The following is a 57671-nucleotide window of genomic DNA, read 5'->3' on the forward strand; positions in this document are numbered from 1 at the left end:
CTTTGAACCGCACCGCATCAATATTATCGACACCCCCGGGCACGTGGATTTCACCATTGAGGTGGAACGTTCCATGCGTGTGCTCGACGGCGCGGTAATGGTCTATGACTCCGTCGGTGGCGTGCAGCCGCAGTCGGAAACCGTCTGGCGTCAGGCGAATAAATATCATGTTCCGCGTCTGGCATTCGTCAACAAAATGGACCGCCCGGGCGCAGATTTCTTCCGCGTGGTGCGGATGATGCAGGAGCGGCTGAAAGCCAATCCTGTCCCGATTGTGATCCCCGTGGGGGCAGAAGAACACTTCACCGGCGTGGTGGATCTCATCAAGATGCGCACCATTCTGTGGGACGATGCGACGCAGGGCATGGCATTTAGCTACGCGCCGGTGCCTGACGATCTGCTGAGTACCGCCCAGACGTGGCGAGAAAAAATGGTCTCGTCTGCGGCAGAAGCCAGCGATGAGCTTATGGATAAGTATCTTGAGACGGGCGAACTGGATGAAGCGGAAATCATCAAAGGACTGCGGATCCGGACTATCTCCGGTGAAATACAGCCCATGCTGTGCGGCAGCGCTTTCAAGAACAAGGGCGTGCAGCGCATGCTCGACGCGGTGATTGAATTGATGCCGTCTCCACTGGACGTGCCCGCTATTGATGGGGTAGACGAAGACGGACAGCACGCCGAGCGCCACCCAAGCGATGATGAACCGTTCTCGGCGCTGGCCTTCAAGCTGATGAGCGATCCGTACGTCGGCCAGTTGACCTTCATCCGCGTCTATTCCGGCATACTGCGTAAAGGCGACGCGGTGTACAACCCGGTGAAGGGCAAGAAAGAGCGTATCGGGCGCATCGTGCTGATGCATGCCAACGATCGCCATGAGGTGGACGAGCTGCGCGCAGGGGATATCGCAGCCTGTGTCGGGCTGAAAGACGTCACCACCGGTGACACGCTGACCGACCCGAATGCGGTGATCACCCTTGAACGGATGGAGTTCCCGGATCCGGTTATTTCGTTGGCGATTGAGCCGAAAACCAAGGCCGATCAGGAGAAAATGGGGATCGCCCTACAGCGCCTGGCGGCGGAAGATCCGTCGTTCCGCCTGCACACGGACGAAGAGTCCGGTCAGACGATTATCTCCGGGATGGGCGAGCTGCATCTGGAGATCATCGTCGACCGCATGAAGCGCGAGTTTGGCGTTGAGGCGAACATTGGTCGTCCGCAGGTCACCTACCGTGAAACCCTGCGTAAAGCGGTGAAGGATATTGAAGGTAAATTTGTCCGACAGTCCGGCGGGAAAGGGCAGTACGGTCATGTGGTCCTGAGCCTTGAGCCGTTAGCAGCCGGGAGTGGTTTTGTGTTTGAAGATGCCACCAAAGGCGGGGTGGTGCCGCGGGAGTACATCCCGTCGGTGGAAAAAGGGTTGCGAGAAGCCATGAATACGGGTGTGCTGGCGGGCTATCCGGTGGTGGATGTGAAAGCGACCCTGACGTTTGGTTCTTACCATGACGTTGACTCCTCGGAGATGGCCTTCCGCATGGCGGCGATCCTCGGCTTCAAAGAGGGCGCACGGCGGGCGGACCCGGTTATTCTTGAGCCGGTCATGCACGTTGAGGTGGAAACGCCGGAAGAGTATGCCGGGAACATTATGGGCGATCTCTCCTCCCGTCGCGGCCTGGTGCAGGGGATGGCAGAGCAGTACGGCAGCCAGATTATTCGCGCTGACGTCCCGCTGGCTGAGATGTTTGGTTATGCCACCACGCTGCGCTCGATGTCCCAGGGGCGCGCGACGTATACGATGGAATTCCATCATTTTGCGGAAGCTCCGCGGAATGTGGCGGATGAGATTATTGCGAAGCGTGTGAAGAGTTAATTAATTGCACATGGTAGTCATTTGGCTACCATGTGTCTTTATTATCGCGACAGGGAGTTTATGCCTGTTACTTAATTAGCGTCGCCGATCGCACTTTCCATTTTCCTTGCTCTTCAACGAGACAATCTGCAATAACATGATCTTGCTTCTTACCAAATGCGACATAGACGTTTGTGCATACGGCGTCAAAATCAGAATGTAAGACGGTTATCTGATTCCAGTCATCATCCCAGTCCTGCGCTTTGATAAACATATCCGCATCGGGCATATCTTTATCGTTACTGTCGCCAGAGTACATTTCTTTAATTGCTGCAATGGTCCCTGAGGCTACGTACTCGTTCATAATGTCTGGATTGAGTACGGGTGGTTTGTTCTGATCTAACTGCGCTATATACCATTGATTGAATTTAAGTGCCGCCTGACCCGGTGCATAAATATTTTCTGCGGCCGCGAGCGGAGACAGGGCGAAAAGTAAAAAGTAGAGTGGTTTCATTAATCATGCCTGAACAGTTCGTAATGAGGTTGTATGTTGCGGTAAGCCTGCCCAGGATACATGGTGCGTTGCACAAAATCGCTGATCCACTGTTGACCATCGTATATACAAACGTGACCGCTATCATGACCAACTATATTTTGGATAACTGCGACGTCACCAGCATGGGGTTGATCATATACCAGGTGAAAGCCTGCATTGACTAATGTGCGCCCCATATCTTTTGCCAGACGCGTGTTGGGGAGTTTTAATCGACCACCCGCTCTGATCGCTTCTGTTACGTAACGAGCACAATTACCCGTGCTGCTGGGCTGCGCGTGTGATTTCGCATATGATATTGCGCCATCTTTGTTCCATGACATGGATATTTCCTTTACGAAAGATTGTTTATACAACAGCTTCTGAAATATCCTCCGTTTAACATCGTCATGATAAACATAAAATGCCATAGAAATTTTATATAATTCATATGGGTATAATTAAAAAATCATTCCAGCGCCTTCACCATTTTCCCGCTCGCGACAAACGTACCCGCTCCCAGATGATGCAGCGTATTCAGCTTATCCCCGTCAAACTGCCAGCGTCCGGCGACAAATGCGCGTTCATCCGCCGCGGCGGAAACCACTTCGCCAAACAGAGTGTCATATTTCTCTGCCGCAGAGGTGACAGGTAATAACCGGCACTCCATCCAAGCCAGACATTTCTCTTCTATAACCGGCAGGTCAAGCTCAGGGCCATAAATAACCGGGATCCCGTAGCAGTTAAATTTATCCTCGTCGCGCCCGCTGACGCTGCCGACCGCCCAGGTCCAGTTGGCTGCCGCCACGCCGGGGATCACAATGCCGAATTTCCCGCTGCGTTCGATCAACTCCCGTGACCACGCGCTTTTGTCTACCACAATCGCGATACGCGGGGGTTCAAATTCCACCGGCATAGACCATGCGGCGGCCATGACATTGCGACGATCGATGGTCTCATCCCGGCTGGTGATGAGCACGGTTGGACCGTGATTCAGAAGGCGGCTGGCGTGACGTAATTCAACAGGGCGAAAGTGGCTCATAGGATCTCCTCGTGTACACGATGAGTATGACGAAAAAGCACTTTTACGCATATGCAAAAGGGAAAATAGTTTATAAACAGGGGATATCACCTCCTGGAGCAAATCATGTCCCCATTTCTGAGTGCTTATTTTGCCCGCACGGGCTGGCAGCAGCCCGTACAGGTTAATATCGATACCCTGCGGGGGCTGCATTTACACCATAACTGCGCGATCCCCTTCGAAAATATCGACGTCGTTTTGCCGCGGGAAATCCATCTGGACGACGGGTGTCTGGTGGATAAACTGGTCACCGCACGTCGAGGGGGGTATTGCTTCGAGCAAAACGGCTTGTTTGAGCGGGTATTGCGCGAAGTCGGGTTTACGGTGCGCAGCGTGCTGGGGCGGGTTGTGCTGGCCAATCCGTCGCAGATGCCGCCGCGTACGCACCGGTTGCTGCTGGTTGAGCTGAACGGCGAGCGCTGGATCGCCGATGTGGGATTTGGCGGACAAACGCTGACGGCGCCGATTCGTTTGATCGCCAACGAGGAACAGGAAACCCCGCACGGGCGTTATCGTTTGCTGAGCGAGGGTAACGACTGGATACTGCAATTCCGCCATCACGACCACTGGCAGTCGATGTACCATTTTGACCTGGCGACCCAGTACTTCAACGATTACGTGATGGGAAACTTCTGGTCGGCGCACTGGCCGCAGTCCCATTTCCGTCATCACCTGCTGATGTGTCGCCACCTGCCGGACGGGGGCAAGCTAACGCTGACCAACTTTAATTTTACCCACTGGCAGAACGGTCATGTGGAAGAGCAGATCCATTTGCCGGATGCGGAGGCGCTGTATCAGCTGATGCAGGCGCGGTTTGGCCTGGGCGTTGATGACCCGAAGCACGGCTTTACCCTGGCAGAGCTGACGGCCGTGATGGCGGGGTTTGATACGCATCCGCAGGCGGGGAAATAGCCCGGTGGCGGCTACGCCTTACCGGGCCTACGGGAGTGTGAACGTAGGTGGAATAAGGCGTAGCCGCCACCCGACAAAATCAACGGCGCGATCTCACAACCTGATAGCGACGGGTAAAATACTCAAACGGCGCGCTCCACACGTGCACCAGGCGGGTGAACGGGAAGATAAGGAAGATCGTCATCCCCAGCACCAGATGCACGCGGAAGATCGGCGCGACGCCGCTCAGCATTTCCGACGAGCCTCCCTTAAACGTCACGATCCCCTGCGCCCAGCCGACCAGCTTCATCATCTCGCTTCCGTCAGGATACTGGGCGGAGAAAGGAATGGTCGACAGCCCAAGGATGCACTGAAGCAGCAGGATACTCATGATGATAATATCCGGCGTGGTGGACGTGGCGCGCACCCGCTGGTTGAACAGGCGGCGGATCAGCAGCATAGAGCCGCCAATCAGCGTTAGCACCCCGCAAATACCCCCCGCAATCATGGCTAACTGCTGTTTAACCGCGATGGGTAAAAACCAGGCGTACATCCAGTGCGGGGTTAACATGCCGAACAGGTGCCCGAAGAAGATCCCCAGAATGCCGATATGAAACAGGTTCGAAGCCCAGTTCATCCCGCGCTTGCTGAGCATCTGGCTCGACGAGGCGCGCCAGGTGTACTGCCCGTAGTCGTAGCGCAGCCAGCTGCCAAGGAAAAAGACGGTGGCGCAGATGTACGGATAAATGTCATAGAAAAACACGTTCAGGTAATGAGTCATTTTGGGCCTCCGGCGCTGACGTCCACGTACTGCGGCGCGACGTCCTGGCTAAAGCGTCGTTGATATTGCTGCATCGGCGAACTGTCGCACGATGTGGCGTTGTCTTCGATAAACTTGACCTGTTCCTCTTCCCACACGGCGTCCAGCGCCTGACGGGTATCATCCCGTATTTCACCGGACACCTGTTTCGCCACGCTGTCGCTGGAAAGCCGTGTTTCCGCCAGCGACAGCAGGGCGTCAAACAGCTGGTAATGCGCGACCTCGCGCTGTTTCAGGCGGCCTCCAATCAGCGCCAGTATAGGCGCGACGTTTTGCAGCCCTTCACGTGCCTCGTCGTCGCTGACGATACTGAGATATTCCAGATAGAGCGGCAGATAGTCCGGCAGCTCGCGGCAATCCAGCTCCAGCCCGGCTTTCTCATACTGGCTCATCAGGTCGACCATCGCCTGACCGCGATCGCGTGACTCGGCGTGAACGTGCTCGAACAGCAGCAGCGACGTTGCGCGTCCCCGCTCGAAGACTTCACACCATTCGGCCTGCTTATCCAGCAGCGGGGCGCTCAGGTGCTGCTGCGCAAACGGCAGCAGCATGGGCGCATCCTGTTCCACCAGGGAAAGCGCTTCGTCACGGTTTTCCCACAGCAGCTCATCGGGATACTCAATGAGCAGCGCGATGATTTTGAGGATTTGCATTACTCTCCCTCCCCGTGATCGCGCACTTCGGTGATGTTGATCGCGTCGATGCGGCTGCTGTTGAAGAGGTTGAATTTTGTGTCGGAGCCGTGACAGCCGTCGCCGAAGGTGAAGCCGCAGCCGTTTTTCTCCGGGAAAGCGTCGCGTGCCATTTCGCGGTGGCTGGTGGGGATCACGAAGCGGTCTTCGTAGTTGGCAATCGCCAGATAGCGGTACATCTCCTCAACCTGCGCTTCGGTCAGGCCCACTTCCTCAATGGCGCGGGTATCGGTCACGCCTTCCACGGTCTGGGAGCGTTTGTAGTGGCGCATCGCCATCATGCGCTTCAGGGCGCGCAGCACCGGGCCGGTATCGCCCGCGCTGAGCATGTTTGCCAGGTATTGCACCGGGATGCGCAGGCTTTCTACCGCAGGCAGTACGCCGTCGCTCTGCGGCAGACCACCCGCGTCCGCGTAGGACTGAATCGGTGACAGCGGCGGCACATACCAGACCATCGGCAGGGTGCGGTATTCCGGGTGTAGCGGCAGGGCGAGCTTCCAGTCCATCGCCATTTTGTAAACCGGGGAACGCTGCGCTGCGTCGATGACGTTCTGCGGAATACCCTGTTTCAGCGCTTCTTCTATCACCGCCGGATCGTTCGGGTTAAGGAACACGTCGCACTGGCGCTCATACAGATCGGTTTCATGCTCGGTGCTGGCCGCCTCTTCAATGCGGTCTGCGTCATACAGCAGCACCCCGAGATAGCGGATGCGTCCGACGCAGGTTTCCGAGCAGACAGTCGGCTGGCCGGACTCGATGCGCGGATAGCAGAAGATGCACTTCTCTGACTTGCCGCTTTTCCAGTTGAAGTAGATTTTTTTGTACGGACAGCCGCTAATGCACAGACGCCAGCCGCGGCATTTGTCCTGGTCGATCAGCACAATGCCGTCCTCTTCGCGTTTGTAAATCGCACCGCTCGGGCAGGTGGCGACGCAGCTCGGGTTCAGGCAGTGCTCGCACAGGCGCGGCAGGTACATCATGAAGGTGTTTTCGAACTGGCCGTACATCTCTTTCTGGATCTTCTGAAAGTTTCGATCGCGGGCGCGTTTTTCGAACTCGCCGCCCAGCAGCTCCTCCCAGTTGGGCCCCCATTTGATTTTATCCATTCGCTTGCCGTCGATCAGCGAACGTGGGCGGGCGGTGGGGAGGTGGTCTCCCTCCGGGGCGCGGTGCAGATCCTGGTAATCGAAGGTGAAAGGTTCATAGTAATCGTCAATCTGCGGCAGGGCGGGGTTAGCGAAAATCTTCGACAGGACGCCCATTTTTCCGCCGAGGCGTGGGGTCAGCTTGCCGTGAATTCCGCGGATCCAGCCGCCTTGCCACTCATCCTGATCTTCCCAGTTTTTCGGATAGCCGATGCCGGGTTTGGTTTCGACGTTATTAAACCACGCGTACTCCATCCCTTCGCGCCCGGTCCAGACGTTCTTACAGGTGACCGAGCAGGTGTGGCAGCCAATGCATTTATCGAGATTCAGTACCATGCCAACCTGTGAGCGTATTTTCATTTTTTCGCCTCCTGTACCTGATCCCGACCTTCGCCGTCCAGCCAGTTAATGTTTTTCATTTTGCGGATCATGATGAACTCGTCGCGGTTCGAGCCGACGGTGCCGTAATAGTTGAAGCTGTACGCCAGCTGCGCGTAGCCGCCGATCATGTGGGTCGGTTTCGGGCAGACGCGGGTAACCGAGTTGTGGATCCCGCCGCGCCGTCCGGTTACTTCTGAACCCGGAATGTTCAGGATTCGCTCCTGAGCGTGGTACATCATGGTCATGCCCGGTGGCACGCGCTGGCTGACCACCGCGCGGGCGGTGAGGGCGCCGTTGGCGTTGAAGGCTTCAATCCAGTCATTGTCCTCAATGCCCAGCTCGCGCGCGTCGGTTTCGCTGATCCAGACGATGGGCCCGCCGCGCGACAGGGTCTGCATCAGCAGGTTTTCGCTGTAGGTGGAGTGAATGCCCCATTTCTGGTGCGGCGTCAGAAAGTTAAGCGCTTTTTCAGGGTAGCCGTTCGGCGGGATCTCGCGCATATGGGTGACGCTGCGTGTATCAATCGGTGGACGATAGGCCACCAGACTTTCACCGAAGGCGCGCATCCAGGCATGATCCTGATACAGCTGCTGGCGGCCGGAAATCGTGCGCCACGGGATCAGCTCGTGAACGTTGGTATAGCCTGCGTTATACGACACGTGCTCGCTCTCAAGGCCGGACCACGTTGGGCTGGAGATAATTTTGCGCGGCTGCGCCTGAATATCGCGGAAGCGGATTTTCTCGTCTTCTTTGTTCAGCGCCAGATGGGTGTGATCGCGCCCGGTCAGTTCGCCGAGGGCTTCCCAGGCTTTGACCGCGACCTGACCGTTAGTTTCCGGGGCAAGGGCGAGGATCACCTCTGAAGCATCAATGGCGGTCTCGATGCGCGGACGGCCTTTCGCCGGGCCGTCGGGCTTGACGTAGTTGAGCTTGCCGAGGAAATCGACCTCATTCTGGGTGTTCCACGATATGCCTTTTCCGCCGTTGCCGAGCGTGTCCAGCAGCGGGCCAAGCGCCGTAAAGCGCTCGTAGGTTTCCGGATAGTTGCGCTCGACGACTGCAATGTTTGGCGCGGTTTTGCCGGGGATCAGATCGCACTCGCCTTTGCGCCAGTCCAGAATATCAAAAGGCTGCGACAGCTCCCCCGGGGAGTCATGCTGTAGCGGCTGTAGCACCACGTCAGTTTCGGTGCCGAGATGTCCGACGCACACTTCAGAGAAGACTTTGGCGATGCCCTTGTAAATCTCCCAGTCGCTGCGGGACTCCCACGCCGGGTCAACGGCGGCGGAGAGCGGGTGAATAAACGGATGCATGTCCGAGGTATTCATATCGTCTTTTTCATACCAGGTGGCGGTGGGCAGGACGATATCCGAGAACAGGCAGGTGCTGGACATACGGAAATCAAGCGTCACCAGCAGATCCAGCTTGCCCTCAATGGCGGCGGTTTGCCATTCCACTTCCTCAGGCTTCACATCGTCCGTTGAGCCTAAATCCTCACCCTGAATACCGCTCTCGGTGCCAAGCAGGTATTTCAGCATGTATTCATGGCCTTTCCCGGACGAACCGAGCAGGTTAGAACGCCAGACGAACAGGTTGCGCGGGTGGTTCTTGCCGTTGTCCGGCTGTTCGCAGGCGAAGCGAATATCACCCGATTTTAACGCCTGTACTGTGTAATCCTGCGGCGACATCCCGGCGGCGTCGGCGCGAGCTTTCACGTGCAGCGGGTTGAGGTTGAGCTGCGGCGCGGAAGGGAGCCAGCCCATACGCTCGGCGCGGACGTTGAAATCAATCAGATGACCGGTAAACTTCGATGCGTCTGCAAGGGGAGAAAGCAATTCCCTTGCGGTGAGCTTCTCATAGCGCCACTGGCTGGCGTGGTTGTAAAAGTACGATGTGCTGTTCATCTGGCGCGGCGGACGGTTCCAGTCCAGCGCGAAGGCCAGCGGCAGCCAGCCGGTTTGCGGGCGCAGCTTTTCCTGGCCGACATAGTGCGACCAGCCGCCGCCGCTCTGCCCGACGCAGCCGCAGAAGACCAGCATGTTGATCATCCCGCGGTAGTTCATGTCCATGTGGTACCAGTGGTTCACACCGGCCCCGAGAATGATCATCGACCGTCCGTGGGTCTTATGCGCCGTGTCGGCAAATTCACGGGCGATTTTTTCTATCAGATAAGCGGGGACGCCGGTAATTTGTTCGCCCCAGGCCGGGGTGTAGGCTTTTATCTCGGCGTAGTTTGTCGCCGCGTTACTGTCTTCCAGACCGCGATCGAGGCCGTAGTTTGCGAGCACCAGATCGTACACGCTAACCACGCGTCTCTGGCTGCCGTCGGCCAGCGTCAGGGTTTTACTCGGTACTCGGCGCGTCAGCACCGGCTCCTGCTTCACGCTGCGGAAATGCGGGTTCTCGTTGCCCCCGAAGTAAGGGAAGGCCACGTCTGCCACGCTGTCGTGGGTGATGAGCAGGGAAAGCGTCAGCTCGGTTTCCTGTCCCGCGGCCAGCGACTCCAGGTTCCATTTGCCTTTTTCACCCCAGCGGAAGCCGATGGAACCATTCGGCGCCACCAGATTTCCGGCCACGTCAAAGGCGATGGTTTTCCACTCCGGATTATTGGTTTCACCCAGCCCGTCGGCCAGATCCGATGCACGCAGCATGCGGCCCGGCACCACGCGACCGTCAGCCTGTTCATCCAGCAGAACCAGCATCGGCATGTCGGTGTAGCGGCGGCAATAGTTGAGGAAGTAATCGCTCGGGTTATCAAGATGGAACTCTTTGAGGATCACATGCCCCATCGCCATGGCAAGGGCGCTGTCGGTACCCTGTTTGGGGGCCAGCCATTGGTCGCTGAGCTTTGCCACCTCCGAGAAGTCCGGCGTAATGGCGACGGTCTTGGTGCCTTTGTAACGCACTTCGGTAAAGAAGTGGGCGTCGGGGGTACGCGTCTGCGGCACGTTCGAGCCCCAGGCAATGATATAGCTGGAGTTGTACCAGTCCGCCGATTCCGGCACGTCGGTCTGTTCGCCCCAGGTCATCGGCGACGCCGGAGGCAGATCGCAATACCAGTCATAGAAGCTCAGGCAGGTGCCGCCGAGCAGGGAGAGATAGCGCGTACCGGCGGCATAAGAGACCATCGACATGGCCGGGATGGGGGAAAAACCGGCTACCCGATCCGGGCCGTAGTTTTTGATGGTCCAGACGTTGGCGGCAGCAATCAGCTGGTTAAGCTCTTTCCAGTTTGAGCGGATAAAACCGCCTTTACCGCGCGCCTTCCTGTAGCTCTGCGCTTTCTGCGGATCGTTCTGAATGGCGTCCCAGGCCAGCACCGGATCGGTATGCTGCGCCAGCGCCTCGCGCCAGAGTTCGATCAGCCGACGGCGCACCAGCGGGTATTTCAGGCGGTTGGCGCTGTAGAGATACCAGGAGTAGCTTGCGCCGCGCGGGCAGCCGCGTGGTTCGTGGTTAGGCAGGTCAGGGCGGGTACGCGGGTAGTCGGTCTGCTGGGTTTCCCAGGTCACCAGGCCATTTTTGACATAAATCTTCCAGCTACAGGAGCCGGTGCAGTTAACGCCGTGGGTGGATCGCACAATTTTATCGAACTGCCAGCGTTGACGGTAGCTGTCCTCCCAGTCGCGGTTGGTGTGGTACACCTGCCCGTGCCCATCGGCGAAACTGTCGCCTTTTGTTTTGAAGTAACGGAAGCGGTCCAACAGTTTGCTCATGACATTTCTCCTGCTTCGATAGCATGGCCGGAGGGTGAGGCATCACGCTCCGGCGAAGATGTAGTTATTATTTTTGTGAGGATTTGCGGCCGTACACCAGCCAGGTGACGAGTACGCAGACGATGTAAAACACGAGGAAGACTTTCATGGCGCCCACCGGGGATCCGGTCATCGCCAGGGATGTGCCAAAGGCTTTGGGAATAAAGAACCCGCCTACCGCACCGATGGCAGAGATAAAGCCCAGCGCGGCAGCCGTTTCGGTCACCGCTTCATGCTGTGCCTGTTCGTCGCTCCCGCCCTGTTTTTTTACGCGGTCGAGGGTGATTTGGCGAAAGATAATCGCGATCATCTGGAAGGTCGAGCCGCTGCCCAGGCCTGCGGTCAGAAACAGGCCCATAAAGACCAGATAGAAGGCGATAAAACTGCCTGAACCAGACCCGGGGAGTGTCAGGAAAATCAGGGCGCTAAAGATGGCCATAAAGACGAAGTTGATCAGCGTCACCCGTACGCCGCCCAGCCTGTCTGAAATCATCCCGCCAGCCGAACGCGCCAGGGCGCCAATCAGCGGACCAAAGAAGGCGAGGTGGAGGATATTTACGTCCGGAAACTGGGTTTTCGACAGCATGGCAAAGCCTGCCGAGAAACCGATAAACGAGCCGAAGGTTGCCAGATAAAGCAGGCTCAGCAGCCAGAGGTGAAAGCGCTTAAGTACCGGAAGCTGGCTGGCAATGGATGCTTTCGAGCTGGCGATGTCGTTCATGCCAAAAAACGCCGCAAGGGTGGCCAGAATCAGCAGCGGCGCCCAGATCCACGCCGCGTTCGCCAGCCACATCGTCGAGCCATCCTCCTGGGGGACGCCGTGAACGCCGAGAAAGGTAAACATCGGCAGGAAAATCACCAGCGGCGCAACCAGCTGCATCACGCTCACACCCAGGTTACCCAGCCCGCCGTTAATGCCCAGCGCGCTGCCCTGTCTGGCTTTCGGGAAGAAGAAACTGATGTTTCCCATGCTGGAAGCGAAGTTGGCGCCGGCAAAACCGCACAGCAGTGCAATGATGATAAAGACCCAGTAAGGCGTGGCGGTATTCTGGATGGCGATCCCAAGCCAGACACAGGGTACGACCAGGATAACGGTGCTTAACACGGTCCAGTAACGCCCGCCAAATATCGGCACCATAAAAGAGTAGGGGACACGCAATATCGCGCCGGAGAGAGAAGGTAATGCCGTTAGCATAAAAAGCTGATCGGTGCTGAAATTAAATCCGACCTTATTAAGGTTTACCGCAATAGCGCTAAACAACATCCAGACACAAAACGCGAGAAGCAAACACGCCACGGAAATCCATAGGTTTCTTCGTGCGATATGTTTCCCTTTATTCTCCCAAAATTGCGCATTTTCCGGTTTCCAGTTACTCAACAGATGCTGGTTACTCTTCTCGCTTTGATGTGACATATCACCCTCTTGCTTACCCAAGTGGAGAGAAAAAATTAAATAAAAACAGAAAGATACCTGTCGGTAGCTTGTAGGAATTATTGGATGTTATGGGATACATCTGAAAGGATAGATAAAAAAGCGAATCCCTGAGTTTGGAATGGGAATCTGGGTTCGCTTTATGTGTTACTAATTGTAACTTTTTGCGGAAATTAATACCCCGATGGGAGTATTAAAACAATTCGAGGGAGATAAGTTTATCCAGATGCTTATTAAAGGCCGCGTCGTCCATTTCAGGCATATTTAATACGTATATGCCATCCAGGCCACATACCAGACCAATTAAACGCCAGGCGATATTTTCCGGCTGGTCAGCAAGCGTAAAGGCGTTGGCCTCCGCCCCGGCCCTGATAATCGCAACCGTTTCCTGGTGCCACATCTCCATAGTCAAAACGTAGGCGCCTGTAATATCGCTATCCCGGCTGGCGAGAATTTGCGCCTCTCGCCACAGCCGAATGTAGGGCTCAAACCCGCCGTCATCGCTGCCGAGCATGGCATGCAGGCGCTCGCGCCAGCCAGCGTTTTCGCCAACGATTTCAGCATCCAGCAAATCGCGGATTAGCCGGACAAACGCCAGCGACTTAAGCTCGCCCGCCGACGCAAAGTGGTGATGCAACTGCCCGGTGGCGACGCCCGCTTCGGTGGCGATGCGGCGCACGGTCATTGCAGCGAATCCTTCGGTCAGCGCCACGCGCATCGCGGCCTGGAGGATCTCTTCCCGCCGCTCGTCCTTGCTCAGATAACGCATAATTTCTCACTCTCAATGGCAACGAAACGAGTGTAACAAAGAGCTGGACAAGTGTTCAACTTTACGTAGGATCGCAATCTGGACATGTGTCCAATTTTTAACTGAAAAGGAAATTTATGTTTCGTCAGTGGTTAGCGTTAGTGATTATCGTGCTGGTATATATCCCGGTGGCGATTGACGCGACGGTGCTGCACGTGGCGGCGCCAACATTGAGCATGACGCTGGGTGCCAGCGGCAACGAATTGTTGTGGATTATTGATATTTACTCGCTGGTGATGGCGGGGATGGTGCTGCCGATGGGCGCGCTGGGCGATCGCATAGGTTTTAAGCGCCTGCTGATGATCGGCAGCGTGCTGTTTGGCCTGTCATCGTTAGCGGCGGCTTTTGCGCCGTCCGCGGGCTGGCTGATTGCCGCCCGCGCGTCGCTGGCGATTGGCGCGGCGATGATTATTCCGGCTACGCTTGCAGGGATCCGCACGCTGTTTATTGATGCGCGGCACCGTAATATCGCCCTCGGCGTCTGGGCTGCCGTTGGGTCGGGCGGCGCGGCGTTTGGCCCGCTGATTGGCGGCATGCTGCTGGAGCACTTTTACTGGGGGTCGGTGTTCCTGATTAACGTGCCGATCGTGCTGATGGTGGTTTCGCTTGCTGCGCGCTTTGTGCCTGCTCAGCAGGGCCGGCCCGAGCAGCCGCTCAATATCAGCCATGCCATTATGCTAATTGTGGCGATTTTACTGCTGGTCTATAGCGCCAAAACCGCCCTGAAAGGGGTGCTGTCGCCGTGGATGGTGACCATTACGCTGCTTACCGGGGCGGTGATGCTGTTTATCTTCGTCCGTATCCAGCTGCGCGCGCGCGTACCGATGATCGACATGCGTCTGTTTTGCCATCGCATTATTTTAAGCGGCGTGGTCATGGCGATGACCGCCATGATTGCGCTGGTGGGCTTTGAACTGCTGATGGCGCAGGAGTTGCAGTTTGTGCATGGTTTTACGCCGTTTGAAGCAGGGATATTTATGCTGCCGGTGATGGTGGCGAGCGGATTTAGCGGGCCGATCGCGGGTGTGCTGGTCGGGCGTCTGGGGCTGCGCATTGTCGCGGCCGGAGGCATGGGGCTAAGCGCAGTCAGTTTTATCGGCCTGTCGATGCTTGATTTCAGCACCCAACAGTGGCAGGCGTGGAGCCTAATGGTGCTGTTGGGCTTCAGTGCCGCCAGCGCACTGCTGGCATCGACGTCAGCGATCATGGCTGCCGCGCCGAAAGAGAAAGCGGCCGCCGCAGGCGCGATCGAAACCATGTCCTACGAGCTGGGCGCTGGTCTGGGGATCGCCATTTTCGGTTTGCTGTTAACCCGCAGCTTTTCGGCGTCTATTGTACTGCCGCAGGGGCTGAGCGCGTCGCTGACCGATAAAGCCTCGTCGTCCATCGGTGAAGCGATGAAGGTGGCGCAGGAGCTGACGCCGTCACTGGCCGAGCCGGTGATGACGGCGGCGAAAACTGCGTTCATCACCTCGCACAGCGTGGCCCTGGGCAGTGCGGGAGGTATGCTGCTGATTCTGGCGGTCGGGATCTGGTTTAGTCTGGCGAAGGTCGGAGGGCAGCAGTAATAAAAAAGGCCAGCCGCGAGGGCTGGCCTTTTGAACTAACAGATCTTAGAACTGGTAGGTCAGACCTACAGCCACGATGTTGTCGGTAGCCACTTTGGCATCTTTGGTGAACTGGCTGTCATCCACGAGGTTGATTTTGTAATCAACGTAGGTGGACATGTTTTTGTTGAAGTAGTAGCTCGCGCCAACGTCAACGTATTCAACCAGATCCTGGTCGCCATAAGAACCGATGTCTTTACCTTTGGATTTCAGGTAAGCGATGGATGGACGCAGACCGAAGTCGAACTGGTACTGCGCCACAACTTCGAAGTTCTGCGCTTTGTTGGCAACGTGACCGTTACCGAACGCCGTCATGTTGCGGGTTTCAGAGTAGGTGGTTGCCAGGTAGATGTTGTTCGCATCGTACTTCAGGCCAGCAGCCCAGACTTCTGCGTTTTCGCCACCGGCGTTCAGGTTGCTTGCAGCACGAACCTGACGGTCAGTACGGTCAGATTTCGCGTAGGTCGCACCCACACCGAAGCCGTCGAATTCATAGGTAGAAGACAGACCCCAGCCGTCACCGTTGGATTCGGTGATCTCTGAACGGTCGTTTTTACCCTGGTACTGAGCAGCCACGTTCAGGCCGTCAACCAGACCAAAGAAGTCGGTGTTACGGTAGGTTGCAACGCCAGTGGTACGGCCGGTCATGAAGCCATCAGTCTGCGTCCAGGTATCGCCACCGAACTCTGGCAGAACGTCAGTCCACGCGCCGATGTCATAAGCCACACCGTAGTTACGACCGTAGTCGAAGGAACCGAATTCATCGAATTTCAGACCAGCGTAGGCCAGACGGGTTTTGTTGCCGTCGGAACCCTGAGCTTCGGAGCGATTGCCCTTGAACTCATATTCCCACTGGCCGTATCCGGTCAGCTGATCGTTGATCTGAGTTTCACCTTTGAAGCCCAGACGAACATACGTTTTGTCGCCGTCGCTACCAGCATCATCAGAAAAATAGTGCAGACCAGTAACTTTGCCGTACAGATCCAGTTTGTTACCGTCTTTGTTAAAAACTTCAGCCGCGTTAACAACGCCAGCTGCCAACATGGAAGTCACTGCCACTGCAACTAATTTAAGTTTCATCTTAAATAATCCTTATAATTTTATTTAGGTATTTCCTAAGCCATCTGAGCGATTTTTAAACGAGGCTTATCGTCAATGGCAGACTATTTTTAAAATTCCGTAGACTGCTTTCAATAATAAGTTTCAAAATATTAAAGATAATTTCAATTAGTGTGATCCTGATCGGGTAAATTACCCTTAAATCGCTCAATCAGGTTAATATATAGACATAAATTGATTATTAACAAAGCACGATAATATGGCTGTAAATAATTGTCGGACGTTTTAGTTTTTCGGGGGAATTAAAGGAATTTGACAGAGAGTATCAACGTGTGGGGCGCGATAACATCTTGTAAAACAGCGGATTATGAATTTTTTCGGTGAGCCAATGTCTGTTTTCTGAGTGAAATGTTCAGAAATAAACTATTGCACTTTGTGCTATATAGCGGGGTAATATTGGCGCTGAACTAATTACCTGCGTTGTCAGTTTATGTCAACTTCCACAACGGCTCTGGCTATCTGTGGGCATTCTATACAGAAATTTTAGTTGTCTCGAATGTTACTAATTATATTCGAGGGTGTGATCACATATTAAAAAATTGTTAATTTTGTGCCGGGCATATTGGGTACCCGGCAAAAAATAAAAATACTATTTGCGGGTGGCATACCAGCACAGTAACGATCCGGCGCACACCATTAATGCCCCTTGCCAGAATGAGAATGAAAGTGGAGAGCTCAGCACAATAGCCGCCAGCGCGGCGGAAAGAACGGGCGTGAAATAAGAGACAGCCGCAAGCACCGTGACGTTACCGTGAAGAATACCGATATTCCAGGCGGCGTAGCCAAAGCCAAGCGCAACCCCACACATCAATAGCTTCACCACAACCGGGACGCTGAACACCATTTCGGGCTGATCGCTGACGGCATATTTGACCCACAGGCTCAGGGCGGTCAGCAGGACGAAAAGGGTAATGCCATTTTGCCCTTTGGCATACTTGCTGGTGACGGTGCAGTAGGCGGCCCAGATAAAAGCGCCAGCAAACGCCAGCCCATAACTCAGCGGACTTGAAACGACGTTCTGCATGATGTCATTCAGTTGCAGACCGTTTTCGCCACCTAAAACCCAGCACACCCCCAACAGCGAGATGAGAAGCCCAGGGATGACCCACAGGGTGGATTTTTGCCCGTTGAACAAAATCGCGAAGGCAATCGTCAGGCTTGGCCACAGATAATTGACCATACCGACTTCAATCGCCTGTGAGCGCGTCGCGGCATATCCCAGCGACAGGGCCAGGCACATCTCATAGCTGACAAACAGGATGCTGCCCGCAAGAAGATAGCGCCTGGAAAAACGCCGAAGATCGGGAAAACCCGCCGTTACCAAACACAGCAGCCCGCTGACGGTGTAAATCATCGCCGCGCCGCCCACCGGGCCCAGTCCTTCACTGACGCTGCGGATGAGACCCACCATGGTGCTCCACAGCAATATGGCCGCCAGGCCTGTCAGCGTTGCTCTTTTTCTGTCCATTACCCTGCCAGTCTTCAAAAAATCAAAGGGAAAACTTATAGCATCTATCCGCTACACCTGGCGAATTTTCTACGGGGGAGATACCCCGAAAAGAGTAGCAAATCGTACCAGCGGTGACTATTTGGGGGGCTAAGTATAGCGACCTTGATTTGACGCAATAAAAAAAGGGGCTTTGCTGTTAGTTTGCCGCGCGAAGTCTTATCAGATAACGAGGACAACAATGGACGTCAGCCGCAGACAATTTTTTAAAATCTGCGCGGGCGGTATGGCCGGAACAACAGCCGCGATGCTGGGATTCGCTCCCAAAATGGCGCTGGCTCAGGCACGCAACTATAAACTGCTGCGCGCGAAAGAGATCCGTAACACCTGCACATACTGCTCCGTGGGTTGTGGGCTATTAATGTATAGCCTGGGTGATGGCGCGAAGAACGCCAAAGAAGCGATTTATCATATTGAAGGGGACCCGGACCATCCGGTGAGCCGCGGGGCGCTTTGCCCGAAAGGGGCGGGGCTGCTGGACTACGTCCACAGTGAAAACCGTCTGCGCTACCCGGAATATCGTGCGCCGGGGTCTGACAAATGGCAGCGTATCTCCTGGGACGACGCTTTCTCCCGAATTGCAAAACTGATGAAAGCGGATCGCGACGCCAATTTTATTGAGAAGAACGAGCAGGGCATCACGGTAAACCGCTGGACCTCCACCGGGATGCTGTGTGCCTCTGCGGCAAGTAATGAGACCGGCATGCTGACGCAAAAATTTGTGCGCTCCCTCGGCATGCTGGCGGTTGATAACCAGGCGCGCGTCTGACACGGACCAACGGTAGCAAGTCTTGCTCCAACATTTGGTCGCGGTGCGATGACCAACCACTGGGTTGATATCAAAAACGCAAACGTCGTGGTGGTTATGGGCGGTAACGCCGCTGAAGCCCATCCGGTGGGGTTCCGCTGGGCGATGGAAGCGAAAAACAACAACGATGCGACGCTGATTGTCGTCGATCCACGCTTTACGCGTACGGCATCGGTGGCTGATATCTATGCGCCGATCCGCTCCGGTACGGATATTACGTTCCTTTCCGGCGTACTGTTGTACCTGATCGAAAACAATAAGATTAACGCGGAATACGTTAAGCATTACACCAATGCCAGCCTGCTGGTGCGGGAAGATTTCGCTTTCGAAGATGGTCTGTTCAGCGGCTATGACGCCGAGAAACGTCAGTACGATAAATCATCCTGGAACTATCAGTTCGACGAAAACGGCTACGCGAAACGCGATGAGACCCTGAGCGATCCGCGCTGCGTGTGGAACTTGCTGAAACAGCACGTTTCCCGCTATACGCCGGACGTGGTGGAAAACATCTGCGGTACGCCGAAAGCGGACTTCCTGAAAGTGTGTGAAGTGCTGGCCTCCACCAGTGCCGCCGACAGAACCACTACTTTCCTGTACGCGCTGGGCTGGACGCAGCATACCGTGGGCGCGCAGAACATTCGCACCATGGCGATGATCCAGCTGCTGCTCGGCAACATGGGGATGGCCGGTGGCGGCGTGAACGCCCTGCGCGGGCACTCTAACATTCAGGGCTTAACCGACCTAGGCCTGCTGTCGACCAGCCTGCCGGGTTACCTGACCCTGCCGTCCGAGAAGCAGACCGACTGGCAAAGCTGGCTTGACGCCAACACGCCAAAAGCGACGCGTCCGGACCAGGTGAACTACTGGAGTAACTATCCGAAGTTTGCCGTCAGTCTGATGAAATCGTTCTACGGCGACGCGGCGCAGAAAGAGAATGACTGGGGCTTTGAGTGGTTGCCGAAATGGGACCAGGCTTACGATGTCATCAAGTATTTCAATATGATGGATAAGGGCGACGTCACGGGGTATATCTGCCAGGGCTTTAACCCGGTGGCGTCATTCCCGGATAAAAACAAAGTCGTTCGCAGCCTGAGCAAGCTGAAGTACATGGTGGTTATCGATCCGCTGGTCACCGAAACGTCTACGTTCTGGCAGAACCACGGTGAATCAAACGATGTCGATCCGGCATCCATTCAGACCGAGGTGTTCCGCCTGCCATCGACCTGTTTTGCGGAAGAGGACGGTTCTATTGCCAACTCTGGCCGCTGGCTACAGTGGCACTGGAAAGGTCAGGATGCGCCAGGTGAAGCGCGTAATGACGGCGAAATTCTGGCCGGGATTTACCATCGTCTGCGCGAGATGTACCGCACAGAAGGCGGCAAAGGCGCTGAGCCGCTTCTGAAGATGAGCTGGAACTACAAGCAGCCGGATCATCCTGAGTCCGAAGAGGTGGCAAAAGAGAACAACGGCGTGGCGCTGGCCGACCTGTACGATGCCAACGGCAATCTGGTGGCGAAGAAAGGCCAGTTGCTCAATAGCTTCGCGCTGTTGCGTGACGACGGTACCACCGCCTCGTCCTGCTGGATCTACACCGGCAGCTGGACTGAGCAGGGTAACCAGATGGCCAACCGCGATAACGCCGATCCGTCAGGCCTGGGTAACACCCTGGGCTGGGCATGGGCGTGGCCGTTAAACCGCCGCGTACTGTACAACCGTGCCTCCGCAGACGTGAACGGTAAGCCGTGGGATCCGAAACGCATGCTGATCGAGTGGAACGGCACGAAGTGGACGGGGAACGATATCCCGGACTTCAACACCGCCGCGCCGGGTAGCAACACCGGGCCGTTTATCATGCAGCCGGAAGGGCTGGGACGTCTGTTTGCTATCGACAAACTGGCGGAAGGGCCGTTCCCTGAACACTACGAGCCGATGGAAACGCCGCTCGGCACTAACCCGCTGCACCCGAATGTGGTCTCCAGTCCGGTGGTACGCATCTATGAAGACGACGTGCTGCGTTTAGGTAAAAAGGACAAGTTCCCGTATGTCGGCACCACCTACCGCCTGACCGAGCATTTCCATACCTGGACCAAGCACGCGCGGCTTAACGCCATCGCGCAGCCGGAACAGTTTGTGGAGATAAGCGAAACCCTGGCGAAGGCGAAAGGCATTGCCAATGGCGATCGCGTGAAGGTCAGCAGCAAGCGCGGCTTTATTCGCGCGGTGGCGGTGGTCACCCGTCGTCTGCAAACGCTGAACGTGCACGGCCAGCAGGTGGAAACGGTCGGTATACCGCTGCACTGGGGCTTTGAAGGGGTAGCGCAGAAAGGCTACATCGCCAATACCCTGACGCCAAACGTCGGCGATTCCAACTCGCAAACGCCGGAGTATAAAGCGTTTCTGGTCAACATCGAGAAAGCGTAAGGAGCGATTAAATGGCGATGGAAACACAAGACATTATTAAACGCTCCGCGACCAACCCGATAACGCCCGCGCCTCGTGCGCGGGACTACAAGGCAGAAGTCGCCAAGCTGATCGATGTCTCTTCCTGCGTGGGCTGTAAGGCCTGCCAGGTGGCCTGCTCGGAGTGGAACGATATCCGCGACGAGGTGGGGCATTGCGTTGGGGTCTATGACAATCCTGCTGATCTGAGCGCCAAGTCCTGGACGGTGATGCGCTTTAGCGAAACCGACCAGAACGGCAAGCTGGAGTGGCTGATCCGTAAAGACGGCTGTATGCACTGTGAAGATCCGGGCTGCCTGAAGGCATGCCCGTCTGCCGGGGCAATCATTCAGTACGCCAACGGGATCGTCGACTTCCAGCAGGATAACTGCATCGGCTGCGGTTACTGTATTGCGGGTTGTCCGTTTAATATCCCGCGACTCAATAAAGAGGATAACCGGGTCTATAAATGCACGCTGTGCGTCGATCGCGTCAGCGTCGGCCAGGAGCCTGCCTGCGTGAAGACCTGTCCTACCGGGGCGATCCACTTCGGCACCAAAAAAGAGATGCTGGAAGTGGCGCAGCAGCGGGTGGATAAGCTCAAAGCGCGCGGCTATGACAAGGCCGGGATTTATAACCCGCAGGGCGTGGGCGGTACGCACGTCATGTATGTTCTGCACCACAATGACCTGCCGGAGCTGTATCATAATCTGCCGAAAGATCCGGCGATCGATACATCAATCAACCTGTGGAAAGGGGCGCTTAAACCGCTTTCAGCGGCGGGCTTTATCGCCACCTTTGCCGGGCTGATTTATCACTACATCGGTATCGGGCCGAATAAAGAGGTGGATGACGACGAGGAGGAGCATCATGAGTAAGTCGAAAATGATAGTGCGCACAAAATTTGTCGATCGCGCCTGTCACTGGACGGTAGTCATCTGCTTCTTCCTGGTGGCGGTATCCGGCATATCGTTCTTCTTCCCGACGCTACAGTGGCTCACGGAAACCTTCGGGACACCGCAGATGGGGCGCATTCTGCATCCGTTCTTCGGCGTGCTGATTTTCGTGGTGCTGATGTTTATGTTCGTGCGTTTTGTTCATCACAATATCCCTGACAAGCAGGATATTCCGTGGCTAAAAGGGATTGTTGAGGTTCTGAAAGGCAACGAGCATAAAGTCGCGAAGGTGGGGAAATACAACGCCGGGCAGAAGATGATGTTCTGGACCATCATGAGCATGATTTTTGTGCTGCTGGTGACCGGGGTCATCATCTGGCGTCCGTATTTTGCGCACTATTTCCCGATTCAGGTAGTGCGTTATGCGCTGCTGATCCACGCGACCTCGGCCATTATTCTGATCCACGCCATTCTGATCCATATGTATATGGCCTTCTGGGTGAAAGGATCGATTAAAGGCATGATTGAAGGGAAGGTGAGCCGCCGCTGGGCGCAGAAGCACCATCCGCGCTGGTACCGCGACGTTGAGCGTCTTGAAGCGCAAAAAGAGAGTTCGGAAGGGTTGAAGTAAACCTTGCGCCGTCGGCATTGTCCGGCGGCGCTGCGCTTGTGCTGGCCTGCTTCCCCGTATCAAAATCGCTCTGCAATATACCGGAAGGGATATTTTGTAGGCTTCACTTTGCCGATCTTGCGTTTCGGTAAATCCACTTTGTCTACGTGAATTTCTTTATAGGGGATCTGTGAAAGCAGATGCGAAATAATATTCAGCCGCACCCGTTTTTTATCTTCTGAGCGCGCCACAAACCACGGCGCCCAGGCGGTGTCGGTCGCTTTAAACATCGCGTCACGGGCGAGGGTATATTCATCCCACAGATTAAAAGATTTTATGTCCATTGGAGAAAGCTTCCAGATCTTGCGACCATCATTAATGCGATCGCGCAGGCGGCGTTCCTGCTCTTTTGGCGTTACTTCAAGCCAGTATTTCAACAATATGATCCCGGCATCGACCATCGCTTTTTCCATTACCGGCGTTCCATCAAGAAATTTTTCGGCCTGCTCTTCAGTACAGAAACCCATTACTTTTTCCACCCCCGCGCGGTTGTACCAGCTGCGGTCAAAAATAACGATTTCCCCGGCAGAGGGCAGATGAGGAACGTAACGCTGAAAATAGAGCTGACTTTTCTCTTTATCGGTGGGGGCCGGTAACGCAACAACGCGAAACACCCGGGGGCTGACGCGTTCGGTGATGGCTTTGATGACGCCGCCTTTACCGGCGCCGTCTCGCCCTTCAAAAACAATACAGACTTTTAACCCTTTGGCGACCACCCATTGCTGGAGCTTAACCAGTTCAACATGGAGGCGGCGCAGCTCTTGCTCGTACGTTTTGGTTTTGAGCGGCGCGTTTTTAACGACATCATCAACAACACGGGTTTTCTTCTTACTGACCATGGCGGGTCTCCCTATGGGTCCGGTCGCGGGATCGAGGCCGTACTAAGCGTGTCATCGGCCTGAATGAATGGATTAATGTGTCAGAAAGCTGATTTGAACTGGTTCACCATACAAGTTTAATCAATAATGCACGCTGCGTATTTTTTAACAGTGGTCGCGGTATGAAAAAGACAATTTTTTCGTTAGCACTGGCTACCTTTGGCCTGGGGATGGCTGAATTTGGCATCATGGGCGTGCTGACAGAACTGGCCCATGATACGGGCATTTCAATTCCCTCTGCCGGAAATATGATTTCGTTTTACGCTTTTGGCGTGGTGATCGGCGCGCCGATTGTGGCGCTGTTCTCCAGCAAATTTTCGCTGAAAACAACGCTGCTGTTTCTGGTGGCGATGTGCGTCGTTGGTAACACACTCTTTACCTTCTCTGACTCCTACGTGGGGCTGGCGGCGGGGCGCTTAATCTCTGGTTTTCCGCATGGCGCGATTTTCGGTGTGGGGGCGATAATCCTGTCAAAAATCGCACCGCCGGGTAAAGTGACGGTCGCTGTGGCCGGGATGATTGCCGGGATGACCGTTGCCAACCTGCTTGGCGTGCCACTCGGGACGTGGCTGGGACATGAATTTAACTGGCGTTACACCTTCTTTTTGATTGCGGTCTTTGACGCGCTGGTGATCCTGTCTGTTCTGCTGTGGGTGCCAGACATTCACGACACGACAACCACCCGGCTGACAGAACAATTCCATTTCCTGAAGAAACCGGAACCGTGGTTGATTTTTGCCGCTACGATGTTTGGCAATGCCGGGGTGTTTGCCTGGTTTAGCTTCGTGAAGCCGTTTATGGTCAACGTGTCAGGCTTTTCCGAGGGCGTGATGACCGCGATCATGATGCTGATGGGGCTGGGCATGGTGCTGGGAAATGTCTTCAGCGGCAAGCTGTCGTCGCGCTTTAGCCCGCTGCGCATTGCTGCCACCACCGACCTGGTGATTGTGGCTTCGCTGCTGGCGTTGTTCGCCTTTGGCGAGCTTAAAACAGCTTCACTGGTAATGGGATTCGTGTGCTGCGCCGGGCTGTTTGCGCTCTCTGCGCCGCTGCAAATTCTGCTGCTGCAAAATGCGAAAGGCGGCGAGATGCTGGGGGCCGCAGGCGGACAAATGGCGTTTAACCTCGGCAGCGCAATTGGCGCGTATTTCGGTGGAATGATGATTACGCTCGGCTTTAGCTGGAGTTATGTCACGCTGCCGGCAGCGATCTTATCCTTCTCAGCGATGACCTCTCTGTTGATGTATGGTTATTTATGTGCCAAAAAGCGTCAGGCCAACGCAGGAGCGCTGGCCTGATTCCACATGTTGCCCGCTGGTCGCGGTGCTGGAGTGGACTACACGAATTTCGCCAGCGGGTCAGCGGCGGCAAAAGCAACCGCTTTGTCTGCTGCTGGCGGGTAAATCAGTTCGTTGGTGATGGCGACTTTGATCTTTTTGCCTTCCTCGCGCACGGATTTAATGCGCTGGTCCCAGCCCTCGGTGTATACCGCGCCCCAGCTACCCAAATCCAGACAGGTAACGTAGTTCACCTGACGGTAAGGGTACGGCTCCACATTTAACAGGCTGGCCGCCGCGTTGTGTCCGGCGAATTTCCCCAACTGGATCGCGTGCTGGCAGGTCATCAGCGCCGTGTTGCCCACATCGTCCGTTTTGGCATGCGCCATATCACCCGTCACGTAAACCTCCGGATGCGCAGGAACCTGCAATGTGTCGGTGACGATAAGGCGTCCCTGAGTGTCGCGTTCCCCGTCAATTTGCAGGCTGAGGGGGTTAGCTTCTACCCCTGCCGTCCACACTACAGTGGCGCTGGCAATGCGTTCTCCGTTTTTCAGCGTTACGCCGCTGGCATCGATGGCTTCAACTTCACTGTTTAAAAGCCATTCAACGCCCAGCGCGCTGCTTGCTTCTTCAATGGTGTTTCTCAGCGCCTCGCTGTAACGCCCGCCAATGGTTGCACCCCTTTCAACTACGATTACTTTAGTCTTTGTATTGGCGCCGAAGCGAGTGCGGAGCCGGGCAGGGAGTTCCGTTGCCAGCTCGATGCCGGTAAAGCCGCCGCCACACACGACCACGGTATTACGCTCCGGGGTGGAGGGGCGCGAAACCAGCGAATCAAGATGTTGCTCGAATAACCTGGCGGAGTCGAGTTGGTCGATATCAAAGGCGTATTCAGCCAGACCGGCAATTGGGGGGCGTTTAGTCTGGCTACCGGTTGCGAGGATCAGACGTTCCCAGGCGACTTCAGCAATCGCGCCGTTTGAATCGCGATATAAAACGGTTTTAGACGAGGTATCAATAAGTTGTGCTTCGCCCGCAATAAAGGTAATGCCCAACTCAGCAAACAGTTCGGTCAGAGGTGCGACCATCATCGACACGTTCTCTTCATAAAAGCGTGGGCGAACGCGTAGCTCCGCAACAGGGGCCAGCACGGCAATGCCGAGGCTATTGTTACCCTCCAGAGCAGAAAGGCGCGCGGCGCTGACCGCAGCCCACATACCGGAAAACCCACTACCCACAATTAAAATCTGCTTTTTCATACTCGATCCTTTAGTGCGTCAGGCTGTATGTCTGACATAACTGCCACTATACTTGTCGGAGTTAACTGCGACAACTTCTTTCTGAGTTAAAAATCGTTATAATGCAGCGAACAATGACCCGGAGTGAGCCATGGCGTTTTACAGTTCTGGTGTGGAATATGGCATTCATAGCCTGATGTGTATGGTGGATGCAAAAGGCAATGAACGTGAGATGAGCGTCCGGGAGATGGCGGCCTTGCAGGGCGTGCCGTACGACTATCTTGGAAAAATCTTCACCCGTTTATCACGCGCGGGGCTGGTTATCAGCACCGAAGGCAAAGGGGGAGGCTTCCGGCTGGCGCGTCCGGCCGAGCTGATCAGCGTGCTGGACGTGGCGCACGCCATCGACGGCGAGAAGAATATGTTTGAGTGTCGGGAAGTGCGTCAGCGCCTGGCGGTGTTTGATGAAACGCCACCTGCCTGGGTCTGTGACGGCCCGTGTGGGGTGCGCTCGGTCATGGACAGCGCGCAGCAGCGGATGGAAGAGGAGTTAGGGCGCCATACCATCCTGGATCTGGCGCGGAAGATGTATCGAAAAGCGCCTGACACGTTCCAGATCGAGGTTCAGGAGTGGATTTCCGATCGCCGTTCGTCCACGTGAAAAGCCGGGCAGGGCAAAGCCGCTACCCGGCCGCCGCGGTTAAGAACGTAAATCAATCACCATACGGCCACGGATCTGGCCCTGTTCCATCTCTTTAAAGATGGCGTTGATATCTTCCAATGGGCGCATCGTGACTTTCGGAACCACCTTACCTTCAGCCGCAAACTGGAAGGCTTCGAGCAGATCCTGACGGGTACCCACCAGAGAGCCCACCACCTGAATCCCATCCAGGACCAGACGTGGAATATCCAGGCTCATCGCTTCCGGCGGCAGGCCAACAGCCACCACGCGGCCTCCGGCGCGAACTGCGTCAACGGCAGAGTTGAAGGCCGCTTTCGCTACTGCCGTCACCACCGCCGCATGCGCACCGCCGGTTTTCTCCTGAATCACTTTTGCCGCATCTTCACTGCGGGAGTTCACGGTTAAGTCTGCGCCCATGCTGGCAGCGAGCTTCAGCTGCTCGTCATTCACGTCAATGGCGATAACCTTCGCATTGAAGACATTTTTGGCGTATTGCAGCGCGAGGTTGCCCAGACCGCCCAGGCCATAGATCGCAATCCACTGGCCGGGTTTGATGTCAGAGACTTTTACCGCTTTGTAGGTGGTGACCCCGGCGCAGGTGATACTGCTGGCCGCCGCGGAGTCCAGCCCGTCCGGGACTTTAACCGCGTAATCCGCGGTTACGATGCACTCTTCCGCCATGCCGCCGTCAACGGAGTAACCCGCGTTTTTCACGTCACGGCACAGCGTTTCGTTGCCGGTATTACAATATTCACAGTGGCCACAGCCTTCAAAGAACCACGCCACGCTTGCACGGTCGCCTACTTTTAGCGACGTGACGCCAGGACCAATCTCTTTGACGATACCAATCCCTTCGTGGCCGAGGATCACCCCGGTTTTGTCGCCAAAATCACCATTCTTAACATGGAGATCGGTATGGCACACGCCACAGCACTCCATCTTCAGCAGCGCTTCACCATGTTTAAGCGCGCGTAAGGTTTTCTCTGTAACATTAACCTGATGATCCTGAGTGACAACAGCAGCCTTCATGTGTTTCTCCTTTCATGATGAGTATCTGCATAGCAGGTGTAATACCCATTAAGGATTAATACTTTGACGCTGTAATGCAAGGCAACCGCAACATAATGTCATCATTTAGCTCAGTTTCAGATTAAGAATACGGCGATCCTCTAATAATCAGTAGGGAAAAACACTGACGTAAAAAAGACCCGGCGTAATGACCGCCGGGTACAGGCTTACAGTTGGGCTTCTATCTCCTCAATCTCTTTTCGCCATTGCGCCTGCAACTGCGGTTTTTGATGTTTGGGCTTACGCGCCAAATCTTCTTCCAGCAACGTTTCCAGAGCGACAAGGCGTTCGAGCAGATCGTCTGACGCTGAAGAGGGTGCCTTCAATGCGGCGTTCGATGCCTCAGGTACAGCCGGACCGGCGTCCTCACGCAGGCGCTCAAAGACCGCCTCCGCATCGTGCCATTCGCTCAGCCTGCCGTCCTCAATCAGCCAGAAGCGGTTACAGCACTGGCTAATTAACTGACGATCGTGGCTCACCAGCAGCACTCCGCCTTCAAACTGTTGTAGCGTTTCCGCCAGCGCCTCTTTGCCCTCCATATCCAGGTGGTTGGTCGGTTCATCCAGCATCAGCAGGCTATAACGGGCAAGGGTCAGGCCGACGAACAGCAGGCGCGAACGTTCCCCGCCGCTGAGCGTACTGACTTTTTGCCCGTGACGCGCCCAAGGGAACCCGGCACTGATGAGCGCCATTTTACGGGTCTGCGGATCTGGCGCGAAAGGTTCAAGCGCATCCAGCAGCGCCGTATCGTCTGGCAACTGATGCAGCGTCTGGTCGTAGTAGCCGGGTGAGACGCGCGGATGACGCTTAAGCCGCTCGTCCGAGATCTCGTCGCGAAAATGTCGCCAGATAAGCTTCAGCAGCGACGATTTTCCGCAGCCGTTACGACCCACAATCGCCACGCGATCGCCGCTCTTCAGCCGCGCGCTGACGAGGGTAAACAGGTCTGGCAGACCCGGCTCCGGGGGCACGCCGAGGTGGGTCATTTCCAGCAGGCGATCGGCTCGAAGCGCGTCCCCGCGCAGGGTTAAGGTCCACGGGCTTCCCGCCGTCAGTTCCGTCTGGTTCTCTTTCAGGCGTTCGACCTGTTTTTCCATCTGCTTAGCCTTACGGGAGAGATCTTCGTTGTCGTAGACCTTGCCCCAGGTCGCGAGGCGTTTGGCGCTGGCCGTGACGCGGTCGATCTCTTTTTGCTCTGCCTTGTGGCGCTGCGCATCGCTTTCGTCTTTCGCCTCCAGCGCCTGACGGGCGGCAGTGCAGGGAAGGGCGAAGTAGTGCAGTGTTTTATCGCGCAGGATCCAGCTGCCGTTGGTTACCGCGTCCAGCAGTTGCCTGTCGTGTGAAACCAGCACAAAGCTGCCGGACCAGCTCTGTAAAAACTGCTCCAGCCACAGCAGGGTCGGCAGGTCGAGGTGGTTGCTCGGTTCGTCCAGAAGCAGCAGATCCGGATCGCTTATCAACGCCCGCGCCAGCAGCAACCGCGTATGCTGACCGCCGCTCAGCGTGGCGGATTGCAGCGCCGTTTCCTGCGTCGTAAAGCCCATTCCGGCCAGCAGCGTCTCGGCCTTCCAGCGAAGACTGTCGCGCTCACCGGTCGGCAGCTGCGCCAGCACCGCATCCAGCATGGTCAGGGGATAAAGGGTCTCCGGCAGATGTTGTTCCACGCGCGCCAGCAGGCAATGTCCCGCCAGTGAAACGGTTCCGGCAGCAGGGGACTGCGTTCCGTCGAGGATTTTCAGCAGCGTACTTTTTCCGCAGCCGTTATCACCCAGCAGGCCAATGCGGTCGCCTTTTTTCAACGTAAAGGAGAGAGAGTCGAAGAGCGTGCCAAACGCGGTATCAACACGTAAAGAATGTGCAGTGAGTAGAGTGCTCATTGTTGCTTACCCAGGAGTTACAGGCATGTTTATGCCTCGTCAAACATCGCTGACGATAACTCAGTAAGCCCGAGAGAAGGGATTTCAGGGGTTAGTGTCTTCGCTCAAGCGGTAGTTATCGCAGCACGATACCGATAACGCTTGAGCTGGTGCGATCACCAAATGTATGTGAAACATTGAAAATTTCACAGTACAGCATACTTGGCCTCCTTATATATTCAGTAGGTTAATGGATGAAGGGAGTGTAGCGGGGGAAAATGGGTTTGGCTAGTGGGAAGTGCCGTATATTCCCCTCACCCTAACCCTCTCCCCAAAGGGGCGTGGGAACTGTCCGGTGCGGTTTTCACCCTCTCCCCTTTGGGGAGAGGGCTGGGTGAGGGGCGATGCTTAAATCGAAGTACGACGATAGCTACGGTATTCCGGCATCCAGAAATTATCATCAATCGCTTGCTGCAACGCATCGGCAGAGGTTTTCACCGCGACGCCTTGCTGCTGCGCCATTTTGCCTACCGCGAAGGCAATTGCGCGGGACACTTTATGAATGTCTTTCAGCTCCGGCAGTACCAGGCCTTCACCGTTATTCACCAGTGGTGAGTGACCTGCCAGCGTTTCGCTCGCGGACATCAGCATTTCGTCGGTGATGCGGGACGCGCCGGAAGCGATCACTCCCAGACCAATACCCGGGAAGATATAGGAGTTATTGCACTGCGCAATGGGGTAGAGCTTGTCCTTCCACACCACCGGATCGAACGGACTGCCGGTCGCGACCAGCGCATTGCCTTCGGTCCAGGCGATGATATCCTGCGGCGTCGCCTCCACGCGTGAGGTCGGGTTCGATAGCGGCATCACGATAGGGCGTTCGCAGTGCTTATGCATCTCGCGAATGATCTCCTCCGTGAAGAGGCCGATCTGCCCGGATACGCCGATCAGAATATCCGGCTTCACGTTGCGCACCACGTCAAGAAGCGAGAGCACTTCGTTATCCGTATCCCAGTTTTTCAGGTTCTCGCGCTTCTGCACCAGTTTGGTCTGGAACGGGAGCAGGTTTGGCATACCGTCGGTCAGCAGGCCAAAACGGTCCACCATAAAGACGCGGGAGCGGGCGAGCTCTTCGCTTAAGCCTTCGCGCTGGGTCTGGGCAATAATTTGCTCGGCGATGCCGCAGCCCGCGGAGCCTGCACCCAGGAAGACAATTTTCTGATAGCTAAGCTGGCTGCCTGCCGCACGGCTCGCAGCAATCAGCGTACCGACGGTCACTGCCGCAGTGCCCTGAATGTCATCGTTGAACGAGCAAATCTCATCGCGGTAGCGGTTCAGCAGCGGCATGGCGTTTTTCTGTGCGAAGTCTTCGAACTGCAACAGCACGTCCGGCCAGCGGTGCTTCACGGCCTGGATGAAATCATCCACAAACTGATAGTACTCGTCGTCGGTAATGCGCGGGTGACGCCAGCCCATGTACAGCGGATCGTTCAGCAGTTGCTGGTTGTTGGTCCCCACGTCCAGCACCACCGGCAGGGTGTAGGCCGGGCTGATCCCGCCGCAGGCGGTATACAGCGAGAGCTTACCGATGGGAATACCCATCCCGCCAATGCCCTGGTCGCCAAGGCCCAGAATACGTTCGCCATCGGTTACCACGATCACCTTGATGTTGTGGTTCGGCACGTTTTGCAGAATGTCATCCATGTTGTGACGGTTCTGATAAGAGATGAACACGCCGCGGGAACGACGGTAGATCTCTGAGAAGCGTTCACATGCCGCGCCGACGGTTGGGGTGTAAATGACGGGCATCATCTCTTCGAGATGGTTCTGCACCAGGCGGTAGAAGAGGGTTTCGTTGGTGTCCTGGATATTACGCAGGTAGATGTGCTTATCGATTTCGGTTTTAAAACCCTGATACTGGATCCAGGCGCGTTCCGCCTGTTCTTCAATGGTTTCAACCACTTCAGGCAGCAGGCCCAGCAGGTTAAAGCTGCTGCGCTCTTCCATGCTAAAGGCGCTGCCTTTGTTCAGAAGGGGAAACTCCAGTAAAACCGGACCGGCGTAAGGAATATAAAGGGAACGATGTTTTTTCAGTTTGTTGTCCATGTCACTCACTCTTTTTAAGAAGATCCGTCCCTGACACTGCTGTTTGTCATCTTTCTGGCCTGTGCTACGGGGTGCGGTCGGTTGGTATTATAAAGGAGCTGAATATTAATTACCGCAACACATAAACAAAAACACCATCGGGATTACCGATGGTGTTGTGAATATCGTGCCGGAACTTACTTGCCGGAAGGGCGTTTTCTGCCGGTAGCGTGGGTAACCTGCGTTTCGTTACCCTCCTCAATAACCACTTTACGCTTGTTAGAGAGCTTGTAGTTCAGTCCCAGAATGTGGCGTGCCTGACGGTTCGATTTCATTTTAACTCCTCAATCCCGTTGATAGTTTTAAGGACAAGTTTGCTCACGCAAACGAAATGTAACCCCTTAGGTTGCAGATCCAGCTTAGCAGGTTTTTACAAAGGTGCATTTTGCCCGCTGACCACATAGTTGATGGTTTGCTGGTAGATGTCACTGAGGATGTCATTGTCTGTGGCTTCCACCCACTTGGTCAGTTCCATCAAAATGTCATCTTCGGTAACAACGCCGTGCTCTGCCTGAAGACCCTGCGCAATCGCGTTAACGAGTTCGGGTTGTGCTGCTGTGGTATGTGCCGGGTAATAAGTAAACATGCTGCCTCCGTGTCGTTGTCTGTTTAATGTTACGGCGTGCAAAATCGTAATTCACATTCAGATTGGCAAATATTTTCGCCGTTGTGGTTCAGATTCGTCCTGGAAATAAAAATATCATCTCTCCTGGCACACAAATAAAATTTAGGGTTTCCAGCGGCGTAAATTTGTCGTTTTTTCATAAGGCATGGGCGTCGGCCAGGAGATCAATTCCACAATGCTGCCCCAGGGGGTCTGCCCATAGCAGAAAGCATTCCCTTCACCTTGCTCATCCGGAAACGTGAGCGGCTTTGGCGCGGTAAACATCTCCCCGCCGGCAGCGGTGAAAGCGGCTATCGCCTTATCAAAATCATCAACATAAACAGCAAAATGCTGGAGGCCAAAGTCGCTGGCGCGGGCGGGCATTCCCTGTTCAGGGCCATGCATTTCGAAAAGTTCAATGCCGGGTCCATGGGGCATAACAAGCATGCGAATGGCGTGAATTTTTGTGCCGGGAAATAATTTTAAGGTGTGCTGCTGGGCGGCCTGATCAATATTATCGGTTTCCGCATCGACAGAATGATATAAAACCTGTGCGCCGAAAGCGCGTTCAAAAAATAGGGTGGCTTTTTCAATGTCGGGCACCGTAATACCGATATGGTCGATGCCCCTTACTGACGATGGCATAGTAAACTCCTGCTATAAAAAATTTAAATATAGCAGGAGATAATCAGGATATTACCACTTCATTTCGCCGGTATTCACTTTGGCACTCAATTCCAGCGAACTGGCTTCCGCCAGATTCGGCCACTGTTTTTTCATCGTGCTAATGACGCCGGTTGACGCTTTATGTGTCATGAGGGCCTGTTCAAACTGATGTAGATAGCGACGGGTAAAGTCGATAGCGCCGGTACCCGCTGGCGGTGTCCCAAGGTAGTGGCCCGGAATAACGTGTTCGGGCTTAAGGGCTGCCATGCTATCCAGCGTCTGCTGCCACTGTTTGCGGCTTTCCGGCGTTTGGGTATCCGCCGTCCAGACGTGAATACCCCACGAGACGCCCGTGCCGCCGAGGATGGTTTTTGCGGATGGGATCCAGACGTACGCCGCATAGCTCTCAGGCTCTTCAATATTCACTCTTTCACCATCAATCATAAAGGTGGTTGAGGCAAGCACCTGCGGCACGTAGAGCTGCGTCGGCGCGCCGTCTTTCATCTGTGGCCCCCAGAAGGCGAGCTTCGCGTCTTTTGTGGCCCTGATATGGTCCACCACCTGTTGCGTGGCGACAACTTTGGCATTAGGGAAGGCTTTCACCAGCGGTTGCAGGCCGAAATAGAAATCCGGATCGCCGGAGGTGATCACGATTTTGTTCAGCGTTTTACCGCTGTGGCGAATTTTTTCCACCAGCGCTTCGCCATCTTTCACGCTGAACTGGGCGTCAAACAGTACCGCCTCTTTCGGGCCAGACACCAGCGTGGAAGAAACGGCAAAAATGCCTTTTTCCTGCGGGTTGTACGTATCAACGGTCAACGGCGCGGCAAAGACGGCCGGAGTGAAAAGGGTTGTCAGCAAAGCAAGGCGGGCGATAGTCATGGTCATGTCTCTGTTCTTCAGGAAAGTCTCTATTGTACGGATCTCTTCATTTGCCAGAATTCCTGAAACAGGAGATGCTTAGTTTCATAAATCGAGCAAATGGAGGTCAAAATGGATCGCGTTATTGCCGCCCAGGTGTACAACCGCATCTGTGAGCTGGGGAGTTTAAGCGCGGCGGCGCGGGCGCTGGGGATCTCCCGTCCGATGGTGAGCCGTTATCTGGAGCAGATGGAGAAGTGGGCCGGGGCGCGGCTGGTGAACCGCTCCACCCGCAAGCTGACGCTGACGGCGGCGGGGGAGAAGGTCCTGCAAAAGACCCGCACGCTCTCGCAAATTTCTCAGGAAATTGAAGATCAGTCAGTGAAGGATTTACCCTCAGGCACGCTTCGTGTCGCCTGCGCGCACTTTACGGCGATGCATATTATCGTTCCGGTGCTGCCCGATCTGTTGCAGCGTTACCCTCAGCTGCGCATTGAGCTGGATGTTAACAATCATCCGGTAAGTCTGGTGGGCGAGCGAATTGACGTGGCGATCCGCATCACCGATAACCCTGAACCGGGCATGATCGCCCGCCGACTGGGAGAGTGTCGGTCCGTACTTTGCGCCTCGCCGCACTACCTTGCCAGTCGGGGCGTTCCAGTGCAGCTGGAGGATTTATCCCGGCACAACTGCCTGCATTACAGCTTTTTTGCCGGTCAGTCGTGGCGTTTTTTGACGCCAGAAGGGGAGTCGGTCACGACGGCGGTCAGCGGCAATCTCAGCGCCAGTATCTCGTCATTGCTGATGGAGGCGGCGATAAACCACTGTGGTATTGCCATGCTGCCCGAGCGCGAGGCCGACGCGGCGCTACGGCAGGGCAGCCTGGTGCCGGTGCTCGGCGCCTTTACGCCAAAACCGATCGGTATTTTTGGTATTTATCAGTCGCGAGACTATCAGCCTGCGGCGCAGCGTGTGTTCCTGGATGCACTTGCAAACCACCTTGCCACGCGCTCGGACTAGTCTGTCTTCCCTGCAAAATGGATTATGCGTCCTATACTTATCCCTTTGTAAGCCAAAAGGAGAGCAAGAATGACGATTCATAAGCACGGTTCAGCACACTGGTCTGGCGACATCAAACGCGGCAAAGGGACGGTCTCAACAGAGAGTGGCGTCCTTAACCAGCAACCTTACGGCTTTAACACCCGCTTCGAGGGCGAAAAAGGGACTAACCCGGAAGAGCTGATTGGCGCAGCGCACGCGGCCTGTTTCTCTATGGCCCTGTCTCTAATGCTGGGCGAAGCGGGTTATACTGCCGATTCCATCGATACCACGGCGGATGTCTCGCTGGATAAAACCGACAGCGGTTTTGCCATCAGCAAAGTGGCGCTACAAAGCAAGGTGACGGTACCGGGTATCGATCCGCAGCAGTTCGACGGCATTATTCAGAAAGCGAAGGCGGGTTGTCCGGTATCGCAGCTGTTGAAAGCCGAAATCACGCTGGATTACAAACTGAACTGATATCAGGCCGGGCAAATGCCCGGCTAACCTTTCACTGCCGCAGGGAAAACCTCGGCAAGCCACGCAATAAACACTCTCAGGCGATGCGTTAAATGCCGACTCTGGGGATAGACCACGTGAAAAGGATACGCCTTAGGACGCCAGTCGCTCAGGATCTCTACCAGCGCGCCCGTTTCCAGATGCGCTCTCGCAGCATAGCCAAACGTCTGAATAATCCCTAAACCCGCCAGCGCCGCGGCCAGATGTGCGTTGCTTTCATTGACCCCAAGGTGGTGCGGAACGCTGATCTCCAGGGGCTCACCCCGGTCAAGGAAGCGGAACGGAAATGCGCGTCCGGTAACCGGGGAAAGGTAGCTAATCAGCTTATGGCCGTTGCGCAGCTCCTGCGGATAGGCAGGGATGCCGTGAGCTTTAAGATAGCCCGGCGCCGCGCAGGCGATCATCCCGGCATCACCGATATGCCGCGCGATAAGCGAAGAGTCATCCAGCGGGCCGCCGCGGATCACGCAGTCCACGTTTCCGCTGATTAAATCTACCGGACGATCGGCTACCCCCAGGTTAATGCGCAGATCCGGGTAGCGCTGAAAAAAATCCGGCAGCAGGGGGATCAGCACGTCCCGGGCGGTTGAGCCCCCCACGTCAATACGCAAATGGCCTTTGGGCGTGCAGCACGATGCGCGAAAGGCGGTATCAATGTCCTCTATATCAATTAATACCCGTAGCGCTTTCTCGTAGTATTCCATGCCTTCTGCCGTCGTGACCACCCGGCGCGTCGTGCGATGCAGCAGCCGTGTTTCCAGGTGCGCTTCAAGTGATTTTACCAGCTTGCTCAGCGTGGCTATCGGCATGTTCAGGGAGTCTGCCGCTCGGGTAAAGCTTCCGGATTCAACCACCCGCGTAAAGGCACGCATTGCCATTAGCTGATCCACATAGATCTCCTCTGATTATTTCCTGCTGTGAAAATTCATTTTCATTTTTGCCCGTTTATCGCTAATCCCGCAAGGTCTAAAGTCTGCCTGACGCGGGCAAACGCTCCTCTTTTACATCACAACAAAGGTTATGAGTATGAATACAACGCTTGCAGGAAAAATCGCTCTGGTGACCGGTGGCAGCACCGGTATTGGTCTCGCAACGGCACAGGAGCTGGCGGCGCAGGGAGCGAAGGTCTATATCACCGGACGTCGTCAGGCCGAACTGGATGCTGCCCGGGCAGACATTGGCGCCGCGGCGGTAGCTATCCGCGCGGACGTCTCCAGAATGGCCGATCTGGATGCGGTTTACGCGCAGATTGCTAAAGAAGAAGGACGACTCGATATTCTGTTCGCCAACGCCGGGGGCGGCGACATGCTGCCGCTGGGCGCTATCACCGAAGAGCAGTTTGACCGGATTTTTGCCACCAACGTGCGCGGCGTGCTGTTCACCGTCCAGAAAGCGCTGCCGCTGCTCTCATCTGGTTCATCCATTATCCTCACCGGATCGACGGTTTCGATTAAGGGGACGGCGAATTTTAGCGTCTACAGCGCCAGTAAAGCCGCCGTGCGTAACTTTGCCCGCTCCTGGGCGCTGGACTTACAGGGCCGCGGGATACGCGTCAACGTCGTCAGCCCTGGCCCCGTGAAAACGCCCGGTCTTGGCGATCTGGTTCCCGAAGAACAGCGTCAGGGATTATACGATGCGCTGGCGGCCCAGGTACCGCTGGGTCGCCTGGGCGCGCCGGGCGAAGTCGGGAAAGCCGTGGCGTTTCTGGCGTCCGATGCCGCCAGCTTTATTAACGCCACGGAGCTGTTTGTCGATGGCGGGATGGCGCAAATCTAGCGGTTACGCCAGCAGCGTACGCTTCGGCCTTCGGCTGCGGGCTGAAGCGGCTGCGGCCGTTCACATCCCTGCATCGCCAGCGGGCAGCGGTCGCGGAAGTAGCAGCCAACGGGCAGGTGGCGATTACCGGGAAGATCGGTTTTGCGTAATGCCAGATCTTCGTCCAGCGGTTCTCCGGTACGGGGAACGGAGTCAAGCAGCAGCTGCGTATACGGATGCCGCGGCTGACTCAGCACCTGGTCCGCCGGACCCAGCTCCACGATCTGCCCCAGATACATCACTGCCACACGATCGCTCATGTGCCGGACCACCGAGACGTTGTGCGAGATCAGTACGTAGGTCAGATTTCGCTGCTGTTGCAGGGCAACCAGCAAATTGAGGATCTGCGCCTGGACAGAAATATCCAGCGCGCTGGTGGGTTCATCCAGCACGATGATGTCAGGATCTGAAGAGAGCGCCCGGGCGATAGCGATGCGCTGGCGCTGTCCGCCCGAAAACGCATGCGGCAGGCGGTCAAGATATTCTGCTCGAATGCCCACCTGCTGCGCCAGCGTCTCAGCCAGCTGACGACGCTCCCGTTCGCTGCGGCGTTGCTGTATCCACACCGGCTCGGTGATGATGCGCCAGACGGGTAAACGCGGATCGAGGGACGAGAGCGGGTCCTGAAATACCATCTGCATACCGCCTGCCGCATTTGCGCGCTGACAGGCACCTGTACTCGGTTTGAGCATGCCCATCAGCAGTTGCGCCAGCGTGCTCTTTCCACAGCCGGATTCCCCCACAACGCCCAGCGTTTCGCCGCGATGGATCCGGAGATCCATGCCGTTGAGGGCGTGTACCTGCTCCGTCACGCGCCCCAGCCAGTTTTTGCGCGCAGGAAAATTCACATGCACGCTATCCAGTTCCAGCAGTACCTCAGACATGGCGTCTCTCCTGTTGTGGGTACCAGCAGGCAGCCTGTTGGCCTTCTGCGCCCGTGGAAATTAAGCGCGGCGTTTCGCTGCATTTCGCCCCGGCAGCAAAACAGCGTTCGCGAAAGGCACATCCGCGCGGGAGGTGGCTGAGGTTAGGTACCGTGCCGGGAATGGCCGGGAGGATCTCGCGCGGTTCACCATTTTCCGGGGCACACCGCAGCAGGCCAATCGAATAGGGGTGTACAGGATGGTGGATCAAAGTCTGCGTGCTGCCGCTTTCGATCACGCTGCCCGCGTACATAACGTACATCCGGTCACAAAGCTGCGACACCACCGCCATATCGTGACTGATAAACAGCACCGACGTCCCGCTGGCGCGCGCTTTGTGTTTCAGTAGCCGCAGCACCTGACGCTGAACGGTCACGTCCAGCGCGGTGGTCGGCTCATCGGCAATGATCAGCTCCGGCTCGCAGGAGAAGGCAAGGGCGATCATCACCCGCTGGCGCATGCCGCCGGAAAGCTCAAACGGATAGCGTTCCATCACCTGTGCCGCATCCGGGATTTGCATCTCGCCCAGCAGGGCGATCGCCTTCTGCTGCGCGTCGCGGCGGGAAAGCGACTGATGCTGGCGGATCACCTCCACCATTTGCCTGCCAATCCGGCGCGTAGGGTTAAGCGCCGTCATCGGCTCCTGAAAAATCATCGCCACCCTGGCGCCGCGCCACTGACGAAGCTGTTTTTCCGACGCGTTCAGGACATCTTCCCCGAGCAGGGTGACCCGGCCATGGTGAACATGGTAACTGCCTTCCGGCAGCAGGCGCATCGCCAGCATCGCGGTGACCGATTTTCCCGAGCCGGATTCGCCCACCACGCCGACAATTTCACCCCGGCCAATCTCCAGCGAGACGTGGTTGAGCGCGTGGACGTCACCGCGAAAAATGGGGAAGCTCAGATGCAAATCTTCAATCGATAATACGGAATCACTCATGACTGCTTCCCTCCTGATTTGGGATCCAGCAGGTCGCGAAGACCATCGCCAAACAGATTAAACCCAACCGCCGTGATCAGAATTGCCGCCCCCGGAAACGCGCAGTACCACCACTGGTCAAGCACGTAGTTACGCCCCACGGCCACCATCGCGCCCCATTCGGCGGTCGGCTGCTGCGCGCCTAATCCAATAAAGCCCAGCGTGGCGGCCATCAGGATGGCGCTGCCGATATCCAGCGACGCCTGTACGATCAGCGGCGGAAGGGCGTTACGCAGAATATGCCAGCTGATCAGGTGCCAGCGCGATGCGCCAAAGGTGCGGGCGGCCTGAACGTAGGTTAACTGGCGCACCAACAGCGTTTGCCCGCGTGCCAGCCGCACGTAAAACGGAATGCGTACAATCGCAATCGCCAGCATCGCGTTAAACAGGCTTGGGCCGAGCGCGGCGGCCAGCGCCATCGTCAACACCAGCGAGGGGATGGAGAGCATAATGTCCATGATACGCATAATGATGGCGTCGCCTCGTCCGCCGAGTACGCCGGACAAACAGCCGAGCAGAGAACCGATGCCGCCCGCAATCACCACCACCGCCAGCCCCGCCGTGATGGACTGCTGGCTGCCCACCAGCACGCGGCTGAACAGATCCCGGCCCACCTCATCGGTGCCAAACCAGTGCTGGGCTGAAGGCGCCTGCAATCGCGCGGTCAGATCCAGCGCGTTCGGATCGTGCGGGACTATCCACGGCGAGACCATCATCATCAGCAGCATCACGATCATAATCACCCCGCCGATCAGCGTGAGCGGGCTTTTGCGTAACATCCAGAATAGCTTTGCCCAGTTAATGCGCTGTTTAGCGGTGCTGACAGGGACGGGCGTTTCCTGAGTTAACATCATTCGGCACCTCCGCGCCCGATTCGCGGGTCGATCCACAGATACAGCAGATCCACCACCAGATTGACGAAGACATAGGCCAGCGATACCACGACCGCGAAGCCCATGACGGCAGGGAAGTCCAGCGCCTGAATGGAGGTCACCACCCAGGCTCCCATTCCCGGCCAGGCAAACACGGTTTCGGTAAGGACTGCCCCGTACAGCAGATCGCCCAGCGCCAGCCCGAGCACGGTAATGGAGGGGATCATGGCGTTGGGTAAGGCGTAGCGCAGCACGATGTACCACCCCGGCAACCCGCTCGCGCGGGCGGTACGAATATAATCCTCGCTCAGTTGCTCCAGCATCGCGGAACGTACCTGACGCGCCACAATACCCAGATGCACAAAGGCCAGGGTCAGGGAGGGGAGAATCAGGTGCTGTAGGGCGTTGAAAAACACCTCGCCGTTGCCTTCCAGCAGAGCGTCCAGCAGATAAAAACCGGTAACGTGGGCGGGCGGATCGAGCCAGTCGTCCAGCCTGCCGCCGCCGGGCAGAATTTGCAGTTGCCCGTAGAACAGAACGATAACTCCCAGTCCCAGCCAGAAGGCAGGCGTCGAGATGCCGGTCATCGCCATCAGTCGCACCAGGTGATCCAGCCAGCGGTTACGGTACACCGCCGATAAAATGCCCAGCGGCACGCCAATCACCAGGGCCAGCAGCAAAGAGCAGAAGGCCAGTTCCAGCGTGGCGGGGAAAAAGGCTTTCAAATCTTCCGCAACGGGGCGACCGGTGCGAATGGATGTGCCCAGATCGCCATGCGCCAGCGCCTCTACATAGCGGCCAAACTGAATATAGAGCGGTTGATCCAGCCCCAGCTGCTGGCGGATGCCCTGCACGATTTCATCGCTGGCGCGGTCACCGGCCAGCAGGCGGGCCGGATCGCCGGGGATCAGGTGTGAAATAATAAAAGTAATAATACAGACACCGGCCACCACCAGGATTAACCCCCAGCAGCGCTGGCGCACAATGCTCCAGAACGTCATACACTTCCCCCCGGCGTGGGCCGTTACTTACTCATGGTGGCGATGTTAAAGACCTGCTCAAGCATCGGATTAAAGGTGAAGCCTTTGACCTCTTTGTTCATCGCCAGCTGATAGTTCTTCTGGAACAGATAAACGTAAGCCGCCTCGTCAATCACCACTTTCTGCGCCTGCTGGTAATCTTTGGTGCGCTCCGCCTGATCGGTGGTTTTCAGTGCCGCCTGCAACAGCGCATCGACCTCTTTGTTCTCATAGAATGAGCGGTTACCCGGCAGCCCTTTTTTGTCCGATTCGAACCAGTAGTTCATGAACATGTACGGGTCAGCGAAGTCCGGGCTCCAGTTACCAATCGCAATGTCATAATCACCTTTGCCGACGCGGTCGCGCATGGTGGCGTTCGCCAGTTTCTCGAGCTTGACGTTAATCCCCAGCTTGCCCAGGCTCGCCTGCGTGGAGAGGGCGATAGGCTCCCAGCTCGGGTCGTTATCGGAGTAGAGGAACGTCAGGCTGGCGGGTTTATCGTTGACTTTTTCCAGCGCCGCTTTGGCTTTGGCCTCGTCAAAGCTGTACTGCATGGCGTTCGCATCAAAGCCCCACATGCCCTCCGGGATCGGGCCGCGCATCTGCTTGCCGTTCCCGCTGAGAATGCCTTTCACCATCCCCTGATAATCGGTCGCCCAGGAGACCGCGCGGCGCAAATCCACCTGATTCATCGGAGGCTTACTGTTGTTCAGATAGAGGTAGGTCACCCGCAGGGACGGGTATTCCGCCACGGCCACTTTGCCTTCCTGCTTCAGAGCGGCAAGCTGATCCACCGGCAGGGCGTCGGCGATATCCAGATCGCCACGGGAAAGTTGCAGGCGACGCGAGGCGCTTTCACCGATAATCTTGACCGAGACGCGCTTGAAGTGCGGCTTTTCACCCGGCCAGTGTGGGTTGGGCACCATCACCAGCTGCTGACCTTTCCGCCAGCTTTTCAGCATAAACGGTCCGGAACCCGCGGTGTTTTGCGCCAGGAAACCGCGAGCGTCGTCGGCGGCATTGGCTTTCAGCACCGCCGGGTTGACGATCGACGCGCCGTCATTGGCCAGCGTGTAGAGGAACGGGGCGAACGGCTGGCTGAGGGTGAATTTCACCGTATGCTCATCCACCGCGTCCACTTTCAAATCTTTCGGGAACGCTTCGGAAGGTCCCTGGTTAATTTTCAGCAGACGTTCAAACGACAGCTTGACCGCTTCGGCGGTCACCGGCGTGCCGTCGGAGAATTTTGCATTATCTGCCAGGGTGAACGTCCACTCTTTCTGGTCGTCAGACGCCTTCCAGCCCGTCGACAGATCGCCTTCCACCTCCGTGGTGCCAGGCTTGTATTTCACCAGACGCTGGTACGAGGGGTAGGTCACCGTCCAGTCGTTGTTATCGATAGTGACCGCCGGATCCAGCGTTTGCGGATCGGCAGCTTTCCCAATCACCAGCATATCTTTTGGCACCGCCGCCAGCGCGAGAGGGGCGCTCAGGGCGAGCGTAGCGGCAATCAGGGTTGTAAGCAGCGTTGTTTTCATGGCGGGGCTCCAGAATTACAGTGAGTGTGTGGTCGGATAACAGGCGAACTGGTCATCTAACAGCGGGTAGCTGGCGGCATTCGGCAGTTCGAAATGCCACCATTCGCTGCTGATGCCCACAAAACCGCCGCCGTACATAACGGCGTTCAGGAGCAGACGATTTCGCTGCGCCTCAGGCGGAACGGAAGGGTGCCAGGCATGAGAACGGTCGTGCATTTCGTCAAACCCGGCGCCCATATCCAGCACGTTGTCGTGTTCATCCATCAGCGTGACGTCAATGGCGGTGCCCCGGCTGTGGTTAGAGCCAATTGCGACATCCACCACGTATTCCGGATTGGGGCAGGCATCCCAGAGTTGCGACTGCGCCTGCTGGGGGCGGTAGGCGTCGTAAACCACCAGCTTCAGACCGGCCAGCGCGGCGATGCCGATCGCTTTCGCCAGCGCGGTGGCGGCATCCGTATGCAACAGGCACGCGGCGTGCTGGTAGATCGGGCGGCCAGTGATGTTATCGGCGGTCGCGTATTTCAGATCGATATGCAGCGTGGGAAAGGTTTTCGCCACATCAATCAGTTGACTCTCTTCAGGCATAGCTCCGCTCCTTTAGCGTTCAAATTGACCAAACTCTTGTTGTAGTTGTCGGTTGATTGCCAGACGTTCCGGCAGCGCATCCCCCAGCGCCTCCACAACGCCCGACAGCAGCAGGTTGAACAGACAGCTCACCGGCGCCAGCGAATCCCAGAAATGGCCGGTATCGGTCTTCACCTGGAGTAAATCAATCGGGTAATCCCGCGCCCACGGGCACCAGATATCGGTGATCAGCGCCATCGCCAGGCCTTTTTCGCTCGCCACGCGGCAGTACTGGCGGGCAATGGCGGAGTAGGCGCGGGTATCCGTCAGCACGATATACGGGTTCGCAAAGCCGGAGTTAAGCGACTCCACCCAGCTACCGGAGAGCCCTTCTGAATAGCTCACCCGCGGGCGCAGATACTCCAGATGGCTGAAGAACGCATTGGCGATCCCGCGCGTGGACTGGATCCCCAGCACGAAAACGGCGTCGGCATGGGTAAGTTGCTGGACCACCTGCCTGAACGTTTCGCTTTGCGCCAGCTGGTAGACATGGGCAATGGCGTCCACCTCCAGCGACAGGGAGTTCTGAAGGCGATCCGACAGCGGCTGTTGCTGCTTCCAGGAGTCGAGACGCTCGTTAATGCCCCAGGGCTGGTGGGGATCGCGCAGGCTTTTTTTGGCGTCGTCCAAGTTGCGGTAGCCCAGCTTGCGCAGAAAGCGTCCGACGGTGATCCCGCTGGTGGCCGTGGCCAGCGCCACGCTCTCTGCCGTTTCAAAGGGGATCTGCCCGACGTGCGCCAGCATCCAGCTTGCCACCCGCTTTTCGCTTGGGGTGAGCTGGCTAAAGGTCGCTTCGATACGGCTCAACACCTCAGGTTTGGTCGTCATACCGCCTCGCTGTTAACTGGCTGTCAAAGGCCGGGTTTCTGTTACCGGATTAACAATGCAGGACGCGTGCCATGTTCACATTGCGGCGAAAACGCGCTGTGCAGCAAAGTTAATGCAATATTTGTTTAACAGGTGATCAACATTTGTGCAGCGTAGTTCACTTTTGGTGCAGTGTGCAGGCTGAAGGGTATCTATTTGCTGAATACGTCAGCCTCTTCACATTTTTTGGTAAGATGAAAGCTCTGGGAAAAAAGAGGGAGCCTTACATGGCGAATTTGCCCTGGCGGGTCAGCGTGCGCCTGATGGCTCTCGCAAAAAAAATAGCGATGGTCATCGGGATCATTGTGCTCGTGCTGCTGGCGGTGCGGGTTTATCTTTCGCAGCAGGGGCCGGCCCTGCATCACTGGCACACCTGGCGGGCTGACGAAATGTCCGTGCAGGAGATGGATAACGCGACCTTCGCAGCGTATGTCGCGCGGGAAAACGCCATCTTCACCGCTCTCGACGCTGAGGTGACGGCGAATGTCACACCCGCAGAGCGCACGCCGCTGAACCGTTATTACCGCCAGAGCCTGGTGTGGCCAGGAAACTTTTCCCCGGATGCAAACCGGTCGTTCGTGCTGATGCCTGCCGGAAAGCCGCGCGGGGGGGTGGTATTGCTGCACGGTCTGACGGATTCGCCCTACAGCGTCAGGCATCTGGCAGAGAATTATCAACAGCACGGCTTTGTGGCCGTAGTGCCTCGTTTGCCCGGACACGGCACGGCACCGGGCGCGCTGACAGACGTTGACTGGGAGGCGTGGCTGGCGGCAACGCGCCTCGCGGTTCGTGAAGCGACACGCCTGACGGGGAACGATCTCCCCCTACATCTGGTGGGCTACTCCAACGGCGGGGCGCTGGCGATGAAATATGCCCTCGACGCCCTTGATGCGCCTGCACTGCGTCAACCTGAGCAGATCGTTTTGCTCTCACCGATGATTGGCGTCACGGCGTTTGCGCGCTTTGCCGGATTCGCCGGGCTACCGGCTATGTTACCGGCGTTTGCCAAAGCCGCGTGGCTCAACATTTCGCCAGAATATAATCCTTATAAATACAATTCGTTCCCGGTGAATGCGGCACGTCAGTCCTGGCTGCTTACCCAGGCGCTGCATGAGCAGATAAATCGCGGTGTTCATGATCACAAACTGGCGCAGCTTCCGCCGATACTTGCTTTCCAGTCGGTCATGGATTCAACGGTCAGTACCCGCGCCGTGGTCAGCGGGCTGTTTGACCAGCTTCCGGCAAACGGCAGCGAACTGGTGGTTTTTGATATCAACCAGGCCGGGAGTTTCCGTCCACTGTTCAGGCCATCATCCTGGACGGCGGTGGCTGACCTGCTACCGGAGGCAAAAAGACGTTACAGTGTCACAATTGTGACCAATGCCAGCCCCGACAGGTTTGATATGGTGGCAAAGACAACGCCAGCGGGCAGCACCCGGGAAACGGTGATGCCGCTGTCGGTCGCGTATCCGCAGGAGGTTTATTCCCTGTCGCATGTTGCTATTCCGTTCCCGCCTGATGACGATCTTTATGGCCGCCATCCTGCGGTGAAAAACCGCTACGGTATCAGCCTCGGGACGATAGCCCTGTGGGGAGAAACATCGGTTCTGAGCGTCGGCAAAGATGCGCTGATGCGCGTGACGTCGAATCCGTTCTACGACTATATGCAGACGCGGATCGACAGCCGTATCGGTGATAATTAAGCCCAACGTGGAATAGATTAGGTCACACCGGGGAACTGTGTTAAACAGTACCGTTCAGGCGTATACCCCATACCGGACCCCGTTTCTGTGCTGACAACTCTCATTTATCGAAGCCAGCTGAGCTTAACCTGCACCTCTGCAGCGTTAAGCGCGCTGGTTGAACAGGCCAGGATCCGTAACACGGAGCAGGGCATCTCAGGCATTCTTCTCTCCCGTGGACGTGACGTTCTGCAAATTCTCGAAGGCACGGAACAGCGCGTCGTCGCGCTTTTTAACTCCATCCGTGCTGATGACCGGCATACCGGCGTAGTGGAGCTGATGCGCGATTACGGCCCGCGCAGACGTTTCGAAGACGTGGGAATGCTGCTGTTTGACCTGGATGTTCAGAACCCGAAAGCGGTTCTGGCGTCGGTTCTGCATTACAGCAAGCTGGAAAGTTATCTGACTTCTGAGGATCGGGTCTTCAAATTCATTCAGACCTTTATCACCGGTAAAACCGCTATCCCACCCGCTTCGGACTATGAGCCCGATAAATGGACGCTTTCGCGAGAGCGCGCGCCGTTTGGTAAAGGGTTAGGTCTGCTGGCGGGACAGCCCTGCCAGTTTGCGCTGCAACCCATTGTCGAGCCGTCCGAAGGCAAGATCAGTTCTCTCGAAGCGCTTATACGCGGAAACGACGGCGGCAGCCCGGAGCATTTCTTCCGTAGTCTCGATCGTGAACTGATTTACGAAGTCGACCTGCAAACCAAAGCCTGGACCTTTGCGCTGGCGCAAAAGCTCGGCATCGGCAGCCACAAACTGGCGGTGAACCTGCTGACAATGTCGCTGGTTAACGTGCCGGGCGCGGTAGAGTTCCTGGTAACGCAGATCAAAAAGCACAATCTACAGCCGGAGCAGGTGATCATTGAAGTCACTGAGAACGAGATGATTTCAGGCTTCAACCAGTTTAACAGCGCGATTAAACAGCTGCGGGCGGAAGGGGTAGGGCTGGCGATAGATGATTTTGGTTCCGGCTATGCTGGTCTTTCGCTGCTCACGCGGTTCCAGCCGGATAAACTCAAAATCGACAGAGAGATCGTCAGCGATATCCACCTGAGCGGGCCCAAGCAGGCGATTGTGAAGTCGATAATCAGCTGCTGCACCGATCTGGAGATTACGCTGGTCGCAGAAGGCATTGAGAAGATAGAAGAGTGGTGCTGGCTTGAATACGCCGGTATTCGCCGCTTCCAGGGCTTTTTGTTCGCCCGCCCGCAGCTCAATGGCGTGGGTGATATCCACTGGCCCCATCGGGTGGGTTAAGCAAATTTTCCCTCGCCATATTTCCCCGACACCCTGCCTGTGCTTAAATAGCTAAACCGGTTTAACATGATTTAGCTAAGAAGGTGATATGGAGACGATCTGGGTACTTGGCGATGCAGTGGTGGATCTGTTGCCCGACGGAGAGGGCAAACTGCTGCAATGTCCTGGCGGCGCACCGGCCAACGTCGCGGTAGGGGTAGCGCGTCTGGGCGGCAGAAGCGCCTTTATAGGCCGGGTGGGCGACGACCCCTTCGGGCATTTTATGCAAAAAACGCTTGCGGATGAGCAGGTTAATACAGAATGGCTGCGGCTGGACCCGCAGCATCGCACCTCCACGGTGGTGGTGGATCTCGATAACGACGGTGAACGTTCCTTTACCTTTATGGTTCGCCCGAGCGCTGACTTGTTCCTCGACGCCGCCGACCTCCCGTCATTCCGCGCCGGGGAGTGGCTGCACGTCTGCTCTATCGCGCTCAGCGCCGAACCCAGCCGTTCCGCGACGTTTCAGGCGATGGCCGCGATCAGACAGGCGGGGGGATTCGTCAGCTTTGACCCCAATATTCGCGCCGATCTCTGGCACGATGAAGTCGAGCTGCGTCAGTGTCTTGAGCGGGCATTAGCCTGTGCAGATGTGGTGAAAATCTCGGTGGAAGAGCTGGCGTTCTTAATCGGAAATGCGCAGGTCCATGAGGGGCTGGCGGCGCTGATGCGCACTTGTCCGGCCAGGCTGGTGCTGGTAACGCAGGGAAAAGAGGGCGTCACCGCCTGGCAGGAAGGCGCGTTGACACACTATGCTGCATCACCCGTGGAATGCATTGATACCACTGGCGCGGGGGATGCTTTCGTCGCAGGGCTACTGTTCGGTCTGGCACGTTATGGCCAGGCCCGTCTCTCAGAGGTCATCACGTTAGCGCAGCGCTGTGGGGCGCTGGCGACAACCGCAAAAGGGGCAATGACCGCGCTGCCTTATCATCACGAACTGTAATTCACCTCTCCAGGCCACCATTCGGCGGCCTGAATTGTCGCCTCGATCACACTTACTAAAACGGTTTAGCAAAAAACATTGCCGATCTAAAATTCAACGGTTTAGTATCACCAGCCTAAACCGGTTTAGCAATTTAGCACTTTCACCGATAGTTATTAGGGATGCGACAAAATGTATAAAAAACGCAGACTTGCCGTGATGATAGGCATGCTGGCCGGCAGTACCTCTGTTTTTGCCCAGACGGATATGACCCGTATCGAAGCGCGCCTGGCGGCGCTGGAGCAGCGTTTGCAGGAGGCGGAAACTCGCGCGCAGGTTGCTGAAAAGCGCGCCACGGCAGCGGAACAGAAAACGCAGCAGCTGGTGGCTGCGCAGCAGGAAGCGCAAACCTCCACACAGGCGGTGGCGCAACGCACCACGGTGCTGGAAGAAAAAGCCGACCGGACAGGCGGTTTTGAATTTCACGGTTACGCCCGTTCCGGCCTGCTGATGAACGACGCGGCCTCCAGCAGCAAAAGCGGCCCTTATCTGACGCCCGCCGGGGAAACGGGCGGGGCCATCGGGCGTCTGGGGAACGAAGCGGATACCTACGTTGAGCTGAATGTTGAGCACAAACAGACGCTGGAGAATGGCGCGACGACGCGCTTTAAGGCGATGCTGGCCGACGGTCAGAAAACCTATAACGACTGGTCGGCAGACAGCAGCGACCTGAACATTCGTCAGGCCTTTGCCGAGCTGGGCAATTTGCCGGACTTTACCGGCGCGCTGAAGGGCAGCACCTTCTGGGCGGGTAAGCGTTTTGACCGCGACAACTTCGACATTCACTGGCTGGATTCCGACGTGGTATTTCTCGCCGGGACCGGTGGCGGCGTCTACGACGTGAAGTGGAACGATACGCTGCGCAGTAACTTCTCCCTTTATGGCCGTAACTTCGGCAGCGAAGAGGAGATCGACAACAACGTTCAGAACTACATCCTCAGCATGAATCACTTCGCCGGGCCGGTGCAGATGATGGTCAGCGGCTTACGAGCAAAAGATAACGACGACCGTAAGGACAGCAACGGCGATCCGATTAAAACCGACGCGGCCAATAACGGAGTACATGCGCTGGTTGGTCTGCATAACGAGAGCTTCTACGGCCTGCGGGAAGGTTCCGCCAAAACGGCGCTCCTTTACGGCCACGGTCTGGGCGCCGAGGTGAAAAGCATTGGTTCAGACGGCGCGCTGCTGTCAGAAGCCGATACCTGGCGTTTTGCTAGTTACGGTGTCACGCCTCTGGGCGGTGGCTGGCACATTGCGCCCGCCGTGCTGGCGCAAAGCAGTAAGGACCGCTACGTGAAGGGCGACAGCTATGAGTGGATCACGTTCAACACGCGTCTGATCAAAGAGGTGACCCAGAATTTCGCCCTCGCGTTCGAAGGCAGCTATCAGTACATGGATTTAAGCCCGGAAGGCTACAAGGATCGCAATGCGGTTAACGGTAGCTTCTACAAGCTGACCTTCGCCCCGACGTTAAAGGCGGGCAAGATTGGCGATTTCTTCAGCCGTCCGGAGCTGCGTCTGTTCGCCACCTGGATGGACTGGAGCAGCAAGCTGGATAACTACGCCAGCGATGACGCCTTTGGCAGCAGCGGCTTTAACGCGGGCGGGGAATGGAACTTTGGGGTGCAGATGGAAACCTGGTTTTAACCCTTCACGCTCCCGCATCGCGGGGGCGTTTCAAACACCATAAAAAGAGGTCAGGAAGAGGTATCTATGGATTTTAATCATATTGCGCGCGAGCTGATTCCGCTGCTCGGTGGCAAAGAGAACATTGCCAGCGCGGCACATTGCGCCACGCGCCTTCGTCTGGTGCTGGTCGATGATGCGCTTGCCGACCAGCAGGCTATCGGCAAGGTTGAAGGCGTGAAAGGCTGTTTTCGCAACGCCGGGCAGATGCAGGTGATCTTCGGCACCGGGGTGGTGAATAAGGTTTACGCCGCGTTTATTCAGGCGGCAGGAATTAGCGAGTCCAGTAAATCGGAAGCGGCGGATATTGCGGCCCGCAAGCTGAACCCGTTCCAGCGTATCGCGCGTCTGCTCTCCAACATCTTCGTGCCGATTATCCCGGCGATCGTGGCCTCGGGTCTGCTGATGGGCCTGCTGGGGATGGTTAAAACCTACGGCTGGGTTAATCCGGATAACGCGCTCTATATCATGCTGGATATGTGCAGCTCGGCGGCGTTTATTATTCTGCCGATCCTGATTGGCTTCACCGCCGCGCGGGAGTTTGGCGGCAACCCGTATCTGGGGGCAACGCTCGGCGGCATCCTGACTCATCCGGCGCTGACCAACGCCTGGGGCGTAGCGTCCGGCTTCCACACCATGAACTTCTTCGGTCTTGAAATCGCCATGATTGGCTATCAGGGAACCGTCTTCCCGGTGCTGCTGGCGGTGTGGTTTATGAGCATTGTGGAAAAACAGCTGCGCCGGGCAATACCGGATGCGTTAGATCTGATCCTGACGCCGTTCCTGACCGTCATTATCTCCGGCTTTATCGCGCTGTTGATTATTGGTCCGGCGGGACGCGCGCTGGGCGACGGGATCTCCTTCATTCTTAGCACCCTGATTGCCCACGCGGGCTGGCTGGCCGGGCTGTTGTTTGGTGGGCTCTATTCGGTGATTGTCATTACCGGCATTCACCACAGCTTCCACGCTATTGAAGCCGGACTACTGGGTAATCCGTCGATTGGCGTTAACTTCCTGCTGCCGATCTGGGCGATGGCGAACGTGGCGCAGGGCGGGGCGTGTCTGGCGGTGTGGTTCAAAACCCGCGATGCTAAAATCAAAGCCATTACCTTACCGTCGGCGTTTTCCGCGATGCTGGGCATCACCGAAGCGGCAATTTTTGGCATCAACCTGCGTTTTGTGAAGCCGTTTATTGCGGCGCTGATCGGTGGTGCGGCGGGCGGTGCCTGGGTGGTGTCGGTGCATGTCTACATGACCGCCGTTGGGCTGACGGCGATTCCCGGTATGGCTATCGTTCAGGCCAGCTCGCTGCTCAACTATATTATCGGCATGGTGATTGCATTTGGCGTGGCGTTCACCGTCTCTCTGCTGCTGAAATATAAGACGGACTCTGAATAATGACTTTAACTTCCCGCTGGCCTGCCGTATTGCAGGCCGTGATGCAAGGCCAGCCGCGTGCGCTTGCGGACAGCCACTATCCGCAATGGCATCCCGCGCCGGTGACGGGGCTGATGAACGATCCGAACGGCTTTATCTGGTTTGCCGGACGCTATCATCTGTTTTATCAGTGGAACCCGCTGGGCTGCGATCATCGCTACAAGTGCTGGGGACACTGGAGCTCAGCAGATCTGGTGCACTGGCAGCACGAGCCAATGGCGCTGATGCCTGACGAAGAGTATGACCGCAACGGCTGTTACTCCGGCAGCGCCGTGGATAACAACGGCGTGCTGACCCTGTGCTATACCGGCAACGTTAAGTTTGACGATGGCGGCCGCACCGCCTGGCAGTGTCTGGCGGTGCAAAATGACGACGGCACGTTTGCCAAACTGGGACCGGTGTTGCCTCTGCCGGACGGGTATACCGGGCACGTCCGCGATCCGAAAGTGTGGCGCCATGACGGGCAGTGGTACATGGTGCTCGGGGCGCAGGATCGGCATAAGCGCGGCAAGGTGCTGCTGTTTACGTCAGCCGATTTACACACCTGGGCGTCCTGCGGCGAAATCGCCGGTCACGGCGTCAACGGACTCACGGACGCGGGCTATATGTGGGAGTGCCCGGATCTGTTTGAGCTTGATGACACACACGTCTTGATCTGCTGCCCGCAGGGGCTGGCGCGCGAACCGCATCGCTATCTCAACACCTATCCGGCCGTCTGGATGAGCGGGGCATTTGATTATCAAACCCCTGCATTTACGCACGGCGAGCTGCATGAGCTTGACGCCGGATTCGAATTTTACGCGCCGCAAACCACGGTGGCAGAAGATGGCCGCCGCATCCTCATCGGCTGGATGGGCGTGCCGGACGGCGAAGAGATGCTCCAGCCTACGCGGGCGCACGGCTGGATCCACCAGATGACCTGTCCTCGCGAGCTGCGCTACCGCGACGGTAAGCTCTGGCAGACCCCGGTCCGTGAGCTGGAAACGCTGCGCGAGGATGAACACCACTGGCAGGGACGCGCCAGCGATGCCCCGGTGCTGGCGGGAGCGCGTCTTGAGTTCGAACTGAGCGCCTCGTGCGTGAACGTGGATTTTGCCGGCGCGTTGCGACTGATTGTGGATGATGCGGGGATCCGTCTGGAACGCGCCAGTCTGAAAACCGCAGACACGCTGACCCGCTACTGGCAGGGCACTGTTCATCATTTACGCGTGCTGTGTGACCGTTCCAGCGTCGAAATTTTCATCAATCACGGTGAAGGCGTCATGAGCAGCCGCTATTTTCCTGACCATCCGGCCCAGGTACGCTTCGAAGGTGCGTCCGACATCACATTACGCTACTGGTCGCTGCGCAGCTGCATGATAGAATAGAGGTTTTGGCAGCCGGATCTAAGTCGTTGTGAGAAAAACAAAACGCGTCACCATTAAAGATATCGCGGAGCTCGCGGGGGTATCAAAAGCCACCGCCAGCCTGGTGCTGAACGGCCGCAGCAAAGAGCTTCGGGTGGCGGAGGAGACACGCGAGCGCGTGCTGGCGATTGCCAAAGAACATCATTATCAGCCCAGTATTCACGCCCGTTCGCTGCGAGACAACCGCAGCCACACCATTGGTCTGGTGGTGCCGGAAATCACCAACTACGGGTTTGCCGTTTTTTCTCATGAGCTGGAGACCCTCTGCCGCGAGGCGGGTGTTCAGCTGCTGATCTCCTGTAGCGATGAAAATCCGGGCCAGGAGACGGTGGTGGTCAATAACATGGTGGCCCGCCAGGTGGACGGGCTGATTGTCGCCTCCAGCATGCTCAACGACGCGGACTATCAAAAGCTGAGCGAACAGTTGCCCGTTGTGCTTTTTGACCGTCATATGAACGAAAGTACTCTGCCGCTGGTCCTCACCGATTCAATTATCCCAACCGCCACACTGGTGGCCGACATCGCGCGCCAGCATCCGGATGAGTTCTACTTCCTCGGCGGCCAGCCGCGGCTTTCCCCGACGCGTGACCGTCTGGAAGGGTTTAAGCAGGGGCTGCGTGACGCTGGCGTCGAGTTACGTCCGGAGTGGATCATTCATGGTAATTACCATCCGAGCTCCGGCTACGAAATGTTTGCCGAGCTTTGCGCACGCCTGGGCCGCCCGCCAAAAGCCCTTTTTACCGCCGCCTGCGGTCTGCTGGAAGGGGTGTTGCGCTATATGGGGCAACATAATCTGCTGCAAAGCGATATGCGTCTGGCCAGCTTTGACGATCACTATCTCTATGATTCTCTGACCATTCCTGTCGATACCGTTCGTCAGGATAACCGCCAGCTCGCCTGGCACTGCTTTGATCTGATTGGCAAACTGATTGAAGGGGAAACGCCGGAGCCGATCCAGCGTAAGCTGGATGCCACCCTGCAACGGCGATACAAGGCCGTGGAGTGACAGGGTAACGTATGAGGGGTACATCTATAACTTTAATTAATTAAAGATTGGATTCAGCCGATAACCAAAGGGAAATTATATCCCTGAGGTGTGTTATGTCGTTGAAAAAATCATCCCTGATTATCCTGTTTTCCCTGCTTTTCTTCTTTGTGGCCAGCACTACCACCAGCGTTGGGCTCATCATTAAAAGTAATACTTCGCTGGATAATGTGAACAAAGAAATTCAGGTGGTTCTGTCCATTATTGATCCCATTAACCACAGCCGAACCCTGCGCGTCAGGGTTATGGAGTATGTGAAAATGGTGGAAGCGGGGGACGCCACCGACCCGTCTGCGAAACTGGCCTCGGTTAAAGAGGCGCTGACCAAAGCCGATAGTGCATTTTCGGCGTTTATGGCCTCGCCGCGTTTGCCGGACGAAGCCCCGCTGGTCACTGCCTACCAGCAAGCGTGGCAAAATTACCGTAACCAGGGACTGGCACCGCTGATTGCCGCTGCCGCCGCTCATGATGTGTCGCGGTTCAACGCTCTTATTCCCGTGGTGTCTCAACTCGATCGCCAATATGAAATTGTGCTCGATCAGGTTCTCTCCGTTCACCAGAAGTACGCCAAAACGCTGAACGAGGATGCGAGCCATAATTTTGTGTCGGGTCTGGTTATTATCGCCAGCATTGCGGTGCTGTTCGTGGTGGTGATCTTCGCCGTCAGCCTGCTGATGAAACGCGTGGTCTTTGCGCCGGTGAACCTGGCGCGCGAGCACTGTCGCCAGATTGCGGCCGGGAAGCTGGACGTACCGGTACCGATCAAGCGTGATTCCGGGAATGAAATCGATCACCTGATGTCCTCGATGGAGCAGATGCGCCAGGCGCTGCTCTCCACCATTTCTCAGGTGCGCGATGCCAGCCACACCGTGACGCATGCGGCGCAGGAAATTGCCTCCGGCAATATCGACCTGGCCTCCCGTACCGAGCAACAGGCTTCGGCCCTGACCCAGACGGCCGCCAGCATGGAAGAGCTGAGCGCGACGGTGGCGAATAACACCGACAACGTTTTCCAGGCCGGTAAGCTGGTGCAGGATGCCGTGAAAAATGCCCATACCGGTGAAGCGGTAACCCGTGAAGTCATCGAAACGATGAATACTATCGCGTCCAATTCGAAGCGTATTGAGGACATCACCAGCGTCATCAACAGCATTGCTTTCCAGACTAATATTCTGGCGCTAAACGCGGCCGTTGAAGCGGCGCGTGCTGGCGCGCAGGGGCGAGGATTTGCCGTGGTAGCAAGTGAAGTGCGCACACTGGCCCAGAAAAGCGCGGTGGCGGCGAAGGATATCGAAAGCCTCATCGCCCAGTCTGTTTCCAGCGTGAAAAACGGTGCGGAACTGGTGAATCGTTCGGGAGAGGTGATTGATTCTATTATCAGCTCTGTGAATAAAGTGCATATGCTGATGGAACAGATTTCGGTTGCCTCAGAAGAGCAGAGCCGCGGGATTGGTCAGGTTGGGCAGGCCGTAACGGAGATGGACGGTGTGACCCAGCAGAACGCGGCGCTGGTGCAGCAATCCGCCGCCGCCGCGGCCTCGCTGGAGGAGCAGGCGCAGCAGCTGTCCCAAAGTATCTCGCGCTTTAGTTTGCCTGCTACGGCGTGATGTTCAGAGAGGCTCCCGAGGGAGCCTTTTTAATGTTTGTATTCAGCCGCTGCACAATCTCCTTCAGCCATTACTGTTATCCGTACAACGCCGCTATCACATAAATTTTCTCTTTCCCCGGCAATATTTCTGTTTCTCATCCGTCTACCTCATCAGAGACCATAATCATTCAACATAAACGAGGCACACATGAGAAATTTTGATATGCACGGAAAAGGTCACGGGCGTGGCTTGGGCCGCCATCGTATGGGTAAGGGCATCGTGATTGGCGCAGTCCTGTTCGTGGTGCTTGGCCTGCTGGTCATGTCCCTGTGGAACGCGTTGCTCCCGGCCATCCTGGGGGTTAAAGCCATTGGCTTCTGGCAGGCGCTGGGGATCCTGCTGCTGAGCCGCATTCTTTTCGGTGGGCTGGGTTTCCGTCCCGGTATGTTCGGTGCGCACCGCCGTATGCACGAACAATGGATGAATATGAGCCCCGAACAACATGAGGCCTTCATTCAGCAGCGTCGGGCGGGATTTGGGCGCCATGGTCATTGCCGATGGCACGATGGCCGGGATGAAAAACGAGATGATAACGGTGCGAAAGCGCCGGAAGCCGAGTGAGCGATATGAAAGCCGGTGAGGCGGGGGAATCATTACTGATCTCGGCACTCAATGCCTGCCGCACGCGGCTAAAAGCCTTCATTCGCGGAAGGACTGCGGTTCGTGATGATGTCGATGATATTCTTCAGGAAGTGACCTGGCAGTTGATGAAAGTGGAACAACCGGTCGAGAACGTCGCCGCCTGGCTGTTTCGCACCGCACGAAATGAGATGATCGACCGGGCGCGAAAAAAGCACGAGGTTTCACTGCCGGGGTACCTGACAGCAGATGACGACGACTTTCCGGAGCAGGAGATTGCAGAAACGTTATTCGGCGTACCGCAAACGCCGGAGGAGGAGTATCTCAACATGCTGCTATGGGAAGAGTTGGGGCAAGCCCTGTCGGAACTGCCGCCACCTCAGCGCGAGGTGTTTGAAAAAACGGAATTTGAGGGCTACAGCATGAAGGTGCTGGCAGAGGAAACAGGCGACAGTGTGCAGGCGTTATTATCCCGCAAACACAAAGCCGTGCGATTTTTGCGTAGTCGCCTCAAGGATATTTATGAAGCGTTGACAGGGCAATAAACTTCGACCACTCTGAAAAACAATATTTTAGAGGGGTCGTTATGCTTCAACGGTTAGCAAAGAAAAAGGTGCTGTTACTCTCTGCTCTGATGGTTTCGGGGCTGGTCAGGGCAGAGGAGTCGCTTCCGGATGCGGTGAAGCACTTCAGTGAACAGCAGGACATCAAGATCATTAAGAAAATTGACGCCCCCGGCGGCGCGCCAGCGTGGCTGGGGCAATATCAGGACATGGGCGTGACGCTCTTTCTGACCCCTGACGGAAAGCACGTCGTGTCTGGCTATCTGTATGATGAGAAGGGAACCAACCTCAGCGAGGCCTTTTTCCAGAAAGAGATCTACGCCCCGATGGGCCGCGAGATGTGGAAAAAGCTCAATGCGGCGCATCCCCTGAAGGAGGGCGCGGAGAGTGCCCCGCGCAAAGTCTTCGTCTTTGCCGACCCGTTCTGCCCGTACTGCAAGCAGTTCTGGGCTGAAGCGCAGCCGTGGGTGAAGGCTGGCAAGGTCCAGCTCAACACGCTGCTGGTTGCGTTTCTTAACCCGAACAGCGGGCGTAACGCCTCCGCGATCCTGAATGCGAAAGAACCGGTGTCGGCCTGGAAAGCGTACGAGCTGTCCGGCGGTAAAAAGCTGCCGAAACCTGAAGGAGCGGCGTCCCGGGAAACCGTTGAGATCCTGCAAAATCACCAGACGCTCATGGACAGTCTCGGCGCGAATGCCACACCGGCTATTTATTACCTGAATGAGCAAAACGAACTGCAACAGGTCGTGGGTATGCCAGACGCAAAACAGCTTGAGGCAATGTTCGGACCGAAGCCGTAAAAAGAAAGGCAGAAACAGGACGTTTCTGCCTTTTTTCAGTCAACTACCCCAGCGTCTCCGGAGGTAATTTACTGCTTCCTGCGTCTGCGGCTGGTTAAGATAGTCTTCACGGAACAGGATGGTGCCCTTAACGTCTGGCAGTGAATCATTGAGGTCGAGCTGTTTTTTCAGCTCCGGTACGCCGCCGTTCACCGTCCAGTCCGGTTCGTTTCTGGAAGGCGCGCCCACTTTGTAGAACGCGATCCCGATATACAGACGGGTGTGGGTCGGTTTCACCACGTCAGCCCACCATTTTGTCAGCACATCGTAACGTGCCGCGTCGCGGGCGAAGGGCCAGTAGATCTGCGGCGCAATGTAATCCAGTAATCCCTGCTGTACCCATTTGCGCGTGTCAGCGTAGGATTCATCATAGGCTGCGGCGCCGCGCGTGTCCGAGCCTGCCGGGTCGAAGGAGCGATTGCGCCAGACCCCCGCCGGGCTGACGCCAAATTCGACCTCAGGTTTAGCCTGCTTGATCGCCCTGGAGACCTGCACAATCAACTGCTGCGTATTGTGTCGACGCCAGTCCGC

51 protein-coding genes and 1 pseudogene (2 of these 52 only partly in view) are annotated in these 57671 nt (G+C 56.4%); 22 read left to right on the forward strand and 30 right to left on the reverse strand.

Features of this window, described 5'->3' with window-relative positions; all coding sequences use genetic code 11:
- Nucleotides 1–1870, forward strand: the 3' portion of a protein-coding gene (gene fusA, locus DD597_RS11570; protein ID WP_003857019.1) for an elongation factor G. 233 nt of this gene lie to the left of the window's left edge; 1870 of the gene's 2103 nt are visible here — the last part of the coding sequence; its start codon lies off the left edge, out of view; it ends in the stop codon at nt 1868–1870.
- Between the two features lie 67 nt (nt 1871–1937).
- Here fusA and DD597_RS11575 read toward each other — a convergent pair whose 3' ends face one another.
- The 3 genes from DD597_RS11575 to DD597_RS11585 all read right to left on the reverse strand — a co-directional run bounded on the left by DD597_RS11575 (nt 1938) and on the right by DD597_RS11585 (nt 3423).
- On the reverse strand, nt 1938–2363 hold the full coding sequence (locus DD597_RS11575) for a DUF3828 domain-containing protein (RefSeq protein ID WP_003857021.1): 426 nt from the start codon (nt 2361–2363) through the stop codon (nt 1938–1940).
- Nucleotides 2363–2725, reverse strand: coding sequence for a hypothetical protein (locus DD597_RS11580; protein WP_022651231.1), 363 nt, complete (start codon nt 2723–2725; stop codon nt 2363–2365). The genes DD597_RS11575 and DD597_RS11580 overlap by 1 nt, the downstream gene beginning before the upstream one ends.
- Nucleotides 2726–2850: 125 nt before the next feature.
- Complete coding sequence (locus DD597_RS11585) at nt 2851–3423, reverse strand: flavin reductase family protein (protein ID WP_003857024.1); 573 nt, start codon at nt 3421–3423, stop codon at nt 2851–2853.
- A gap of 105 nt (nt 3424–3528) precedes the next feature.
- Between DD597_RS11585 and nhoA the strand changes: the two genes are divergently transcribed.
- The gene (nhoA, locus tag DD597_RS11590) at nt 3529–4374 is read left to right on the forward strand and encodes an N-hydroxyarylamine O-acetyltransferase (protein WP_003857025.1); all 846 of its coding nucleotides are present in this window, start codon (nt 3529–3531) and stop codon (nt 4372–4374) included.
- Between the two features lie 79 nt (nt 4375–4453).
- On the opposite strand, the gene narI is transcribed toward nhoA, so the two are convergent.
- The 6 genes from narI to DD597_RS11620 all read right to left on the reverse strand — a co-directional run bounded on the left by narI (nt 4454) and on the right by DD597_RS11620 (nt 13347).
- Nucleotides 4454–5134 (reverse strand): respiratory nitrate reductase subunit gamma, encoded by a 681-nt coding sequence (gene narI, locus DD597_RS11595; RefSeq protein WP_003857027.1) that lies wholly within the window; start codon nt 5132–5134, stop codon nt 4454–4456.
- Nucleotides 5131–5826 carry a nitrate reductase molybdenum cofactor assembly chaperone gene (narW, locus tag DD597_RS11600; protein WP_023324683.1) on the reverse strand — a complete coding sequence of 232 codons (696 nt, stop codon included), beginning with the start codon at nt 5824–5826 and terminating at the stop codon, nt 5131–5133. Before narW ends, narI begins: the two co-directional genes overlap by 4 nt.
- Nucleotides 5826–7370, reverse strand: coding sequence for a nitrate reductase subunit beta (gene narH, locus DD597_RS11605; RefSeq protein WP_129256198.1), 1545 nt, complete (start codon nt 7368–7370; stop codon nt 5826–5828). The genes narW and narH overlap by 1 nt, the downstream gene beginning before the upstream one ends.
- Nucleotides 7367–11107, reverse strand: a complete 3741-nt coding sequence (locus DD597_RS11610; RefSeq protein WP_058663442.1) for a nitrate reductase subunit alpha — start codon at nt 11105–11107, stop codon at nt 7367–7369. Before DD597_RS11610 ends, narH begins: the two co-directional genes overlap by 4 nt.
- 67 nt (nt 11108–11174) lie before the next feature.
- Complete coding sequence (locus DD597_RS11615; RefSeq protein ID WP_003857034.1) at nt 11175–12560, reverse strand: NarK family nitrate/nitrite MFS transporter; 1386 nt, start codon at nt 12558–12560, stop codon at nt 11175–11177.
- Between the two features lie 211 nt (nt 12561–12771).
- Nucleotides 12772–13347, reverse strand: a complete 576-nt coding sequence (locus tag DD597_RS11620) for a TetR family transcriptional regulator (RefSeq protein ID WP_129256199.1) — start codon at nt 13345–13347, stop codon at nt 12772–12774.
- Nucleotides 13348–13463: 116 nt separating this feature from the next.
- Between DD597_RS11620 and DD597_RS11625 the strand changes: the two genes are divergently transcribed.
- The gene (locus tag DD597_RS11625; RefSeq protein WP_003857038.1) at nt 13464–14954 is read left to right on the forward strand and encodes an MFS transporter; all 1491 of its coding nucleotides are present in this window, start codon (nt 13464–13466) and stop codon (nt 14952–14954) included.
- Between the two features lie 45 nt (nt 14955–14999).
- Here the strand turns inward: DD597_RS11625 and ompC are convergent, their stop codons facing one another.
- Together ompC and yddG are read right to left on the reverse strand one after the other, a co-directional pair.
- A complete protein-coding gene (gene ompC, locus DD597_RS11630) occupies nt 15000–16073 on the reverse strand; it encodes a porin OmpC (RefSeq protein WP_003857040.1) in 1074 nt (357 codons plus the stop codon).
- A gap of 628 nt (nt 16074–16701) precedes the next feature.
- The gene (gene yddG / locus DD597_RS11635; protein WP_045346229.1) at nt 16702–17580 is read right to left on the reverse strand and encodes an aromatic amino acid DMT transporter YddG; all 879 of its coding nucleotides are present in this window, start codon (nt 17578–17580) and stop codon (nt 16702–16704) included.
- A gap of 220 nt (nt 17581–17800) precedes the next feature.
- Here yddG and fdnG point away from each other — a divergent pair, with 220 nt between their 5' ends.
- From fdnG to fdnI, 3 genes are read left to right on the forward strand one after another with little or no spacing between them, the layout of a single operon-like run.
- A complete protein-coding gene (gene fdnG, locus DD597_RS11645) occupies nt 17801–20848 on the forward strand; it encodes a formate dehydrogenase-N subunit alpha (RefSeq protein WP_086528405.1) in 3048 nt (1015 codons plus the stop codon).
- Between the two features lie 11 nt (nt 20849–20859).
- Nucleotides 20860–21744: a formate dehydrogenase subunit beta gene (gene fdxH, locus DD597_RS11650; protein ID WP_129256200.1), complete on the forward strand. Its 885-nt coding sequence runs from the start codon at nt 20860–20862 to the stop codon at nt 21742–21744.
- Entirely contained in the window at nt 21737–22393 is a 657-nt protein-coding gene (fdnI, locus tag DD597_RS11655; RefSeq protein ID WP_003857050.1) for a formate dehydrogenase-N subunit gamma, read from the forward strand. Before fdxH ends, fdnI begins: the two co-directional genes overlap by 8 nt.
- A 59-nt stretch (nt 22394–22452) precedes the next feature.
- Here the strand turns inward: fdnI and ppk2 are convergent, their stop codons facing one another.
- On the reverse strand, nt 22453–23271 hold the full coding sequence (gene ppk2 / locus DD597_RS11660; RefSeq protein ID WP_003857052.1) for a polyphosphate kinase 2: 819 nt from the start codon (nt 23269–23271) through the stop codon (nt 22453–22455).
- Between the two features lie 161 nt (nt 23272–23432).
- On the opposite strand from ppk2, the gene araJ reads away from it, so the two are divergent.
- Nucleotides 23433–24608: an MFS transporter AraJ gene (araJ, locus tag DD597_RS11665; protein ID WP_003857053.1), complete on the forward strand. Its 1176-nt coding sequence runs from the start codon at nt 23433–23435 to the stop codon at nt 24606–24608.
- 38 nt (nt 24609–24646) lie between these two features.
- Here araJ and DD597_RS11670 read toward each other — a convergent pair whose 3' ends face one another.
- Nucleotides 24647–25849: an NAD(P)/FAD-dependent oxidoreductase gene (locus tag DD597_RS11670; protein ID WP_129256201.1), complete on the reverse strand. Its 1203-nt coding sequence runs from the start codon at nt 25847–25849 to the stop codon at nt 24647–24649.
- Between the two features lie 130 nt (nt 25850–25979).
- On the opposite strand from DD597_RS11670, the gene DD597_RS11675 reads away from it, so the two are divergent.
- Nucleotides 25980–26489 (forward strand): Rrf2 family transcriptional regulator, encoded by a 510-nt coding sequence (locus DD597_RS11675; RefSeq protein ID WP_015570482.1) that lies wholly within the window; start codon nt 25980–25982, stop codon nt 26487–26489.
- Between the two features lie 39 nt (nt 26490–26528).
- Here the strand turns inward: DD597_RS11675 and adhP are convergent, their stop codons facing one another.
- From adhP to DD597_RS11710, 7 genes are all read right to left on the reverse strand, one after another.
- The gene (gene adhP / locus DD597_RS11680; protein WP_023314184.1) at nt 26529–27539 is read right to left on the reverse strand and encodes an alcohol dehydrogenase AdhP; all 1011 of its coding nucleotides are present in this window, start codon (nt 27537–27539) and stop codon (nt 26529–26531) included.
- Between the two features lie 206 nt (nt 27540–27745).
- Nucleotides 27746–29455: an ABC-F family ATP-binding cassette domain-containing protein gene (locus DD597_RS11685; protein ID WP_129256202.1), complete on the reverse strand. Its 1710-nt coding sequence runs from the start codon at nt 29453–29455 to the stop codon at nt 27746–27748.
- A 387-nt stretch (nt 29456–29842) separates the two neighbouring features.
- Nucleotides 29843–31540: an NAD-dependent malic enzyme gene (locus DD597_RS11690; protein WP_129256203.1), complete on the reverse strand. Its 1698-nt coding sequence runs from the start codon at nt 31538–31540 to the stop codon at nt 29843–29845.
- A 176-nt stretch (nt 31541–31716) separates the two neighbouring features.
- On the reverse strand, nt 31717–31854 hold the full coding sequence (sra, locus tag DD597_RS11695) for a stationary-phase-induced ribosome-associated protein (RefSeq protein WP_045896840.1): 138 nt from the start codon (nt 31852–31854) through the stop codon (nt 31717–31719).
- A gap of 95 nt (nt 31855–31949) precedes the next feature.
- Complete coding sequence (bdm, locus tag DD597_RS11700; protein WP_003857061.1) at nt 31950–32165, reverse strand: biofilm-dependent modulation protein; 216 nt, start codon at nt 32163–32165, stop codon at nt 31950–31952.
- 141 nt (nt 32166–32306) lie between these two features.
- Entirely contained in the window at nt 32307–32828 is a 522-nt protein-coding gene (locus tag DD597_RS11705; protein WP_003857065.1) for a VOC family protein, read from the reverse strand.
- A 51-nt stretch (nt 32829–32879) separates the two neighbouring features.
- On the reverse strand, nt 32880–33731 hold the full coding sequence (locus DD597_RS11710; protein ID WP_047055554.1) for a Vmh family MBL fold metallo-hydrolase: 852 nt from the start codon (nt 33729–33731) through the stop codon (nt 32880–32882).
- 111 nt (nt 33732–33842) lie between these two features.
- Between DD597_RS11710 and DD597_RS11715 the strand changes: the two genes are divergently transcribed.
- Nucleotides 33843–34730, forward strand: coding sequence for a LysR family transcriptional regulator (locus tag DD597_RS11715; RefSeq protein WP_003857067.1), 888 nt, complete (start codon nt 33843–33845; stop codon nt 34728–34730).
- Nucleotides 34731–34799: 69 nt separating this feature from the next.
- Complete coding sequence (locus DD597_RS11720; protein WP_003857069.1) at nt 34800–35228, forward strand: OsmC family protein; 429 nt, start codon at nt 34800–34802, stop codon at nt 35226–35228.
- A gap of 23 nt (nt 35229–35251) precedes the next feature.
- Here DD597_RS11720 and DD597_RS11725 read toward each other — a convergent pair whose 3' ends face one another.
- Nucleotides 35252–36157 (reverse strand): LysR family transcriptional regulator, encoded by a 906-nt coding sequence (locus DD597_RS11725; RefSeq protein ID WP_023324676.1) that lies wholly within the window; start codon nt 36155–36157, stop codon nt 35252–35254.
- A gap of 136 nt (nt 36158–36293) precedes the next feature.
- Here DD597_RS11725 and DD597_RS11730 point away from each other — a divergent pair, with 136 nt between their 5' ends.
- Entirely contained in the window at nt 36294–37043 is a 750-nt protein-coding gene (locus tag DD597_RS11730; RefSeq protein WP_003857073.1) for an SDR family oxidoreductase, read from the forward strand.
- On the opposite strand, the gene DD597_RS25325 is transcribed toward DD597_RS11730, so the two are convergent.
- From DD597_RS25325 to DD597_RS11765, 8 genes and pseudogenes are all read right to left on the reverse strand, one after another.
- Nucleotides 36997–37107 carry a hypothetical protein gene (locus tag DD597_RS25325; RefSeq protein ID WP_349861263.1) on the reverse strand — a complete coding sequence of 37 codons (111 nt, stop codon included), beginning with the start codon at nt 37105–37107 and terminating at the stop codon, nt 36997–36999. The genes DD597_RS11730 and DD597_RS25325 overlap by 47 nt on opposite strands.
- Nucleotides 37064–37966, reverse strand: a pseudogene (locus DD597_RS11735) (oligopeptide/dipeptide ABC transporter ATP-binding protein); the annotation flags it as partial. The gene DD597_RS25325 and the pseudogene DD597_RS11735, both read right to left, overlap by 44 nt.
- Nucleotides 37959–38945, reverse strand: a complete 987-nt coding sequence (locus DD597_RS11740; protein ID WP_003857075.1) for an ABC transporter ATP-binding protein — start codon at nt 38943–38945, stop codon at nt 37959–37961. The pseudogene DD597_RS11735 and the gene DD597_RS11740, both read right to left, overlap by 8 nt.
- Nucleotides 38942–39838: a D,D-dipeptide ABC transporter permease gene (gene ddpC, locus DD597_RS11745; RefSeq protein WP_129256204.1), complete on the reverse strand. Its 897-nt coding sequence runs from the start codon at nt 39836–39838 to the stop codon at nt 38942–38944. Before ddpC ends, DD597_RS11740 begins: the two co-directional genes overlap by 4 nt.
- Entirely contained in the window at nt 39835–40857 is a 1023-nt protein-coding gene (locus DD597_RS11750) for an ABC transporter permease (RefSeq protein ID WP_003857077.1), read from the reverse strand. Before DD597_RS11750 ends, ddpC begins: the two co-directional genes overlap by 4 nt.
- Before the next feature lie 23 nt (nt 40858–40880).
- Nucleotides 40881–42413 (reverse strand): ABC transporter substrate-binding protein, encoded by a 1533-nt coding sequence (locus tag DD597_RS11755; RefSeq protein ID WP_129256205.1) that lies wholly within the window; start codon nt 42411–42413, stop codon nt 40881–40883.
- A gap of 15 nt (nt 42414–42428) precedes the next feature.
- Nucleotides 42429–43001, reverse strand: coding sequence for a D-alanyl-D-alanine dipeptidase (gene ddpX, locus DD597_RS11760; protein WP_003857079.1), 573 nt, complete (start codon nt 42999–43001; stop codon nt 42429–42431).
- 12 nt (nt 43002–43013) lie between these two features.
- On the reverse strand, nt 43014–43868 hold the full coding sequence (locus DD597_RS11765; RefSeq protein WP_022651219.1) for a MurR/RpiR family transcriptional regulator: 855 nt from the start codon (nt 43866–43868) through the stop codon (nt 43014–43016).
- A 266-nt stretch (nt 43869–44134) separates the two neighbouring features.
- On the opposite strand from DD597_RS11765, the gene DD597_RS11770 reads away from it, so the two are divergent.
- The 11 genes from DD597_RS11770 (at nt 44135) to dsbG (ending at nt 57101) form a co-directional block, all read left to right on the forward strand.
- Nucleotides 44135–45610 (forward strand): carboxylesterase, encoded by a 1476-nt coding sequence (locus DD597_RS11770; protein WP_129256206.1) that lies wholly within the window; start codon nt 44135–44137, stop codon nt 45608–45610.
- Nucleotides 45611–45697: 87 nt separating this feature from the next.
- Entirely contained in the window at nt 45698–46909 is a 1212-nt protein-coding gene (locus tag DD597_RS11775) for a diguanylate phosphodiesterase (RefSeq protein WP_129256207.1), read from the forward strand.
- Nucleotides 46910–46997: 88 nt separating this feature from the next.
- The gene (locus DD597_RS11780) at nt 46998–47894 is read left to right on the forward strand and encodes an aminoimidazole riboside kinase (RefSeq protein ID WP_129256208.1); all 897 of its coding nucleotides are present in this window, start codon (nt 46998–47000) and stop codon (nt 47892–47894) included.
- Between the two features lie 171 nt (nt 47895–48065).
- On the forward strand, nt 48066–49583 hold the full coding sequence (locus DD597_RS11785) for a carbohydrate porin (protein ID WP_045349988.1): 1518 nt from the start codon (nt 48066–48068) through the stop codon (nt 49581–49583).
- A 66-nt stretch (nt 49584–49649) separates the two neighbouring features.
- Nucleotides 49650–51020: a sucrose-specific PTS transporter subunit IIBC gene (locus DD597_RS11790; RefSeq protein WP_032609238.1), complete on the forward strand. Its 1371-nt coding sequence runs from the start codon at nt 49650–49652 to the stop codon at nt 51018–51020.
- Nucleotides 51020–52426 (forward strand): sucrose-6-phosphate hydrolase, encoded by a 1407-nt coding sequence (locus tag DD597_RS11795; RefSeq protein WP_129256209.1) that lies wholly within the window; start codon nt 51020–51022, stop codon nt 52424–52426. Before DD597_RS11790 ends, DD597_RS11795 begins: the two co-directional genes overlap by 1 nt.
- A 28-nt stretch (nt 52427–52454) precedes the next feature.
- On the forward strand, nt 52455–53471 hold the full coding sequence (locus tag DD597_RS11800; RefSeq protein ID WP_048240752.1) for a LacI family DNA-binding transcriptional regulator: 1017 nt from the start codon (nt 52455–52457) through the stop codon (nt 53469–53471).
- A 95-nt stretch (nt 53472–53566) separates the two neighbouring features.
- Nucleotides 53567–55117 (forward strand): methyl-accepting chemotaxis protein, encoded by a 1551-nt coding sequence (locus DD597_RS11805; protein WP_048240754.1) that lies wholly within the window; start codon nt 53567–53569, stop codon nt 55115–55117.
- Nucleotides 55118–55306: 189 nt separating this feature from the next.
- Nucleotides 55307–55720, forward strand: a complete 414-nt coding sequence (locus tag DD597_RS11810; RefSeq protein ID WP_129256210.1) for a hypothetical protein — start codon at nt 55307–55309, stop codon at nt 55718–55720.
- 5 nt (nt 55721–55725) lie between these two features.
- Nucleotides 55726–56283: an RNA polymerase sigma factor gene (locus DD597_RS11815; protein WP_181014318.1), complete on the forward strand. Its 558-nt coding sequence runs from the start codon at nt 55726–55728 to the stop codon at nt 56281–56283.
- Nucleotides 56284–56324: 41 nt separating this feature from the next.
- Nucleotides 56325–57101 carry a thiol:disulfide interchange protein DsbG gene (gene dsbG, locus DD597_RS11820; protein ID WP_129256212.1) on the forward strand — a complete coding sequence of 259 codons (777 nt, stop codon included), beginning with the start codon at nt 56325–56327 and terminating at the stop codon, nt 57099–57101.
- Nucleotides 57102–57140: 39 nt separating this feature from the next.
- Here the strand turns inward: dsbG and DD597_RS11825 are convergent, their stop codons facing one another.
- Nucleotides 57141–57671: the end of a glycoside hydrolase family 10 protein gene (locus DD597_RS11825; RefSeq protein ID WP_129256213.1), read on the reverse strand. The gene runs 759 nt beyond the window's last position; only the last 531 of its 1290 coding nucleotides appear in the window; its start codon lies beyond the right edge, outside the window; its stop codon occupies nt 57141–57143.

It is taken from the genome of Enterobacter cloacae complex sp. 677-3DZ2D5B (assembly GCF_004136695.1).
GTDB lineage: Bacteria > Pseudomonadota > Gammaproteobacteria > Enterobacterales > Enterobacteriaceae > Enterobacter > Enterobacter hormaechei_C.

What these genes read in the sequence shown, in the direction of transcription:
- DD597_RS11705 (WP_003857065.1), bottom strand. Translation starts at nt 32,828, where the DNA reads ATGCCATCGTCAGTAAGGGGCATCGACCATATCGGTATTACGGTGCCC.
- DD597_RS11770 (WP_129256206.1), top strand. Translation starts at nt 44,135, where the DNA reads ATGGCGAATTTGCCCTGGCGGGTCAGCGTGCGCCTGATGGCTCTCGCA.
- ddpC (WP_129256204.1), bottom strand. Translation starts at nt 39,838, where the DNA reads ATGATGTTAACTCAGGAAACGCCCGTCCCTGTCAGCACCGCTAAACAG.
- DD597_RS11805 (WP_048240754.1), top strand. Translation starts at nt 53,567, where the DNA reads ATGTCGTTGAAAAAATCATCCCTGATTATCCTGTTTTCCCTGCTTTTC.
- narW (WP_023324683.1), bottom strand. Translation starts at nt 5,826, where the DNA reads ATGCAAATCCTCAAAATCATCGCGCTGCTCATTGAGTATCCCGATGAG.
- nhoA (WP_003857025.1), top strand. Translation starts at nt 3,529, where the DNA reads ATGTCCCCATTTCTGAGTGCTTATTTTGCCCGCACGGGCTGGCAGCAG.
- DD597_RS11720 (WP_003857069.1), top strand. Translation starts at nt 34,800, where the DNA reads ATGACGATTCATAAGCACGGTTCAGCACACTGGTCTGGCGACATCAAA.
- DD597_RS11685 (WP_129256202.1), bottom strand. Translation starts at nt 29,455, where the DNA reads ATGAGCACTCTACTCACTGCACATTCTTTACGTGTTGATACCGCGTTT.
- DD597_RS11620 (WP_129256199.1), bottom strand. Translation starts at nt 13,347, where the DNA reads ATGCGTTATCTGAGCAAGGACGAGCGGCGGGAAGAGATCCTCCAGGCC.
- DD597_RS11780 (WP_129256208.1), top strand. Translation starts at nt 46,998, where the DNA reads ATGGAGACGATCTGGGTACTTGGCGATGCAGTGGTGGATCTGTTGCCC.
- DD597_RS11675 (WP_015570482.1), top strand. Translation starts at nt 25,980, where the DNA reads ATGGCGTTTTACAGTTCTGGTGTGGAATATGGCATTCATAGCCTGATG.
- fdxH (WP_129256200.1), top strand. Translation starts at nt 20,860, where the DNA reads ATGGCGATGGAAACACAAGACATTATTAAACGCTCCGCGACCAACCCG.
- DD597_RS11710 (WP_047055554.1), bottom strand. Translation starts at nt 33,731, where the DNA reads ATGACTATCGCCCGCCTTGCTTTGCTGACAACCCTTTTCACTCCGGCC.
- DD597_RS11790 (WP_032609238.1), top strand. Translation starts at nt 49,650, where the DNA reads ATGGATTTTAATCATATTGCGCGCGAGCTGATTCCGCTGCTCGGTGGC.
- DD597_RS11810 (WP_129256210.1), top strand. Translation starts at nt 55,307, where the DNA reads ATGAGAAATTTTGATATGCACGGAAAAGGTCACGGGCGTGGCTTGGGC.
- DD597_RS11690 (WP_129256203.1), bottom strand. Translation starts at nt 31,540, where the DNA reads ATGGACAACAAACTGAAAAAACATCGTTCCCTTTATATTCCTTACGCC.
- DD597_RS11750 (WP_003857077.1), bottom strand. Translation starts at nt 40,857, where the DNA reads ATGACGTTCTGGAGCATTGTGCGCCAGCGCTGCTGGGGGTTAATCCTG.
- DD597_RS11625 (WP_003857038.1), top strand. Translation starts at nt 13,464, where the DNA reads ATGTTTCGTCAGTGGTTAGCGTTAGTGATTATCGTGCTGGTATATATC.
- narI (WP_003857027.1), bottom strand. Translation starts at nt 5,134, where the DNA reads ATGACTCATTACCTGAACGTGTTTTTCTATGACATTTATCCGTACATC.
- narH (WP_129256198.1), bottom strand. Translation starts at nt 7,370, where the DNA reads ATGAAAATACGCTCACAGGTTGGCATGGTACTGAATCTCGATAAATGC.
- DD597_RS11580 (WP_022651231.1), bottom strand. Translation starts at nt 2,725, where the DNA reads ATGTCATGGAACAAAGATGGCGCAATATCATATGCGAAATCACACGCG.
- DD597_RS11785 (WP_045349988.1), top strand. Translation starts at nt 48,066, where the DNA reads ATGTATAAAAAACGCAGACTTGCCGTGATGATAGGCATGCTGGCCGGC.
- DD597_RS11755 (WP_129256205.1), bottom strand. Translation starts at nt 42,413, where the DNA reads ATGAAAACAACGCTGCTTACAACCCTGATTGCCGCTACGCTCGCCCTG.
- fdnI (WP_003857050.1), top strand. Translation starts at nt 21,737, where the DNA reads ATGAGTAAGTCGAAAATGATAGTGCGCACAAAATTTGTCGATCGCGCC.
- yddG (WP_045346229.1), bottom strand. Translation starts at nt 17,580, where the DNA reads ATGGACAGAAAAAGAGCAACGCTGACAGGCCTGGCGGCCATATTGCTG.
- DD597_RS11795 (WP_129256209.1), top strand. Translation starts at nt 51,020, where the DNA reads ATGACTTTAACTTCCCGCTGGCCTGCCGTATTGCAGGCCGTGATGCAA.
- DD597_RS11815 (WP_181014318.1), top strand. Translation starts at nt 55,726, where the DNA reads ATGAAAGCCGGTGAGGCGGGGGAATCATTACTGATCTCGGCACTCAAT.
- ompC (WP_003857040.1), bottom strand. Translation starts at nt 16,073, where the DNA reads ATGAAACTTAAATTAGTTGCAGTGGCAGTGACTTCCATGTTGGCAGCT.
- ddpX (WP_003857079.1), bottom strand. Translation starts at nt 43,001, where the DNA reads ATGCCTGAAGAGAGTCAACTGATTGATGTGGCGAAAACCTTTCCCACG.
- DD597_RS11670 (WP_129256201.1), bottom strand. Translation starts at nt 25,849, where the DNA reads ATGAAAAAGCAGATTTTAATTGTGGGTAGTGGGTTTTCCGGTATGTGG.
- DD597_RS11615 (WP_003857034.1), bottom strand. Translation starts at nt 12,560, where the DNA reads ATGTCACATCAAAGCGAGAAGAGTAACCAGCATCTGTTGAGTAACTGG.
- DD597_RS11740 (WP_003857075.1), bottom strand. Translation starts at nt 38,945, where the DNA reads ATGAGTGATTCCGTATTATCGATTGAAGATTTGCATCTGAGCTTCCCC.
- DD597_RS11610 (WP_058663442.1), bottom strand. Translation starts at nt 11,107, where the DNA reads ATGAGCAAACTGTTGGACCGCTTCCGTTACTTCAAAACAAAAGGCGAC.
- sra (WP_045896840.1), bottom strand. Translation starts at nt 31,854, where the DNA reads ATGAAATCGAACCGTCAGGCACGCCACATTCTGGGACTGAACTACAAG.
- ppk2 (WP_003857052.1), bottom strand. Translation starts at nt 23,271, where the DNA reads ATGGTCAGTAAGAAGAAAACCCGTGTTGTTGATGATGTCGTTAAAAAC.
- DD597_RS11730 (WP_003857073.1), top strand. Translation starts at nt 36,294, where the DNA reads ATGAATACAACGCTTGCAGGAAAAATCGCTCTGGTGACCGGTGGCAGC.
- araJ (WP_003857053.1), top strand. Translation starts at nt 23,433, where the DNA reads ATGAAAAAGACAATTTTTTCGTTAGCACTGGCTACCTTTGGCCTGGGG.
- DD597_RS11575 (WP_003857021.1), bottom strand. Translation starts at nt 2,363, where the DNA reads ATGAAACCACTCTACTTTTTACTTTTCGCCCTGTCTCCGCTCGCGGCC.
- dsbG (WP_129256212.1), top strand. Translation starts at nt 56,325, where the DNA reads ATGCTTCAACGGTTAGCAAAGAAAAAGGTGCTGTTACTCTCTGCTCTG.
- DD597_RS11715 (WP_003857067.1), top strand. Translation starts at nt 33,843, where the DNA reads ATGGATCGCGTTATTGCCGCCCAGGTGTACAACCGCATCTGTGAGCTG.
- adhP (WP_023314184.1), bottom strand. Translation starts at nt 27,539, where the DNA reads ATGAAGGCTGCTGTTGTCACTCAGGATCATCAGGTTAATGTTACAGAG.
- bdm (WP_003857061.1), bottom strand. Translation starts at nt 32,165, where the DNA reads ATGTTTACTTATTACCCGGCACATACCACAGCAGCACAACCCGAACTC.
- DD597_RS11765 (WP_022651219.1), bottom strand. Translation starts at nt 43,868, where the DNA reads ATGACGACCAAACCTGAGGTGTTGAGCCGTATCGAAGCGACCTTTAGC.
- DD597_RS11585 (WP_003857024.1), bottom strand. Translation starts at nt 3,423, where the DNA reads ATGAGCCACTTTCGCCCTGTTGAATTACGTCACGCCAGCCGCCTTCTG.